This window comes from Psychrobacter sp. DM8 (assembly GCF_051307025.1).
Lineage (GTDB): Bacteria > Pseudomonadota > Gammaproteobacteria > Pseudomonadales > Moraxellaceae > Psychrobacter.
In genome coordinates this window covers 346029-403699 of record NZ_CP195538.1, presented here as the reverse complement: position 1 = coordinate 403699, position 57671 = coordinate 346029, and the positions used below count along the sequence as shown (strand labels likewise).

42 protein-coding genes (1 of these 42 only partly in view) are annotated in these 57671 nt (G+C 45.2%); 24 read left to right on the top strand and 18 right to left on the bottom strand.

Translation table 11 applies throughout. The features are described 5' to 3' along the window. The first annotated feature begins 56 nt into the window (after nt 1–56). The 3 genes from ACR64J_RS01785 to copM all read left to right on the top strand — a co-directional run bounded on the left by ACR64J_RS01785 (nt 57) and on the right by copM (nt 3982). Nucleotides 57–2276, top strand: a complete 2220-nt coding sequence (locus ACR64J_RS01785) for an NADP-dependent isocitrate dehydrogenase (protein ID WP_317200768.1) — start codon at nt 57–59, stop codon at nt 2274–2276. 143 nt (nt 2277–2419) lie between these two features. Next, the gene (locus ACR64J_RS01780; protein ID WP_435950209.1) at nt 2420–3022 is read left to right on the top strand and encodes a pseudouridine synthase; all 603 of its coding nucleotides are present in this window, start codon (nt 2420–2422) and stop codon (nt 3020–3022) included. 123 nt (nt 3023–3145) lie between these two features. Continuing rightward, nucleotides 3146–3982 carry a CopM family metallochaperone gene (copM, locus tag ACR64J_RS01775; RefSeq protein ID WP_435950208.1) on the top strand — a complete coding sequence of 279 codons (837 nt, stop codon included), beginning with the start codon at nt 3146–3148 and terminating at the stop codon, nt 3980–3982. Nucleotides 3983–4074: 92 nt separating this feature from the next. Here the strand turns inward: copM and ACR64J_RS01770 are convergent, their stop codons facing one another. After that, nucleotides 4075–6003: a M61 family metallopeptidase gene (locus ACR64J_RS01770; RefSeq protein WP_435950207.1), complete on the bottom strand. Its 1929-nt coding sequence runs from the start codon at nt 6001–6003 to the stop codon at nt 4075–4077. Nucleotides 6004–6632: 629 nt separating this feature from the next. Between ACR64J_RS01770 and ACR64J_RS01765 the strand changes: the two genes are divergently transcribed. Continuing rightward, entirely contained in the window at nt 6633–7118 is a 486-nt protein-coding gene (locus ACR64J_RS01765; RefSeq protein WP_317200764.1) for a peptidylprolyl isomerase, read from the top strand. 588 nt (nt 7119–7706) lie between these two features. Here the strand turns inward: ACR64J_RS01765 and ACR64J_RS01760 are convergent. Then, a complete protein-coding gene (locus ACR64J_RS01760) occupies nt 7707–9938 on the bottom strand; it encodes a carboxy terminal-processing peptidase (protein WP_435950206.1) in 2232 nt (743 codons plus the stop codon). A 614-nt stretch (nt 9939–10552) separates the two neighbouring features. Here ACR64J_RS01760 and nagZ point away from each other — a divergent pair. After that, nucleotides 10553–11632: a beta-N-acetylhexosaminidase gene (gene nagZ, locus ACR64J_RS01755; RefSeq protein WP_435950205.1), complete on the top strand. Its 1080-nt coding sequence runs from the start codon at nt 10553–10555 to the stop codon at nt 11630–11632. A 131-nt stretch (nt 11633–11763) separates the two neighbouring features. Here nagZ and ACR64J_RS01750 read toward each other — a convergent pair whose 3' ends face one another. Beyond that, entirely contained in the window at nt 11764–13443 is a 1680-nt protein-coding gene (locus tag ACR64J_RS01750; protein WP_435950204.1) for an OmpA family protein, read from the bottom strand. A 592-nt stretch (nt 13444–14035) separates the two neighbouring features. Then, on the bottom strand, nt 14036–15556 hold the full coding sequence (locus ACR64J_RS01745; RefSeq protein WP_435950203.1) for a hypothetical protein: 1521 nt from the start codon (nt 15554–15556) through the stop codon (nt 14036–14038). 258 nt (nt 15557–15814) lie between these two features. On the opposite strand from ACR64J_RS01745, the gene ACR64J_RS01740 reads away from it, so the two are divergent. From ACR64J_RS01740 to ACR64J_RS01715, 6 genes are all read left to right on the top strand, one after another. Beyond that, the gene (locus tag ACR64J_RS01740; protein ID WP_435950202.1) at nt 15815–16432 is read left to right on the top strand and encodes a rhomboid family intramembrane serine protease; all 618 of its coding nucleotides are present in this window, start codon (nt 15815–15817) and stop codon (nt 16430–16432) included. 29 nt (nt 16433–16461) lie between these two features. Then, nucleotides 16462–17406 carry a metallophosphoesterase gene (locus ACR64J_RS01735; protein ID WP_435950201.1) on the top strand — a complete coding sequence of 315 codons (945 nt, stop codon included), beginning with the start codon at nt 16462–16464 and terminating at the stop codon, nt 17404–17406. Between the two features lie 115 nt (nt 17407–17521). Continuing rightward, on the top strand, nt 17522–18070 hold the full coding sequence (gene purE / locus ACR64J_RS01730) for a 5-(carboxyamino)imidazole ribonucleotide mutase (RefSeq protein ID WP_435950200.1): 549 nt from the start codon (nt 17522–17524) through the stop codon (nt 18068–18070). Between the two features lie 121 nt (nt 18071–18191). Beyond that, on the top strand, nt 18192–19517 hold the full coding sequence (locus ACR64J_RS01725; RefSeq protein WP_435950199.1) for a 5-(carboxyamino)imidazole ribonucleotide synthase: 1326 nt from the start codon (nt 18192–18194) through the stop codon (nt 19515–19517). After that, on the top strand, nt 19517–19966 hold the full coding sequence (locus ACR64J_RS01720) for a YaiI/YqxD family protein (RefSeq protein WP_435950198.1): 450 nt from the start codon (nt 19517–19519) through the stop codon (nt 19964–19966). Before ACR64J_RS01725 ends, ACR64J_RS01720 begins: the two co-directional genes overlap by 1 nt. Nucleotides 19967–20145: 179 nt before the next feature. Next, a complete protein-coding gene (locus ACR64J_RS01715; protein ID WP_435950197.1) occupies nt 20146–20784 on the top strand; it encodes an NAD(P)H-binding protein in 639 nt (212 codons plus the stop codon). Between the two features lie 80 nt (nt 20785–20864). On the opposite strand, the gene epmA is transcribed toward ACR64J_RS01715, so the two are convergent. The 3 genes from epmA to ACR64J_RS01700 are packed head-to-tail and all read right to left on the bottom strand — an operon-like array spanning nt 20865 to nt 24249. Then, nucleotides 20865–21890 (bottom strand): EF-P lysine aminoacylase EpmA, encoded by a 1026-nt coding sequence (epmA, locus tag ACR64J_RS01710; RefSeq protein ID WP_435950196.1) that lies wholly within the window; start codon nt 21888–21890, stop codon nt 20865–20867. Between the two features lie 39 nt (nt 21891–21929). Further along, nucleotides 21930–23057, bottom strand: coding sequence for a 4-phosphoerythronate dehydrogenase (locus tag ACR64J_RS01705; RefSeq protein WP_435950195.1), 1128 nt, complete (start codon nt 23055–23057; stop codon nt 21930–21932). Between the two features lie 40 nt (nt 23058–23097). Then, nucleotides 23098–24249: an AI-2E family transporter gene (locus tag ACR64J_RS01700; protein ID WP_317200774.1), complete on the bottom strand. Its 1152-nt coding sequence runs from the start codon at nt 24247–24249 to the stop codon at nt 23098–23100. Between the two features lie 682 nt (nt 24250–24931). Here ACR64J_RS01700 and ACR64J_RS01695 point away from each other — a divergent pair. Next, entirely contained in the window at nt 24932–26611 is a 1680-nt protein-coding gene (locus tag ACR64J_RS01695) for an NAD+ synthase (protein WP_317200751.1), read from the top strand. 142 nt (nt 26612–26753) lie between these two features. After that, on the top strand, nt 26754–28025 hold the full coding sequence (locus ACR64J_RS01690; RefSeq protein ID WP_435950194.1) for a hemolysin family protein: 1272 nt from the start codon (nt 26754–26756) through the stop codon (nt 28023–28025). 25 nt (nt 28026–28050) lie between these two features. On the opposite strand, the gene ACR64J_RS01685 is transcribed toward ACR64J_RS01690, so the two are convergent. Beyond that, a complete protein-coding gene (locus ACR64J_RS01685) occupies nt 28051–28788 on the bottom strand; it encodes a YggS family pyridoxal phosphate-dependent enzyme (RefSeq protein ID WP_435950193.1) in 738 nt (245 codons plus the stop codon). Between the two features lie 270 nt (nt 28789–29058). On the opposite strand from ACR64J_RS01685, the gene ACR64J_RS01680 reads away from it, so the two are divergent. Together ACR64J_RS01680 and ACR64J_RS01675 are read left to right on the top strand one after the other, a co-directional pair. Then, complete coding sequence (locus ACR64J_RS01680; protein WP_317200773.1) at nt 29059–30096, top strand: type IV pilus twitching motility protein PilT; 1038 nt, start codon at nt 29059–29061, stop codon at nt 30094–30096. A gap of 56 nt (nt 30097–30152) precedes the next feature. After that, on the top strand, nt 30153–31274 hold the full coding sequence (locus ACR64J_RS01675) for a PilT/PilU family type 4a pilus ATPase (protein WP_317200748.1): 1122 nt from the start codon (nt 30153–30155) through the stop codon (nt 31272–31274). A gap of 133 nt (nt 31275–31407) precedes the next feature. Here ACR64J_RS01675 and fur read toward each other — a convergent pair whose 3' ends face one another. Next, the gene (gene fur / locus ACR64J_RS01670; protein WP_317200747.1) at nt 31408–31839 is read right to left on the bottom strand and encodes a ferric iron uptake transcriptional regulator; all 432 of its coding nucleotides are present in this window, start codon (nt 31837–31839) and stop codon (nt 31408–31410) included. 300 nt (nt 31840–32139) lie between these two features. Here fur and ACR64J_RS01665 point away from each other — a divergent pair, with 300 nt between their 5' ends. Further along, nucleotides 32140–32562, top strand: coding sequence for an outer membrane protein assembly factor BamE (locus ACR64J_RS01665; RefSeq protein ID WP_317200746.1), 423 nt, complete (start codon nt 32140–32142; stop codon nt 32560–32562). A 31-nt stretch (nt 32563–32593) separates the two neighbouring features. Here ACR64J_RS01665 and ACR64J_RS01660 read toward each other — a convergent pair whose 3' ends face one another. The 4 genes from ACR64J_RS01660 to ACR64J_RS01645 form a co-directional block, all read right to left on the bottom strand. Further along, nucleotides 32594–32995 carry an RnfH family protein gene (locus ACR64J_RS01660; RefSeq protein ID WP_435950192.1) on the bottom strand — a complete coding sequence of 134 codons (402 nt, stop codon included), beginning with the start codon at nt 32993–32995 and terminating at the stop codon, nt 32594–32596. After that, on the bottom strand, nt 32914–34056 hold the full coding sequence (locus ACR64J_RS01655) for a hypothetical protein (RefSeq protein ID WP_435950191.1): 1143 nt from the start codon (nt 34054–34056) through the stop codon (nt 32914–32916). The genes ACR64J_RS01660 and ACR64J_RS01655 overlap by 82 nt, the downstream gene beginning before the upstream one ends. Before the next feature lie 112 nt (nt 34057–34168). After that, a complete protein-coding gene (locus tag ACR64J_RS01650) occupies nt 34169–34837 on the bottom strand; it encodes a c-type cytochrome (RefSeq protein ID WP_317200743.1) in 669 nt (222 codons plus the stop codon). A gap of 339 nt (nt 34838–35176) precedes the next feature. Continuing rightward, a complete protein-coding gene (locus ACR64J_RS01645) occupies nt 35177–35524 on the bottom strand; it encodes a c-type cytochrome (RefSeq protein ID WP_435950190.1) in 348 nt (115 codons plus the stop codon). Nucleotides 35525–35753: 229 nt separating this feature from the next. On the opposite strand from ACR64J_RS01645, the gene yihA reads away from it, so the two are divergent. Next, a complete protein-coding gene (yihA, locus tag ACR64J_RS01640; protein WP_435950189.1) occupies nt 35754–36506 on the top strand; it encodes a ribosome biogenesis GTP-binding protein YihA/YsxC in 753 nt (250 codons plus the stop codon). A 136-nt stretch (nt 36507–36642) separates the two neighbouring features. Here yihA and ACR64J_RS01635 read toward each other — a convergent pair whose 3' ends face one another. Together ACR64J_RS01635 and ACR64J_RS01630 are read right to left on the bottom strand one after the other, a co-directional pair. Continuing rightward, complete coding sequence (locus tag ACR64J_RS01635) at nt 36643–37335, bottom strand: HAD family hydrolase (RefSeq protein WP_435950188.1); 693 nt, start codon at nt 37333–37335, stop codon at nt 36643–36645. An 88-nt stretch (nt 37336–37423) separates the two neighbouring features. Further along, nucleotides 37424–38449 (bottom strand): RluA family pseudouridine synthase, encoded by a 1026-nt coding sequence (locus tag ACR64J_RS01630; protein WP_435950187.1) that lies wholly within the window; start codon nt 38447–38449, stop codon nt 37424–37426. Nucleotides 38450–39412: 963 nt separating this feature from the next. Here ACR64J_RS01630 and ACR64J_RS01625 point away from each other — a divergent pair. Then, a complete protein-coding gene (locus tag ACR64J_RS01625; RefSeq protein ID WP_435950186.1) occupies nt 39413–43357 on the top strand; it encodes an Rne/Rng family ribonuclease in 3945 nt (1314 codons plus the stop codon). Nucleotides 43358–43452: 95 nt separating this feature from the next. Here ACR64J_RS01625 and ACR64J_RS01620 read toward each other — a convergent pair whose 3' ends face one another. Continuing rightward, entirely contained in the window at nt 43453–44376 is a 924-nt protein-coding gene (locus tag ACR64J_RS01620) for a DUF808 domain-containing protein (RefSeq protein WP_435950185.1), read from the bottom strand. A 459-nt stretch (nt 44377–44835) separates the two neighbouring features. Here ACR64J_RS01620 and ACR64J_RS01615 point away from each other — a divergent pair, with 459 nt between their 5' ends. From ACR64J_RS01615 to ACR64J_RS01595, 5 genes are all read left to right on the top strand, one after another. Further along, a complete protein-coding gene (locus ACR64J_RS01615; RefSeq protein WP_435951002.1) occupies nt 44836–45666 on the top strand; it encodes a DsbC family protein in 831 nt (276 codons plus the stop codon). 146 nt (nt 45667–45812) lie between these two features. Next, nucleotides 45813–47180 carry a homoserine dehydrogenase gene (locus ACR64J_RS01610; RefSeq protein WP_435950184.1) on the top strand — a complete coding sequence of 456 codons (1368 nt, stop codon included), beginning with the start codon at nt 45813–45815 and terminating at the stop codon, nt 47178–47180. A 147-nt stretch (nt 47181–47327) separates the two neighbouring features. Beyond that, nucleotides 47328–48509, top strand: coding sequence for a thiolase family protein (locus ACR64J_RS01605; protein ID WP_317200734.1), 1182 nt, complete (start codon nt 47328–47330; stop codon nt 48507–48509). Nucleotides 48510–48985: 476 nt separating this feature from the next. Next, nucleotides 48986–49834: a DUF2382 domain-containing protein gene (locus ACR64J_RS01600; RefSeq protein WP_435950183.1), complete on the top strand. Its 849-nt coding sequence runs from the start codon at nt 48986–48988 to the stop codon at nt 49832–49834. 184 nt (nt 49835–50018) lie between these two features. Continuing rightward, entirely contained in the window at nt 50019–50624 is a 606-nt protein-coding gene (locus ACR64J_RS01595) for a YsnF/AvaK domain-containing protein (RefSeq protein ID WP_317200732.1), read from the top strand. Between the two features lie 90 nt (nt 50625–50714). On the opposite strand, the gene ACR64J_RS01590 is transcribed toward ACR64J_RS01595, so the two are convergent. Together ACR64J_RS01590 and secA are read right to left on the bottom strand one after the other, a co-directional pair. Continuing rightward, a complete protein-coding gene (locus ACR64J_RS01590; protein ID WP_435950182.1) occupies nt 50715–51245 on the bottom strand; it encodes a hypothetical protein in 531 nt (176 codons plus the stop codon). A gap of 292 nt (nt 51246–51537) precedes the next feature. After that, complete coding sequence (gene secA / locus ACR64J_RS01585; protein ID WP_435950181.1) at nt 51538–54360, bottom strand: preprotein translocase subunit SecA; 2823 nt, start codon at nt 54358–54360, stop codon at nt 51538–51540. A 298-nt stretch (nt 54361–54658) separates the two neighbouring features. Between secA and mutS the strand changes: the two genes are divergently transcribed. Further along, nucleotides 54659–57671, top strand: the 5' portion of a protein-coding gene (mutS, locus tag ACR64J_RS01580; protein WP_435950180.1) for a DNA mismatch repair protein MutS. The gene runs 65 nt beyond the window's last position; 3013 of the gene's 3078 nt are visible here — the first part of the coding sequence; the start codon lies at nt 54659–54661; its stop codon lies off the right edge, out of view.

Sequence of the window (57671 nt, the reverse complement as noted above, 5' to 3'; positions counted from 1 at the left end):
TAATAGCTGATACACACTCTAAATTTAACTATAACCTAAAGGAATAGCATACTAAAATGTCAAAAATTATATATACAAAAACCGACGAAGCTCCAGCGCTAGCCACTTTATCTTTTTTGCCTATTGTTGAAGCCTTTACTAAAACTGCAGGCGTCGATGTTGAAACCAGCGACATCTCTGTAGCTGCACGTATCTTAGCAGAATTTCCTGATTACCTAACTGAGGAGCAGCGCGTTCCTAATAACTTAGCTAAGCTAGGTGAACTCACGCAAGATCCTAATGCCAATATTATTAAACTGCCTAATATCAGTGCCTCGGTACAGCAGCTCAAAGCCGCTATCAAAGAGCTACAGGCTAAAGGCTACGCGATACCTGATTTCCCTGATGATCCAGAGACCGAAGAAGAGTTAGAGCTACGCAAGCGCTATGGCAAAAGCCTAGGTAGCTCGGTCAACCCCGTCTTGCGCGAAGGTAACTCAGATCGCCGCGCACCAAAAGCGGTCAAAAACTACGCGCGCAAGCACCCGCACTCTATGGGCGAGTGGAAGCAGTGGTCACAGACTCATGTCTCACACATGCATGATGGCGATTTTTATGCTGGTGAGCAGTCGATGACTTTGGACAAAGCGCGCAGCGTCCGTATGGAGCGTGTCACTGATGATGGTACGGTCAATGTCTTCAAAACCGGTATCGCTTTACAAGACAAAGAAGTCATCGATCTGATGTTTATGAGTAAAGACTCCTTACTTGAGTTTTATGAGCGTGAGATGGAAGACTGCCGTGAAGCGGGTATCTTATTCTCATTGCATGTAAAAGCCACAATGATGAAAGTCTCTCACCCTATCGTCTTTGGTCATGCCGTCAGAACCTACTACAAAGACGCTTTTCAAAAGCACGGCGCGCTCTTTGAAGAGCTTGGCATCAACGTCAACAATGGTATGGCAAGTTTGTACGAAAAAATCAAAGAGCTACCCACCTCATTGCAAGAAGAGATTGAGCGTGATTTGCATGCCTGCCAAGTACATCGTCCGCGTCTTGCTATGGTTGACTCTAATAAAGGCATTACTAACTTTCACTCACCGAGTGATGTCATCGTTGACGCCTCTATGCCCGCAATGATTCGCTCAGGCGGCAAAATGTGGGGCGCTGATGGTAAATTGTATGATTGCAAAGCGGTGATGCCTGAGTCTACCTTTGCTCGTATTTATCAAGAGATGATCAATTTCTGTAAATGGCATGGCAACTTTGATCCAACCACGATGGGTACAGTACCAAACGTCGGTCTTATGGCACAAAAGGCAGAAGAATACGGCTCACACGACAAGACGTTTGAAGCCAGTGATTCGGGCATCGCTCGTATTGTTGACGAAGAGACGGATGAAGTATTAATGGAGCAGCGCGTTGAAAAAGGCGATATCTGGCGCATGTGTCAGACCAAAGATCTGCCTATTCAAGACTGGGTTAAGCTTGCTGTACGCCGCGCGCGTGAATCAGATACACCCGTTGTCTTTTGGTTAGACCCGTATCGCCCGCACGAGAATGAGCTGATCAAAAAAGTCAAAATGTACTTAAAGGATCACGATACTGACGGCCTGCATATTGAGATCATGTCACAGGTTCGTGCTATGCGTTATACCCTAGAGCGCGTTGCTCGCGGCCTTGATACAATATCTGCTACTGGTAATATCTTGCGTGATTACCTGACCGATCTATTCCCAATCTTGGAGCTGGGCACGAGTGCTAAGATGCTCTCGGTAGTACCGCTAATGAAAGGCGGCGGTTTGTTTGAAACGGGTGCTGGCGGTTCTGCACCTAAGCACGTACAGCAATTGGTTGAGGAAAATCATTTGCGTTGGGATTCGTTAGGTGAGTTCCTAGCATTAACTGAATCGCTTGAGCACTTGGCCAAAAACGATGACAACACTAAAGCGCAAATATTGGCAGAAACGCTTGATAAAGCGACTGAAAAACTGTTGTTAAATGATAAGTCGCCTTCACGCAAAACAGGTGAGCTTGACAACCGTGGTAGTCATTTTTACTTAGCAATGTACTGGGCTGAGGAACTCGCTGCGCAGGACAAAGATGGCGATCTCAAAGCTCAGTTCTCAAAACTTGCTAAAGAGTTGGAGAGCAACGAAGAGACTATCGTCAAAGAGCTAAATGATGCACAAGGTAAATCTGTCGATATCGATGGTTATTATCTAGCGGATGAAGCGCTCGCTGAGCAAGTCATGCGTCCAAGTCAAACCTTTAATGACGCTATAGCTTCGATATAGTATCCGATGCGTTTTTAGCATTATTTAAGTTAGATATGAGCACCTCAAAGACAATAAATCTTTGAGGTGTTTTTTTATTGTCTATAAATATTTGTACCATGCCGTGATAAAATCAGCCATAACTTTTATATATGGCACCCATTATGCCTACACTCGTTTTATTTAATAAACCCTACGGCGTCCAAAGCCAGTTTAGGGATGACGATAATAATAAATTTACGCCATTAGCAGAGTTCTTTGATGACAAATCCTTGCGCGTCGCTGGACGCTTGGACGCCACTAGCGAAGGTCTGCTGTTATTAACTGCTGATGGTAAGCTTAACAAGGCCATTACGCATCCACCAAAAGCCAATAGCGGACGCAAACAAGGCAAAACGTACCTGATACAAGTAGAGGGTATTCCGACTGCTGAGCAACTCACACAATTAGGCCGCGGCGTCATGCTCAAAGACGGCAAGACCTTACCTGCTAAAATCAAACACGTAAGCGTAGAGGATTTGCCTATCGCGCTATGGCCGCGTCATCCACCGATACGCGAGCGCAAAAGTGTCCCTGACTCGTGGCTGATACTCACTATCTTTGAGGGTAAAAATCGACAAGTACGGCGCATGACGGCCCATGTGGGCTTGCCTTGCTTGCGCCTGATTCGCTGGTCGGTCGCTGGATTTGAGCTCAAAGATTTAGCCGTTGGTGAGTCTGTGCATGTTAGCCTTAGCCGTGAGCAATGTCAGCAATTAGGCCTTTAAAGCTTTGTAGACAAAAAAGTGACCACATTTTTAACCTAGTGACTCGAAAGGGTAATGTTTGTCTGCTACTATTCTTAAGTCTTTATTCTTTCGCCATCTACTTGCCTTTGACAAGGATCCGTCATGTTTAACGCCCGTCTTCTTATGCCTATTTTTGCAGCTGTTTTTGCCGTTAGTGCGTGTCAACCCGTGGCCGAGACGACTAACGCTACAGCGCTAGAAGAGACGACAGTAGAGGATAAGATTGTCATCGAGCCGCAGCCGCCTGTCAGCGACAATGCTGATAGTACTGAGGTCTTAGCAGAAGGTGCAGGCGCACGTAGTGCTCATGGTATGACGAATGATTTAGAGGTGCCAAATGAGATAAAGACGAGCGCGAGATATCAAGACTACGCTAAAGCGATGACAGGTATGCATGATGAGATGCTAATAGGCATAGGTTATAACGATCCAGATACAGCCTTTGCCAAAAGTATGCTCGGTCATCATCGCGGTACGATCGATATGGCTAAGGTTGAGCTAAAATACGGTCAAAACCCCTTTATGCGCAAGGTGGCACAAGAGGTCATGACCGCGCAGCAAAGTGAGATCGATATTCTAAGAAAGTGGCTTGCCAGCCATCCTGATACGATCGAGTCAAAACCTGTGACCCAAGCGATGCAGCGCGCTTATGATGCGAGCGCCAAGACCATGCACGATGAGATGTCAGCGGCCATCACTGACCCTGACGCTGATATGGCCTTTGCACGTGCTATGCTCGCTCATCATATCGGTGCGGTAAAGCTAGCAAGAACACAATTAAAATACGGCGAGGATGACGAAATGCGAGCGCTGGCTAAAAACATTATCGACGCGCAGCAAAGCGAGATTGACGCCATACAAAATTGGATCGATAGTCAAACTATTATTGAAGAAGCCGATGACAGCGCTGAGTTAACCGAAAATGAGTCTGTAACGTAAAAACAGATACCGTTTAAATAAAACCCCGTACTAAAAACAGCTAGTATGGGGTTTTTTATGTTGATAGCGAAACGTTCTTTGAGCAAACAGCTTTATTCTACCTGATCCATAGCCCCAAGCCAGATTAGCGCTTTATCTGACTCTGACTGATTGCCATCAGTCGATGCCGAGCGCATAGTTATAAACTGTAGATCTACCTTGTGAGGGAATGGGCTTTGCTGGCTTATATCCTCAATACCCTGAGCGGCTTTAGGTAATACGTCAACGCGCATCAGCTCGTCACGGCGAAACAGATGACATTCAACATGATAATCAGCGTCTTTTAAGGTAGCTAGCTGCTTGCTATCGGCTTTGATACCATCGATGGCGACGATGACGTCGTGCGCTGATATTCCAGCAATAGCCGCCGCGCTACCGCGCTGTACGTGACTGACTTTAAGACCTGCTGGCGTGTCGGTGCAGCGCATGCCCCAAGGCACCTGTTTATCTGCTGTGTCTTTGTTATCAGGTTTTATAGTGATGCCATTTGCGCTCAGTAGCTCATCAAGTGGTAACTCTTCAACGCCATCGATATAGCGGCGCTCAAACGTCTCCCACTCATCTGCTGGCATGAACTCACCGATAACGCGGCCCATATCAGCGCTGGTGATTCCGATTCTCTTTTTATCGGACGCTTTTGCTTGCTCATAAAAAGACTTGATCACATCAAACAACCGATAGCGTCCATTGCTGTGCTCAAGCAAAGTCAAATCCAAGCACAAAGCGACCAGCGCGCCTTTATTGTAGTAGCTGATACCCGCGTTGCCTGTGTTCTCGTCACTACGATACAGCTTAATCCAAGCATCAAAACTAGATTCAGCAACGCTTTGATTGGCGCGGCCATGCGTTTGATAGTAGCGATTGATCTGTTCGGCGAGTAATTTAAGATAGCTGGCTTTGTCTATGACACCGGAGGCTTGTAGCATAAAATCATCAACATAGGAGGTAAAGCCTTCAAACACCCAAAGCAGCGGTGTAAAGGCCTCACGGCGCAAATCAACATCGAACATGACATCAGGCTGCACCGTCTTGACCCACCATGCATGAAAATACTCATGACTACACAAGCCTAAAAAGCGCTGATAGGCATTGCTGGGTATTTGGGGCTCATCGTGACTAGGCAAGTCACGGCGCGGCGTAATCAAACTGGTCGAATTAATATGTTCAAGACCACCATAATCTTGCCCGCTGGCATAAGTCATAAAGGTGTAATCGCTAAAGGGCGCGTCCCCTAGCCAGTCCATATAGCTCTGGCAAATTTGAGTCAGATCCTGCTGCAGCCGTCCTAAATGGGCACTATGTCTGCCTGATATATAAAAGCGGTGCGCAAGTGCTTGATGACGATGATCTTGTACGATAAACCCAAACTTATCCTGCTCAGCAATCTCAAACGGGTAATCGATCAGCTGATGATAGCTCTGTGCCTGCAACCCGTATATATGTTGGCTAACGCTCTCTGCTTCATTAACCAAAGAAGTCGCCTTAAGACCGCAGGCGATAATTACTTTGTTAGCGTCCTTGCCTGTCAAAAACGCATCAGGTACCACTAAGCTTACTTGTATCGCCGATGCCTCCTGCCCTTCAATCGCTAGCGCAAGAGAGGTTAAGTTGCCATACAGCCGCTGCTGATCGACATAAGCGGTGCGTACTGACAGATCGTAGCAATACACCTCATAGTGGACGCTCACCGTTTGTGCCGCCTCAACCTTAGGTAATTGCCAAGTATGCTTATCTGTCTTTTTTGCGCGTAGGCTGACTGAATCATCACCTTTATTTTGCGTATCCTTTAGCACTTGATAATGCACAGCGGTGATGTGACGGGCAAACTCACGCATTAAATAACTGCCTGGAATCCAAGCCGGCAGCCATAAGCTTGGCACATCGATGTCGCTTTGAAAAGTTAAGGTCACATCAACCAAATGCTCGTTAAAGCGAGCAAAGTCAAACTTGTAATGCACAGGATAAGCTTTGGGCGTTGTCATAGTCTATTCTTATAAAAAGGGATATGGTTATGGTAGAAGTCATTGCATCAAAACGCAACTGGCAAAATCGTCTTTGCACCGCTCACTGACAATATTGCATTTTTGCCCTTACTTTATGATACAAAAGGCTATGCTTAGCTTAGGGCGTGTTTGATAATTCACAAATACGCACTGACAGAGACTATTTTTTAGTCGCTGCTCTTAAATTAGAAGCAAGATAAAAATAGTAAGTTTAGTCATTCTAAGCGTCTACTTTTGTCAAAGAAGCGGCAAAAAAGAGTCCTGTCCTTTCAGGCTGATGCTAAAATTGCCCCCAGCTCTATATAAGCAGTGTGTTGCAAGTCTAGCTAAGGTCTAGACATTATCTTTAACTTGCGCCGTGTCTGGAACCATTTTAGCGATCAGCAGTGCCATGGTTGAATGTTCAATACGCCCTATTTATGCACTCTTTTTTATTTTTTACCTTGAAAGTTATTATGAGCATCTCAATTAAAGACACTAACTGCTACAGTTACTTTGATAAACTGATGATAACTGATTAATAGTTCGGCTTTTTGGCTGGCTAATTGGCTCTTTTAGGTTTATTACTACTTCAGATTTATGTTATTTGTATTAAAAAAGGATAATTTATGACTACTATCACAAAAGATACCGCCGTAAAGTTTAACTACACGCTAAAAGATGACGAAGGCAATATATTAGACCAGTCACAAGAAGGTCAGCCACTCGCTTACTTGCATGGTCATCAAAACATCATTCCAGGTTTAGAAAAACAATTAGAAGGCAAGTCTGCTGGCGAAAAAGTAAACGCTGTTGTAGAGCCTGCTGATGGCTACGGCGAATACCAAGACCAAGCGGTACAAAAAGTGCCTCGTGATAACTTTCAAGGCGTAGAAGACATTCAGCCAGGTATGCAGTTTCAATCACAAGCAGGCGAGCAAGTGATGCTCGTAACCGTAACTGATGTAACGGACGAAGAAGTTACTGTTGATGCCAACCATCCTTTGGCAGGCAAGCGTTTGACGTTTGATGTTGAGATTCAAGAAGTACGCGCGGCAACTGAAGATGAGCTAAACCATGGTCACGTCCACGGTGCAGGCGGCGTTGAGCATTAATTAGAGCGTAGAGCTATTGAGTGGTCTAACACACTACTATAGCAAGCTAAAAGCCAGTCACTCAAATTGAGCGACTGGCTTTTTTGTGTGCTAACATAATGAATCCTATATATGGTTGAATTACTATAAAACTGATATAGTGCTGCTGGGATGAATTTTGCGCAGCTTCTGTCAGCGTAGACACAGCAAGCAAGTAAAATTTATACCAGTAGCACTGGTAATATTTGCGTATCGATTTTATTTCACATTGACTATAGCTGGAATTTTTTTAAAGTTTTGTAGCAAAACCAGATGTCTAAACGTAACAAAACCGTATAACGACTAGCGTTACACGGCTCTCATTACTAACCATCCTTGTTAATACTAAAACCAACCTAATCCCGAAGTCAACTCTAGCTAGCGGGCATCTAGCCCTGTCATCCCTAATCAGCAAACCATCCCTGATACAATCACTGAATACCAATCCCTAGTACTACTCAATTGTGCTGTGGAACCATTATCGTAAAATTAGCCCTATAAGGTAAGACGCCAAAGACTCAATGTGTGTAAGCATATGCTTACACAGTGTTACACACCCCTACTAGCTGATTACATAGCTTGCTTATCTCTAGCAGATAACTTCTCTTTGGGACTGCTTAGAGTTTGTGGCTGGGCACTTAGCATTAAATAAGCGGCCTCAGTGATATATGCCTCACTCTCTGGTAGCTCAGGGCGCTCGTCCGCTTTCATTTGGCTTCGCTCTTCAAATTTGGCATCCATAGCGGCTTGATAGGTATTCCAATTAGCGTAAGGACGCTTACCTGTTGCGATAAGGCGTTTGTTTTCAGCTTCTAACGAGCGCTTTTCTATCAGCTGCATTTTAGCGCGGCGTTTGTTAATATCAATCTCGATCGGCTTTTTCTCATCTTCCATATTGCGAATATCATTGAGCGTTGATAGATAGACAAACTGCGGATTTTGCTCTTGACGGATTTTGGACTGCTGATTAAGCGTAGCTAGTGTATCAGAGGTGAACTTACCTTCAGGCTTATAAGCGGCCGTCTTTATAGTATCCCAAGGCAGCGCTTTTTTCTGCGCGCGCTCACCAAAAGTTGCATCATCATAGATATTGACCAGTTCTACATCTGGAACGACGCCTTTGTTTTGCGTACTACCACCTGTAATACGGTAAAACTTACGCTGAGTAAGAGTGGCTGAACCTAGAGCGAGGTTATCAAGTTGAATCTGTGCAGAGCCCTTACCAGTGGTTGTGCTCCCGACGACTAAACCGCGACCATAATCTTGAATAGCGGCAGCAAAAATCTCACTCGCTGAGGCTGAAGCCAGATTAGTAATCACTGCCATTTTGCCATCATAGAGTTGCTCACCGCCGTCATCATCACGGTAGACTTGGATATTGCCGCGATTATCACGAATTTGTACTAACGGACCGCCTTTGATGAACAATCCAAGCATTTTCGCCACTTCATCTAGTGAGCCGCCTGGATTATTGCGCAGATCGACCACTAGTCCGTCGATATTTTCTTCATTGAGCTCTTTGATTGCGCGCTCTGTATCTATACTGACACTACGATAGTCCTCACCATTACGGCGCGCACGATAATTTAGATAAAAACTTGGAATCTCAAGGACACCAATACGTTTAAGCGAGCCATCCTCAGGAGATTTGACTGCTACCACGCGCTGGCGTACGCCTGACTCTTCTTGCTGAATGATATCGCGTACTACTGTGACCGTACGCGCGCTAGCATCCGGAGTGTTGGGTTGGCGCAGCTTAAGCGTCACCGAAGTACCGCGTTTACCGCGAATAAGACCGACAACTTCGCGCGTTGACCAGCCGACCACATCCGTCATGTTCTTACCGTCTTTGGCGATCCCTATAATGAGATCGTTGGGTTTTATCTGACCTGTTTTTGCTGCAGGGCCTCCATCGACGAGAGTCACAATACGAGTATAATCTGGGTTTTTGCGATCAGGACGGATAGAGACGCCAATGCCCTCTAATTGCAAGCTTGACTGGATTTGTAGCTCAGTCGCTTGAATAGGCGCATAGTAATTGCTGTGCGGATCATAGGTTAGCATAGCAGTATTTAGAACGGTCTCCATTACCTCGTCATCTTTGAGGCGACCGAACTGTCCTTGCTGACGCGTTAAGCGGTTAAGTAGTATCTCGTTTGGCGTACGCTGATCGTTACGGACCAAATCCTGACCACGAGTGATATCTGGATTATCTAAAAATACTTTTTCTTTGGCTTTTTCATCTTCTTGGCCTAAAGTGATGCTAAGCAATTGAAACTTCAATTGGCGCGTCCAGTAGTCGCGCTGCTCTTTTTTGGTCTTAAAATGGCCGAGCTTTTCGCGATCTAGCACAATGGTCTCATCGCCTGTCAAATCGATATCGGTTTTGAGCATTCTTGTTGCCATCTCAAAGTACTCGTTTGAGCGTTTGCGGTAGCGCTCAAAGATATCAACGCCTGCTGATAAATCGCCGCGTTTGAGGCGAGTACCAAAGTCATCAGCATACTTTTTCTTAAACTCATCGACATCCGATTGTAAGAACAGGGTATGGTTTGGATCTAAGCTATCGATGTACATAGAGAGTATCTCATTGCCCATTTCAGCATTTAACGGCTGATTGAGATAATGGCTACGATCCAGCAAAGCGGCAACTTGACGGGTGGTGACTTTTTGTTCAGGGGTGGGCTCGAACCCTTGTGTCTCAGTATTAGCGACTGCAGTTCCATAACTTTGAGTGAGGATAATACCTGCGATGCCTACAGAAGCTGCACTTAATAACCATTGTGCGGGTTGTTTTTTCATCGTATCTACCTAGTAGTTTTAAATATAAGTTGTTTTAAATATAAGTTGTTTTAAATATAAGTTGTTTAATTCCAATGCAAGTACTATCTCTTTATGCTTGTACTCACTTTATTCTTGCACTTGCATAATATACGACTACAGCGCTACTGCTATGATGGTGACACTAACATGGCAACGATACTAACATGGCGATGATACTAGTATAGTAATAGCATCTAGTATAGCACTCGTATTTTATCTCTCATTTTGGATTAGCGGCTGATATAGCCTAATAGTGGCTTGTCCTGCTCAAACTTAGTACTTGATTAATAACTGAATAAAAATAGCATCTAACACTAGCACTGTATAGCCAAAATACAATAAATACTAGCACGCGCAACCTTTATCGACTGTCTCAAACTGTATAAATAATCTTACACTTAATTCCCTTTATGCTTTTAATTCTTATCTATTAGATATCTTATGTTCACGCTTGTTAGGTTGATGAGCGACCACCCTTATGTATAATGACTGACATAGTAGGCGAACGGTAGCATCAAGAGGTGTGTCAACTTGAATCACTAAGTACTCCTCTATCCTAGCCTTGTAAATGTAACTTAAAAAAGGATTCTGCCATGTACGGCGTGTTAATGATAGATATAGACAATACCGCGCTGACCGCAGAAGACGTCAGCTTGATCAAACAGGCACAAGTAGGCGGCATTATACTGTTTGCACGCAACGTGATCGATGCCGCCCAAGTGCGCGCGCTATGTGATGACATCCGCTATCACAATGCTGATATCCTAATCGGGGTCGATCAAGAAGGTGGCCGCGTAGCACGCCTGCGTGAAGGCTTCACTCCGCTACCTGCAATGGGCCTCCTCGGTGATTTATTCGATAAAGACCCAAATCTCGCCCTAAGCTGTGCTTACGATTGCGGCTACCTTATGGCAGCAGAAGTACTCGCCGTAGGTATCGATATGAGCTTTGCGCCTGTCCTCGATAGAGGCGGTATCAGTCAAGTGATAGGCGATCGTAGCTTTCATCATGAGCCGCAAGCGATTGTAGCTTTGTCTACGCAGTTTATGCGCGGAATGAAGGCCGCTGGCATGGCAACTACGGGCAAGCACTTTCCTGGTCATGGCGCGATCGCTCCTGACTCACACGTAGCGCAGGCCATTGATACGCGCAGTTTAGACGAGATTATGGCAAGCGATATGCAGCCTTTCGCCCAGACTTTGCCATGGTTAGATGCGGTGATGCCTGCTCATGTTATTTTCTCGCAAGTCGATGATAAGCCAGCAGGATTTTCAAAAATATGGCTTAAAGACATTTTGCGCAGTCAGCTCAAGTATGATGGGGTGATATTCTCTGATGATCTCTCTATGGCAGGTGCCAATTCTGTTGGTGATGTCAGCGCTCGCGTTAAAGCCGCCATCAATGCCGGCTGTGATATTGCCTTGGTATGTAATGATAGAATTGCTGCTCACGATGCTGCCAAAGCGGCGCAAGAGCTACCCTATCCCAATCAAAGTCGTATCAAAACCATGCGCGGACATATTCCAGTATGGCAAGATGACCTGCTCTCTACTTGTGAGCAATTTGACTACTGGCAACAGGCTCGGAATCATATCTTGAATACTTTTTTCATCAACGAAGATCTAAACACTAAGATTACAGCGGGGCAAAAGGATCCTACTGAGTATAAATAAAAGCAGACTACAATAACTACAACTACATGCAGAAGCAGAAACTCTACTCTTTTAAAGGTAGCCATACTCCAATAAAAAACCGCACTCTGATAAGTGCGGTTTTTTGGATAATCTATAATTGTATCGATAGATTAGTTCGTTGGATCAAGAACAGTACCTTGAGTGGGATCATCACCATCTGGTAGTAAGTCATCATTATTGTTATCTAATGGATTCAGATCTGGGTCTGGCATTGATGCGTTTACGCCGCGATCATCACCATCAACCGTTAGATCATCGTTGTTGCTATCTAGCGGGTTAAGATCTGGGTCAAGGTTGCCACTGTTGGTCGCCATGCCATTGTTACTTGCCATTGCAGATTGATCGTTGACTGTAAACTCAATACGGCGGTTACGGAAACGTCCCTGCTCAGTTGAGTTATCAGCGATAGGATCAGTTTCACCCATACCTTTTGTCGTAAGCTTACTTGCGTCAACGCCTTGAGAAACTAAGTACTCTTTGACTGATTCAGCGCGGTCACGTGATAGCTCCATATTGTAAGCATTAGAAGCTTGATTATCCGTATGACCTATAATAACCAATTCCATGTTTGGCACTTCGGTAACTATCTTGGCGGCGCGATCTAAGAACGGCTTGTTGACATCAGGGATAAACGCTTTGTCCAACTCAAAGTTGATGGTTTGTAGGCTCAAAGCACGAGCAACATCGCGTGGATCTGGATTGTCACCCAGTCTATCTATTGCCGCACCAGCAGCAACTAGGCTGTTGTCAATCTCGCCTTGCATATCTAGCGGACCTTCAGCTTCAACTGTCATTGACGGTGCTGCAGCTTGTAAATCAGATACTAGCTTGCTAAGTACATCAGCATCTGCTGAATTCACTACGATATTATCGCCTTTGATAATCATGCTAGCGTCTGGGACATCTTTGAAGATAGCCAAGATAGCAGCAAGATTGGCTGCAGCTGGCATATCTGTCGCAAAACTGTCATCGACATCAGCACGACACTTATCAGTTTCAGCGCCGAACGCATCATTAAGCGCGCCCATAACAGTGCTTTGTAGCGCTTCGTCACCGACATTCATACGGCAAGCGTATAAGGTGTTGCCTTCACCCATAGCAAGACGCAATGAGGCAGGCTCGACATCCATAGCAACTGCTGTTTGACCATCTGTCTGCGCTTGCTCTTCAGCAACAACAGGCGTCGCGACAGGTGCTGGGTCATCTTGGCAACCTCTGAGCAGTGCCCAAGCAAGTGCACCTAAAATAATTAAACCAATAATAGGCAATAACGCTTTCATAAAGCTGCCGTCTTTTTGCTCTTCTTCGCGTACTAGAGGCGCGGTCGTAGTCGTGTCAGAAATACGTGCGCCAGCAGGAGCGGCGGCTAACATACCAGCAGGTACCACAGCGCTTGCCCATGCTGGGATATGATGCTGATAGCTGGATAAATTATCATTCAAAAACTGGGGTACTGGCGTCGTTCCAGCAAGGCTTTTTATCTCATGATAGGCTAAAGGTGCAGCCATAGCGATTAAACCACGAGAAGCTGTTGCGTCAACGTTGTGCGCGCCTGCAAGCTCACGTGAAATACGGTCACGGTTCGCGCCATCTGTCCAAACGCGGTCGTAAAAACCTTGATCGTCACGAGCAATATTCTCGTTAGAGAAACGTCCGTAGGTTTCGTTATCAGCTAGGCGAGCGGCGAATATCGCATAAAACTGCTCAAGTAGGCCTTTTTTGGCTGGGCTATGATCATCTCCCAAAACTGCTGGGCTGACGGTTCGTGTTAAATGACTGATAATATCCATATTCTGTATCCCCTAATAGTTTGTGTAATCGTTCTAAATGTTCAAAATTTGCGAAAACTTATTCTGTCATTTTAAATTAACAAAACAAAAGATTATGTTTCGCTTTATAAGAGTGAATGTAACAAGTAGTAGCAAATAAAAATAAAGAATGTGTCTGTTACTCATTATTGAGTTCAAATACTTAGCTATAGCTACTTATTGATTTACTTCAGTATTGTCCTAGTATAATCACTAAGTGGTTACTCACAACAAAGGTGATGTTGTACAAATGCAACATTAGGTAATGTTAGGAGAGTTACGCGTAACTAAAAACCTATTAGTGTAATCGACGTTAACGTATATTAAGGATTGCCAGATAGAGTCTGCTGAACACTTTAAATAACGGCGTAAGTAAGAAGTCACTTTTAATTTTTTAATATCAAACAAATAGGGATATTAATATATTGCCAAATAAGCTTATACAAATATTTAAAGGAATCATGCAAGTTACTACTAAGTTAATGACTGCTAAGCTAGTCACTGTATAACTACTACCACTATATAACCACTACCACTACCACTATATGACTATTACACCGCTACATAGTTATTATCAGTTCGCTCTTACTGGATCTACTCTGATTTCTTTACTTGCCATCTCCTCTAATTCAGATAAAGAAATAGGTCCTGATGGAACGGGCGTGCTATTTGTATTTTGATTATTGTTCCTATATTGATTTGGCGTATCAGGTATGACTCTATCGCCTGTTTCATCATCTGTAGCCTGATAGTTGTTTGTAGTGTTGTTTGCATTGCCGACATCGTTATTATTTAGGTTACTTATAGTCTCGTTGCCGCTATCAACAGGATTATTCATAGTTATACTATTATCAGTAGTTACATCATTATCAGTAGTTAGATTGTCAGGTAGTGGTATAGGCGCAGCGCGCTCTATCGGCATGGCAGGTACTAAAATACGCATGTCATCGACCAGCTGTTGCAGCAACAGACCATCAGGCGCTTCTAGTACGATGCGCTCATTTTGTAGTTGCAAGCGTGCAAAAGGGGTAGCTCTGAGCAAAGTTAGGATATCAGGTAGCGTCTCTATGGACATATTGGGCAAGCTTGCAGCGATTTCTTTGGCTACAGTGATCTCACAAATACTAGCTTGCTCACCAAAGCTCACGTTAAGCGCTTGCATAAACGCACTTTGCAAACTGGTATCACCGACTTTTGCACTACAAGTGTAAAGATTGCCACTATTATCCACGCCCACACTCATCGAAACAGGTGTCAAAGGCACAACGACTGGCGGCGTTACAGGCGCTGCAACCGTAGGCGGTGCTGCAGTGGTTTCAACTGGTTTAGGCTTTGTCACTAACGCCCATGCCAACCCCATTCCTGCTAATACGGCTAAGGCAAACAGCAACCAGGATGTCTTACGCATGCCTTTATTGTGGTTACGAGCGCGCGTTACTCTAAAAGGCTTAACCTCGTTATTATTAGCCTCGTTATTATCTGCATAGTTATATGCATAGTTATCTGCATGGTGCTGGGAGGGATTTGCATGAATGGCATCGGTATCAGATAGCTTCTCTTGCTCAATGATTTCTTTCTCAAGGCTTTGTGTATTTAAGATGTGAGCGTCACCTGCCGTCGTTTTATCTGAATTTGTAATAATAGCTGACGTCAGTGAACCCTCGATATGCGTACGTTGTGCAATAACAGATGCTGACCACGCTGGAAGATATTGACGTAAAATGGGTTGCTGATGTTGTAAAAAGGCGGGCAAATACTCACCCTTTGCACTGTCCTTTAGGGCTTGATAAGCGAGGGGTGTGGCATTGATAAGCAGTTGCGTAGTCACTATCTCATTGATATGGTGCGCTGCGGACAACTCTTTAATGATGACTTGACGATCATCAGGGTCTTGCCATAGTTGCTCAAATAGTGAGTGATGAATGGTGTCAAAACTGTCTGAACGCGCCTTATCATCGCGCTGCACTTGTGATGATGACAACCGCGTCGCTAAAATTGCATAGAACTGCTCAAGTAAGCTTAGCTTAGCAGCATCTACAGTATCTGCTAACACTAGGCTGCTAACGGTTTGTTCTAAGTGTTCAATGATATTCATAAAATGCAGCTTTCCTCTGCTTGATTAAAGGTTTTAATGGCTCAATTCTACGTTTTTTATGCCAAGTATCACTGTCAACAGGAGTCGTTACGCTCGCAATACGAAGCCTTACTCATCATCACTTACTGATAGTTTAATTGCTTTATATTGGAGTCTACATATTCTGCTTTTCTCGATCAAAACGCTTGAGACTTAGAGCGTATCGTACTTGGAACGCGTCGTACTTTGAGCGCGTAGTATAATAGGCTTGCCCTAAGGATGACCTTTTTGTTTAATCATACTACACTTATTATTATCGTTACGGTTATTATCAGTCTGCTAGCTTGGCAAAATAAAGCTCTGTTTAATCGTCTGATATTCTATCCGCCAGCAGTAGAACAAGGTCAATGGGATCGATTTGTGACTCACGGCTTTATTCACGCCGATAGCATGCATCTGCTGTTTAACATGTTTACCTTATATTTCTTTGGTCGCGCCATCGAAGGGCTTTATGAGCCATATCTATGGGGCTTTGGGTTTATTGTGTTTTACCTTTTGGCTATCATTGTGGCGATGATTCCAAGTTATCTCAAAAACAAAAACAATGCCAGCTACCTAAGCCTTGGAGCTTCTGGGGGCGTATCAGCAGTACTCTTTGCCTTTATACTGCTCGCGCCTTGGGATACGCTGTATCTATTCGCTGTTGTACCGATTCCTGCGATATTATTCGCTATCGCATACGTCGCTTATAGCATCTATGCCGATAAAAAAGGCGACTCTAATATTAACCATATGGCGCATTTATGGGGCGGCGCGTTTGGCGTGATAGCCACAATAATACTAGAGCCACAGGTTATACCGCACTTTATTAGAGAGCTACTCTCGCCTATCCTTTAATCTACTGACTCGGAATTTGATCACAATTTATGATTATAGATATTATCGGTGACATTCATGGCTATGCAGACAAACTAATAGGACTACTGACGCAATTAGATTATCAGCATAATGGTCAGTATTTTGTGCCGCCCAAAGGCCACCGAGCGCTGTTTATCGGTGATTTAATCGATCGTGGCCCGCAGCAAATCAAGACGCTTGAGATTGTCTTTGCGATGCTCGACGCAGGCGTTGCTGATGCCGTGATGGGCAATCATGAATACAATGCTTTAGCGTTTGCCACTTTAGATCCTGAGCATCCAGAGCACTATTTACGCGTGCACAATGAGATACATACCCGCCAGCACAAGGCGTTTTTAGATGAAGTGACCTTTGGCTCGGAGCTGCATACCTATTGGCTTAAGCGCTTTTACGAGATTCCATTGTGGCTTGAGACCGACTATGCCTGTTTTGTGCATGCCTGCTGGGATGTCGATAGTATGGCAATGCTAAAGCCACTGCTAACCGATGACAATCGCTTAACCTTAAAGGCGCTTATTCACACCTCACAAAAACATACGCCGTTATTTGAGGCCTTAGAGCGCGTGCTCAAAGGGGTGGAGACGCCGCTGCCTGAGGGTATTGTGATGGTGGATAAAGAAGGTACGACGCGTACGCGAGTACGAGTAAGGTGGTGGCTTGATGATCTCAATGATCGCCCTATCCACGATATTGCACGCGCGCCTGCCTCAGCGATAGCGCAGATTCCTTATGATACTAAGCCTGAGCCTATAGACTTTACGCTCAAAACGACTAAACCTATATTTGTGGGTCACTACTGGCTAACAGGCACGCCTGCGCCGCTCAGTCCGCAGGTCGTTTGCACGGATTATTCAGCAGCGGTTGATAGTGGATATTTGACCAGTTATCAGCTGGACACTGACCACCCATTACCACTTAGCCCCAATAACTTTGTGCAGTACCTAAATACGTAGACCTTCTACGACTACCAAGCCAAGCTATGCGATGAGTTTTGCTAAGATGAGGCAATCTTGTCTTTACGGCACTAGCAAAACTTTTGTATGATGGTCGTTTTGAGGATATCGCCTTATGAGCACCGATCATGCAACTGACCAAAACAAGGCTATCGCCTCCCCAGCAGGTCAGCCCAAAGTAGGTATTATCATGGGCTCGCAGTCTGATTGGCCGACAATGAGCGCAGCAGCCCAGTTATTAGCAGATTTCGGTATTGCGTTTGAATGCGAGGTGGTCTCGGCTCATCGTACGCCTGATAGACTATTTGAGTATGCCAAAGGCGCTAAAGACAATGGCCTGCAAGTCATCATCGCTGGTGCTGGAGGGGCGGCGCACCTGCCAGGTATGTGCGCCAGTCAAACGCCGCTTCCTGTCTTTGGCGTCCCTGTAAAGTCCTCGATACTTAGCGGTTGGGATAGTTTGCTCTCTATCGTCCAGATGCCAAAAGGCGTCGCGGTTGGTACGCTAGCTATCGGTAGTGCTGGCGCTTATAATGCTGCACTGCTGGCGATTCAGGTGTTGGCATTGCATGACGAGTTGATTGCTAATAAATTGCAACATTTGCGTCAAACGCAAACCGATACCATTCTTGCCAGCCCTATTCCTGGTATTATCAATCAATAAAATGACCAACTTAGCTTGGTCATCATTTAGCTCAATAATAAAAGGTGCCTTTCGTGCACCTTTTCCTATTTTGCTATACTACCAAAACCATATCCTTTTTGATGACGCAAAAGAGCCTGCTATGACAACAGATAATGCTTACCCTGCAACCCAAACCATTGGTACGATAGGTATTTTAGGAGGCGGTCAGCTCGGCATGATGCTGGCAGAGGCTGCCATGCCGCTCGGTTATCGCTGCGTGTTTTTAGAGGACAATGCGCAGTGTCCAGCCAGTCTTTATGGACGCGTCTATAGCAGTGAGCAGTTAGAGGATTTTATAGCGGCAGCGGACGTGTTTACCCTAGAGTTTGAAAACACGCCAACATCGACCGTTGAACGTCTAGCAAGTCTTGCCAAGTCAGGACAAAAACAGGGCATGTATCCACCGCCTATTGCTCTTGATGTGGCACAAGATCGCCTAAAAGAAAAGCAGATGTTTAATGATTTGGCTATTGCGACCGTCCCCTTTGTCGCCGTGAGTACCCAAGCCGAGCTTGCACAGGCTTGTAAGGCTTTGGGTCTACCTATCGTACTCAAAACCAGTCGCGGCGGCTACGATGGCAAAGGTCAGTTTGTGATCAAAACCGATGACGATATACCAGCGGCGTGGCACGCGCTCAAAGATGCGGTCAGTGGTCAAGGTAGCCTGACGCCAACCCCCGCCTCGCTGATCGCTGAGGGCTTTATCCACTTTAGTCGTGAGCTCTCTATCATCGCCACACGTGGCACAGAGGGTAATGTGCGCTGTTATGATTTGGTCGAAAACCATCATCATCAAGGGATTTTAGCTAAAACTCAAGCACCTGCGGTCGGTACCAGCCATTTATTCAAGCAAGCAAAAGATGCTATTACCACTGTGATGAATCATCTTAATTACGTGGGTACTATGGCGCTTGAGTTGTTTGTGACTAAAGACGCGCGCGGTCATGATTATCTGCTCGCCAATGAGATCGCGCCGCGTGTACATAACTCTGGGCACTGGAGTATTGAGGGCGCAATCACCAGTCAGTTTGAGAACCATATACGCGCAGTAGTTGGCCTGCCTTTGGGTGATACAGACAATATCCACCCCGCCATTATGCTCAATGTCCTCGGTCAGTATCCAGATATCAGCGAGGTACTCAAAATAGACGGCGCTCATTATCACAGCTATCATAAAGAGGAGCGCGAAGATCGCAAGATCGCTCATATTACCTTGATGCCAAATGACGTCGCTAACCTTGAGACAAGCTTGAGCGCACTGATAAGCGTTTTACCTAATAAAGTTGGTTTGGATAAAAAACACTCAGACACCAAAACAGAGTCCGATCAGTTAGATATCGAAGCCGAGGCTAAAGTCGACGAAAAAGTAGAAGACTTAGATCAAAGCGCAAGTACCGCTGACAAAGAAGACAAGGCTAATAACTAATGCAAATCTGGATTGACGCTGACTCAGTGCCACTTATTGCCAAAGAGTTAATTATCAAAACCGCAGAGCGTACGCAAACCATGGCTATCTTCGTCGCCAACCACCCCATCAAGCTACGCAAGTCACCGCTATTGATCATGACCGTTGTACCGCATGGGTTTGATAAAGCTGATGATTACATTGTCGAAAAAATACAGGCAGGCGATTTGGCGATTACCAGCGATATTCCTTTGGCTAATGATATCTTGGATAAAGGCGGCATGGTGCTGACTACGCGCGGCGTCATTTATGATAAAAACAATATCAAGCAAAAACTCAACATGCGTGATTTTATGGATACTATGCGCGGTACCGGCGTGCTCGAATTACAAGAGATGAGTGGACAAAAGCCGTACGGCGATCGTGATAAAAAAGCCTTTGCCGACGGTCTTAACAAACTAGTGCGTTAGACATTTTAAAAGAATAAATTCAACCGCTATACCTACTCTCCTTGCAAACGGTATACACGCTATAACCAAACACTATGTAATCGGCACGCATCATAACGATGTATGCCGATTTTTTTGTTATCTTAGATGCATATTTTAAATAACTCTTAAAAAAACAACTCTCAAAGATAGGAGTCCATATGAAAATTTTAGTCATAGGTGCCAGTGGCCGCGTCGGTAGTGATTTGGTTGAACAATTATTAAATGATAGTCATCAAGTCATCGGTACGACCAGACAAGATGAAAAATTATTCGATAACGACAACTACAGTCAGTTAGATTTAGACATTACAGCTCATAAAGACGACATTCAAAAACAAATCGATAAAGATATCGATGCGGTTTATTTTGTCGCAGGATCTGGTGGCAAAAATGTATTAGAAGTAGATTTGCACGGCGCAGTGAAAACTATGCAAGCGACGCAAGATAATGGCATTAAACGCTATATCATGCTCAGTACCGTATTTTCATTAGATACTAGTAAATGGAACAATCCTGGTATCAAAGATCTAAAAGACTACTATATTTGCAAGCATTACGCAGACCAGTGGCTTGTCCATGACAGCACCCTTGACTACACTATTGTGCAAGCAGGCGCGCTTAAAGAGCGAGAAGCTACGGGAACTATTGCTGTCAATGATGATAGTGCAGGTGAGAACTCAATCAAGGATGTAGCGAGCACTTTAGCGGCGGTATTGAGTGCTGATAACACCATCAAACAAGTCTTTAGTATGCAAAACGGCGAGACGGCTATCAAAGAAGCTATTGCCAAAATATAATCTTAACTCTTTTGTTCAAAAAAAGCGGACTGTCCTTGGATAGTCCGCTTTTTTATGCTCATAAAGCACTGACTCAATGCTTAAGCTTGGTCGCTTGGAAAACTAATGACGTCTGATAGTTGAGCTGCGCCTACTAATACCATGAGTAAACGATCGACACCGAGCGCAATCCCGCTACAAGTCGGCAGCTCATCACAAGCAGCGAGTAGGCGCTCATCGATAGGCATTAGTGGCAGGTTATGATGACGGCGCAATTGATTGTCTTGCTCAAAACGTGCTCTTAATGCCTGCCCGTCAGCCAATTCATCATAAGCATTGGCAATCTCGATACCATTAATATACAGCTCAAAACGTTTGGCAATCTGATTGCCGTCTTTATCGAGAGCGGTTTTGGCGAGCGCCGCTGTCGCTGGTGGATACTCAATAATTAACGTTGGCAACTCATAACCCAAGTTTGGCTCGACGGCGTGGCTAAAGAGCAAATCTAGCCACCCTTGGCGGATATTATCCTCACTTTGCTGTGAGCTGTCGCCATCACCTTCAAGACCAGATACACTCAGACCCTTGTCCTCAGCTACGGCTTGTAGCGCCGAGATACTAGCCGTCAGTGGATGAATACCCACAAAGTCCATAAACGCATCGACATAACGATAGTGATTCATCACTACAGGATAACCATAGAGCACCTCTAACATCTGCCCAAGCTCATCAGCCAAATCAGCCAAAGTATAATTCGGCTGATACCATTCAAGCATGGTGAATTCTATGTTGTGCCGCGAGCCAATCTCATTATCGCGAAAGACCGTGCATATCTGATAAATAGGTACGCGCCAGCTGGCAAGCAGACGCTTCATCGCAAATTCAGGCGAGGTATGTAAATAATAAGTGCGCAGCTGATCTTGATAGGTTACCCCAGCACCTACCGATTGCAAAAAGGTATCCGTGTTGCCCGCTTGCGATAATAGTGGCGTCTGTACTTCTAATACCTGACGCATGGCAAAAAACTGCCTGATGTCAGCGAGCATTTGCGCGCGCTTTTGTGCCATTGCTAGCGTCATCGTTGGTGCATAGCTAGATGCATCAAGCCTATGGTTAGGTGAGCTCATAAGTATTTTCTGTAATGAACTATTATAAGTTGACTCATATCAAGCCTGCCATTCACGGCGCAAATGATAATCGCGTCTGAGCTTGTCAAAGTCAGCTCCCTCTACTCGCCCATCGGTAGCCTTTTCTCTTAACGCGCTATCGTCTTGCTTAATATCATAAAACTTGCCTAAAAGATTAGGATTGTCTTTGAGCTCAGACCACAAGAACATATTAACGGGCAGCAGCTTATTCATCGATTGCGTAGGTAGCACTCCTAGCTTGTCGCAGAGCGCATCATAAATCATTTGTGTACCGCGCAGCTTACCCTCTAGGGTATACCCTGCGATATGCGGAGTGGCGATAGCGAGCTTAGATAATAGACTCTCAGACACTTGCGGCTCATGCTCAAACACATCGAGCACCATTTGTCTACCTGTACGTTCGATATCCGCTACGAGCGCCGCTTCATCGATAACAGGCCCGCGCGCACTATTGATAAGTAGCGTATCTGCTGGGATTTTTGCCAAAGCAGCACTATCGATAAGATGAAGCGTTGGATAATCACTACTATGGTCAGCAACGTTGTCAGCGTTATGTCTATACGTCAACGGCACATGCAAACTTATCACATCGCTTTGACTTAATACCTGCTCAAAGCTTGCATTGTTGACCGTTGATACCGGTAATAGCGGATCATACCCGAGTACTTGCCAGCCCAGGTCAGTTGCGTACTGCGCTAGTGTACTACCGATATTACCCAGTCCGATGATGCCAAGCGTCATAGGCTTCATTGCCTTGATAGACTGTGACCAATACTGCGGACGTAGCGTCAAAATAGCCGTCAGCACATATTGCGCGACTGAATGCTTGCTACATCCCGCTGCATTGGAAAAGGTGATATTGCGCGATTTTAAATAGTGCTGGTCGACATGATCGGTGCCGATAGTGGCTGAGCCGACAAAATGGACGCTACTGTTATCTTTAAGTAGTGCTTTATTGACTTGAGTCACTGAGCGTATGAGCAGCACTTGAGGCTGTAGCTGCTCTAGCAATTGCGCTGTAATATCACGCCCTGCTACAGTCACGATAGTGATCTGATCGCTCTCTTGACCTAAATTGGCAGCGGTAAAAAACTCATTGAGACTGGCAATGTTGCTATCAGCAACGATAGTAATAGAATTATTCATAGAATTAGTATGTCGTTATTAAAGTATTGTGCTGTCAGCATCAAATCGGTTTATTGCTTTCACTCACCGCTGTTTTGTCGGCAGATACAAGCGGTTCATCATCGTCTAGTGGTACTTTTTTGGGCGCGAACACTTCATTTTTATGATTAGATATCCATTCACGCCAGACGGCAAGACCGATCGCAAGTACCACAGGTCCGATAAATAGACCGACAAAGCCAAAAGCCGTCAAGCCGCCGAGCACCCCAATAAAGATAATAATAAAGGGTATCTTGGTCGCGCCACTAATGACAATAGGACGAATCAAATTATCTACCCAGCTGATGACCAAAGTACCCCAAAGCGCTAAACCAATGCCTTCAGCGGTATAACCTTGACTGAGTAGCCAAATCGATACTCCGCCCCAAACAAAGGGCGTGCCAAAGGGAATGAGCGCAATAATAAAAGTCACTATCGTCAATAAAATAGGACTTGGCGCACTAGCGAAATAATAACCAACGCCAGCTAGCAAAGCTTGCGCGAGCGCCGTTAGACCAATGCCATATACCACAGCGCGCGTGGTTGTCCCTACCGAGTCGATATAGCCGTCGATACGATTGCCAATGATATTGCGCAGCGCTTGACGAATTTGACGAATTAAGTTGGTACCATCACGGTAAAAGAAAAACAGCGTCATCAGTGCCATACCCAATTTGGCAAGACTGCTGAGCATCACATCAAGAGCGATTTTGCCATAATACAGATGCGACTGCGCCCAGACTCGAAAAGCCTCAAGCGCACCCTCTGGATTTTTGTTAATGCGCCACAGCATGTCTTTAATCTGTTGACCTATAATCGGTAAATCCTTGATAGATTCAGGCACATCTAAGTAACCTGCTCTAATGCGATAAATGATGTTGCTAATTAAACTTATAGCCTCTTGCTGCAATATAAACAGACCAAAAACAAGAGGAATACCTATGATAAGTGTAATACTAACCGTCATCACCCCAGCACTAACGCCAGAGCTAAAACGTACTTTTTCGTTAAAAAACTGATAAACAGGGAAAGTCACATAAGCCAAAATCGCCGCCCACAACGCAGGCACGATAAAGAACTGTACCACCTGAAAGCATAAGATAAACAGCACAACCAGCAAAGTGATCGCAAGTAAGCGCTGAATAATAAACTCTTTTGTCCAGTGTTCAATCATGGCAATGTGACCAAAATCAGTTAGCAAAGTTTTGCTGTAAACTTGCTATAAAATAGTAACTATACAAATACAGCTTATAGGCAAAAGCTATAAGCTGTATTTGATGACGATATAAGACTGTTGGTATCAGATAAGTTTGACATCGGCTTAAGTCAAAAACCGCATCAGTCAATAGTTATCATTATGCATTAGAATATAACGAATATATAATACTGTGTTGTAACTTTTACTTACAACTGTGCGTCTAAGGCTCAAATGAAAGGCTCAAGTGAGTCGCAGCTTCATTGAGTACATTTGTCTTTATGAGCGCTTTTATCATAGCACTTGACTCAGCTGACGTCGCTGCTAAATCACTGGTGCGTTCTATGAGCGCTTCTAATTGATGTTATACTAGAGCGGTTGTCTGTCAGATCTAGATACTTTTAGTCTTGATCATTAGTAAGCGAAAAAGGATTTTTTTGCTTTGGTTTAAGCGGTGCTTTATATTTAAGCGGCAGCTGCTAAACATAAAATAATGACAGATATCTTAAGCGCCTATAACGCTAAATGTAGAAAAAGCCAATAATAGAGCTTTTATTATAGAAAACGCCAGCGTCTTATCGCTTATGAGTTCAATATTTGAACTTATATATTTAGCCCAATAATAATTTTGTATATATAAACATAAATAGGAACAATAACAATGTCAAAAGACACTGATAACCCCAACCCTTCAACCAATAATAGTCATAAGTCAGCGAATACAGTAACCTTTGCATTAGCACAAGCGCAGTTTTTGGTCGGTGATATCACCGCCAATGCTCAAAAAATGCGCACTTTAGCACTACAAGCCCGCGAGCAAGGTGCCGACGTCATTGTCTTTCCAGAGCTAGCATTATTAGGCTATCCGCCGCAGGACTTGTTACTACGTCCAAGCTTGTCTGGTCGCATCAAAAGCGCCTTATCCAGCCTAAGTGATATCGACGATATCGTCATGATCGTCGGCTACCCTCATGTCGATCATCACGGCACCTTTAACTCTGCTGCTATCTTGCATAATGGTCATCAAAAAGGCTTTTACCACAAACAAGTACTGCCCAATTATGGCGTTTTTGATGAGCGTCGTTACTTCGATAAAGGCCGCAATCAAGTTTTGTTTGATTACAAAGGTATCACTATCGGTCTGCTTATCTGCGAAGACTTGTGGGAAAAAGGCCCGATTGCCGATCTCAAAAAACAAGGCGCAGATCTTATCGTAAGCTTAAACGCCTCACCGTTTGAGATCAGCAAACAAGACCAGCGTAAAGATATGCTAGCTAAACGCAGCCGCGAGCATAATCTACCTATCGTCTATGTCAATGCCGTCGGCGGGCAAGATGACTTGGTATTTGATGGCGGCTCTGTTATTATGCAAGCCGATGGTAATATCGCTCATGAGGCCCCGCGCTTTATGAATCAGCTATTGCTCGCAACTTTAGATATCAAGAGCAACTCCTTTAATACCCAAAACAAAGCGCCGTTATCGCTAAGCCGCGAGTCTGAGATGTATCAGGCCCTAGTTGTCGGTCTGCGTGATTATGTCAATCTATCAGGATTCTCAGGTATCATCGTCGGTTTATCAGGCGGTATTGATTCGGCATTGACGCTTTGTATCGCGGTTGATGCTTTGGGCGCTGACAAGGTGTACGCGGTGATGATGCCGTACGAGTACACCTCGCAAATCAGCCTAGAGGATGCCCAAGCACAAGCGCGCCGCCTTAATGTGTCCTACACCGTCTGCCCTATCTTCGATGCGGTCGAAGGCATTCGCCATACGCTAGCGCCTTTATTCAACAAATCACCAGCTGATACGACCGAAGAGAACATTCAAGCCCGCGCGCGCGGCGTAGTACTCATGGCTTTGTCCAATAAATTTGGTCATTTGGTTATTACCACAGGCAATAAGTCTGAGCTGGCGGTAGGCTATTCCACCTTATATGGTGATATGGCAGGCGGCTTTGATGTGCTAAAAGACGTCTACAAAACGCAAGTGTACGATTTGGCAAATTATCGCAACCGCTTAGAGGATACGCCCGTTATTCCCGAGCGCGTGATTACTCGCCCGCCATCAGCTGAGCTGCGCCCTGATCAAAAAGATCAAGATAGCTTGCCTGATTATGACGTATTAGATGGTATCTTGACGATGTATATCGATGAGGATATGGGCTATCAAGACATTATCGATAAAGGCTATGATGCTGACGTCGCTGCCCGCGTGATTTCTCTGGTGGATCGTAGCGAATACAAACGCGCGCAGGCACCGCTTGGCACCAAAATCAGTCACAAAGCTTTTGGTCGTGAGCGCCGCTATCCTTTAGTCAATAAGTGGTCGATAAAAGGCTAACTTATAACGCTTTATTCTGGGGCGCGTTGAACAATCAAACACGCCCTAATACTTTATGATTAGCTGGGTGCTTACCCAGCTTTTTTAGTGGCTCATTTTGACGCCCTTCCCCTTGGTTATCATCATTTTATTTGAGTCTCTCATGAGCTTGTTAAGCGCTAGTGTCTTTATTCTTTTACTTATTATATTAGCCGCGCTTGTTTCAAGCTCTGAGATGGCGATTGCCTCAGCACGCAAAATTAAGCTGCAAGTCATGGCAAAAGAGGGCGAGGTACGCGCGCTTGATGTGCTCAATATGCAAGAGCACTCTGGTAGCTTTATCACCGTGGTCCAAGTCGTGCTCAACGCCGTCGCCATTTTGGCTGGTGCTATTGGCGAGTCAGCGATCAGCTCTTATTTGCAGGTACTATTGGGTCATGAAACCTTGGCGTCTATCGTATCATTTGTACTCGTCACTAGTATCTTTATCCTATTTGCAGACTTGATGCCGAGGCGTTTGGCGATGTCTAACTCTGAGCATATCGCTATCAGACTAGTTAGACCGATGATCTTTTTGATCTTTATTCTAAAGCCGCTGATTTGGGTATTTGATGGCGCGGCCAATTTAGTCTTTAAACTCATTGGCATCTCAACCGTACGCCGCGACGATATGACGCCAGAGGATATCTACGCGGTCATGGATGCCGGTGCTGAGGCCGGCGTTCTCAAAAAACAAGAACACCATCTAATTGAGAACATCTTTGAGATGCAAGAGCGCACGGTAACCTCAGTGATGAATCCGCGCGAGCACATCGTCTACTTCAATAGCGATACCACAACTGAGCAAGCTGTCTCGGTCATGATAGAGCAGCCACACAATAAGTTTTTGGTCTGTCGCAATGATGATTTGGAACATATCATTGGCTACGTTGAATCGCGCACCTTTTTGGCCTCAGTGCTTGAGCAGCGCAAAGTGCAGTTAACTGACAAGGCATTGTTAAAACCGGCGCTCTTTATCCCAGATACGCTGTCACTGTTTGAGGTGTTAGAGACCTTTAAGTCAAACGGCGCTGACTTTGCGGTTATTGTTAATGAGTATGCGATGGTTGTGGGCGTCATCACCTTAAAGGATGTGATGAGCATTGCGATGGGCGAGCTTGTGACGTTAGAGGAGCAGCTTATTGTACAACGTACCGAAAACTCTTGGCTGGTGGACGGTATGACGCCAATCGAGGATGTGATACGTGCTTTGGGTATCGTCAACCTGCCCTTTAGTCAAAATTATGAAACCATCAGCGGCTTTATGACCTATATGCTGCGCAAAATTCCAAAGAAGACAGATACTATCGAATACGCGCATTATCGGTTTGAGATTCTGGCAACCGATAATCTTAAGATCAATCAGCTACTGGTTACCAAACTTGACGACAGCTGATAAGTGAGTTTAAAAGCCTTTTGAGCTAATCGCGTGCGCCAAAGATCGCTGTACCCACACGTACCATAGTCGAGCCGCTTGCAATCGCCTCCGCCATATCGCCACTCATCCCCATACTCAAAGTATCCCAAGCGATAAGCTCTGGATGCGCCTCCTTAATCTCATTAAATAATGTTTTAGTACGCTTAAAAGCATCGGTATCTGTTTTGGACGGGATAATCATCAGGCCGCGCAGACATAACTGCTCATAGTTCTTTATCGCGGTTACTAACTCTGGTAGCTCGCTTGGCAAACATCCTGACTTACTGTCTTCGTTATCAATATTTATCTGAATCAAAACGTTGAGTGCGCCCATATTCTCAGGGCGCTGCTCATTTAAGCGCTTGGCAATAATGTCACGCTCAAGCGTCTGTACCCAATCAAAATTTTCAGCGATATCTCGCGTCTTATTGCGCTGAATGCTACCAATATAATGCCAAACGATGTCACTCGTTTTGGACTCATTTTTTAGCACTTCTATTTTTTCAAGCGCCTCTTGCAAGTAATTTTCACCAAAATGGCGCTGTCCTTGCTCAGCTAAAGTGGCAATCATTGGCGCAGGCTTAGTCTTTGAGACCGCAAGTAAAGTGACGTTGTTCTTGTTTGCTAACTTGCAGGCACCTTTAACTTGCTCAAGCGTTTGTCCCCAGCGCTCAACCAAAGCTTCGCTATCAAAGCCGAGCTCTACAACATGCTCACTTTTATCATTGTAATTATTGCTCATAACTCTCTCATTTATTCGTTTGCGATGGTCAGTCTATTCTCTTTACCTATAATGGCATTATTTTTAAATTTTGTCTTAATATGGCATATATTTTGCTCTTAAATTAAATATTAGTTGAGTGGTTATGATATTGTTATCTTAACCACTTAACAATCAAATGCTTGTCAGCTTTGCATGGTTGGCCTTTACTGATGACTTTTAGCGACTGGCTAAGTGCTACTGATTTGTCCTTACCGATAGGAATACCCAATTATGGCTGAAAAAAACACTTTGAATATTGAAGATTTATTGCGTTTTGCAGTCAAACACAATGCATCAGATTTACATATATCAGCTGGTATGCCCGCGATGATCCGCGTCGATGGTGAGATGACCCGTATCAATATGCCTGTGATGACGCATCAAGTGGTGCATCAGCTCATCTACGACATTATGAACGATAAGCAGCGCGCTGATTTTGAGGAGTTTTTTGAGACCGACTTTTCTTTTGAGATTCCAGATTTAGCACGGTTTCGGGTCAACGCCTTTAATCAAAATCGCGGCGCAGGTGCCGTATTTCGTACTATTCCCTCCAAAGTATTGACGATGGAGGACTTAGGTATGGGTGAGGTGTTCAAGCGCGTCTCTGACTTTAAACGCGGCGTGGTCTTGGTGACAGGCCCTACGGGTTCAGGTAAATCAACGACCCTTGCCGCTATGATCGATTATATCAACGAGAGCCGCAAAGAGCATATTTTAACGATTGAGGATCCTATTGAGTTTGTACATGAGTCCAAAAAAAGCCTGATCAATCAGCGCGAAGTGCATAGAGATACTTTAGGCTTTGAGCCTGCGCTGCGCTCAGCACTACGTGAGGATCCTGATATTATTCTCGTCGGTGAGCTGCGAGACCTTGAGACCATACGCTTAGCGCTTACCGCTGCTGAAACGGGGCATTTAGTCTTTGGCACTTTGCACACAAGCTCTGCGGCCAAAACCATTGACCGCGTCATCGACGTCTTCCCTGCCGCCGAAAAAGACATGATTCGCGCGATGCTATCAGAGTCGCTACAAGCGGTTATCTCACAAACCCTGCTACGTCGTCAAACCGGCGGACGCGTTGCCGCTCACGAGATTATGCTTGGCACGCCCGCTATTCGTAACTTGATTCGCGAAAACAAAATTGCACAGATGTACTCCTCTATTCAGACGGGAGCTGGCGACGGTATGATCACTTTAGATCAAACCCTCAAAAACCTAGTAGCGCAAGGCGTTATAAGTAAAGACGTTGCTCGTCCTTACGCCAAGCAACCAGAAGCATTTATTTAATACAACACATTTAAATCAGCATGACATGACAAGCTTAAGGACAAGGATAGATCACTATGGATTTTGATAAATTATTACAACTGATGGTCAAAAAAAACGGCTCTGACCTTTTTATCACCGCTGATGTTCCGCCTTCTATGAAAGTCAATGGTCAGATATTAGCGATTGGCAAGACGCCGCTTAGCGCTGAGCAATCTATGGCTTGGGTCAAAAGCGTGATGACACCCAGTCAAGTTAAAGAGTTTGAGACGACTAACGAGTGTCAGTTTGCTATTACCGATAAAGCGCAGCAGGCCCGTTTTCGGGTTAGTGCTTTTGTTCAGCGTGATATGGCAGGTATGATCCTGCGTAAGATTGAAAACAAGATTCCAACGGTTGAAGAGCTGTGTTTACCGCCCTCGCTAAAAGAGCTGGCGATGAAAAAACGCGGAATTATCCTATTGGTCGGTGCCACAGGAACGGGCAAATCCTCTACCTTAGCTGCCATGATCGGTCACCGTAATCAGCACTCTCATGGTCATATCATCACTATCGAAGACCCTATCGAGTTTATTCATGAGCACCGCGGCTGTATCATCACTCAGCGCGAGGTCGGTATCGACACCTTGTCCTTTGAAGCGGGCCTCAAAAACACCTTGCGTCAGGCGCCCGATGTTATCTTGATTGGTGAGATTCGTAATCCTGAGGTTATGAGCTACGCTATTCAATATGCCGAAACAGGTCATTTGGTATTTGCAACCTTACATGCCAATAACGCCAACCAAGCGATTGATCGTATCATTCACTTTTTTGAGTCCGAGCGCCACAGTCAACTGCTTATGGATCTCTCGCTAAACTTACAAGCCATCGTCGCCCAGCAACTAATACCGACCCCTGATGGTGAGGGCTGCCGCGCTGCGGTAGAGATTTTATTGAACTCAAAACTAATCAGTAGCTGTATTCGTAAAGGTGATATTCACGAGATTAAAGAAGTTATGACGCGCTCGCGTGACAGCAATATGCAAACCTTTGATCAGGCGCTACTTGATTTGTACGAAGAAGGCGAAATCACTTACGAAGATGCAATTATGCATGCGGACTCCGCCAATGATCTGCGCCTAAAAATCAAACTCAGCGGCAAAAACCGCGGTGAAAAAGTTGATGAAGATTCTGACGGGCTATCACTGGTTATCAATTAGAGCCCTTTAATTTTAGTATCCTCTTCTTTGACATACCTACTCTTCTAATGCTTATATAATTAACCCTCAAAAAAACAGCCCTCATCTTGAGCGCTGTTTTTTACGTTATAATCAAAATTTATTTTAACGCCTATTATCTAGCATTGTCTTGGCACTCTTTATTATTGCAGATACCGTACAGCACTAGCGAGTGACCTGAGAGCTTAAAGCCATGCTCTTTGGCTACCTTGAGCTGCTCTTCTTCGATAATTTCATTATGAAACTCAATGATCTTACCGCAGCCATCACAGACCAAGTGGTCATGATGCTCTTCTTGGGTAATCTCAAACACTGATAGATTATTTTCAAAGTTATGCCGCTCAACGATGCCTGCTTGCTCAAACTGAGTCAACACGCGGTAAACGGTTGCAAGGCCTACATCTTCACCTTGTCCAATGAGTGCCTTGTATACCTCTTCTGCGCTCATATGATGCATCTCAGCGCTCTCAAGCAGCTCCAATATTTTGATACGAGGCAAGGTTACTTTTAGTCCCGCTTTACGTAGATCTTGATTAGTTAAAGACATAATATTCCTTTTAACGGTCAGATTTTAGCAACTGATTGGACGCCTTTATTCTTAATTTGGGCTTATTAAGTACCAAAGCGCAAGTCCCTGAATTTACGATAAAAACAGTTTATCATCTTAGAGGAGGTTTGGTAAATAATGTGGTAAATGGTAGGCAATAGGTTCTAAATGACGTATCATTTGTCCAAGATTGTCGGTAGTACTTATTGTTGATAGCAGTACTTATCATTGATAGTACTTATTGTCGATAATATATATTTTCGGCAGTACTTAACACTACCGCGCCTAATCCATTTTTTAATGAGTCATCTTATCATGATACAGTCATTGACCACTCGTTTGTTTTATCGTCCGCAAAGCCTGTTACGTAGAGCGGCTACTATTGGCATGTTGAGCGCAGCAGTTGCAATGTCTGGCTGCTCTTTGCTTAGTGTATACAAAATAGATTTGCCGCAAGGGACGCCTGTCACTCAAGTACAAGCGCAAAAGCTTAAAGTCGGTATGAACCAAAACCAGGTGCTCTATGTGTTGGGTAGCCCTGCCATCAGAGATACCCTAGCGCCTAACCGCTGGGACTACATCTATGATTACAAGGCGGGTACTGAGGGCGAGCGTAAGGGAATCGCTGATGTCAAAAACGCCAGTCAGCATCTGATTGTATACTTTGATGAGCGCGGTATTGTTACGCGTATTGAAGGTATAGAGACCCTTCCAGCATCATAATTCATAGTGTAACGTTGTCATTACTCTACGTTTAATGACGTGATTTGTTTTTGCGCTGAGACATTGGATCAGCGCTCAAACTACGATACACCTCGATACGATCAAAGGGCTGCAAGCGGTAATTAAGCGGCTGTTTTTGTGCATAGATACCCACATGCCAGCGCTTAGCTGTTGGCACTTTTATGTCTACAGCTTGCTCGCACCAAGACGCCAAAGAGGCAAATCTCGCCAGCCATCCTGCTTGCATGAGTGCCTCATATAGTGTTGTCCCCTCTTCAACCACAAGCGTTGTGTAATGCTGACGCTGCGGCTTTTCTGCATAAGCTAAGTAAACCGTTATAGGATTAGCTATCAGCTCAGCCACTGCAATACCCACCCTATCAAAGCCAGCATCAGTGCTAAAGGGACGATGAGGCGTATCGCCACGCGCCATAGATTATAAAACCCTTCATTAGCAAAGTTAAGTGATTTGCGTAGATGACTGATCTTCATCTGCCAGCCTGCAAATATAGACAATAGTAAAACCGCTACCGTGCTAATGATAACCAGTAGCCCAACCAACCAACTTGCAGGTATTAGTACCACTAGCAATAGCCCTAAAACCAGAGTAACAATTAAACTAACCATCACACCAAACTTGTGACTTAACTGCCCAGCGGCGTAATGCAACAGGTAACTGGCCACAAAAATAACCCCAGTCCAATATAGTAATTGACCGATCGGCGGTAAGCTAAGCCCACTTATAAACAAAGCTATCACGCCAACGACGAGCTGTAGTATCCATATCGGTAGTACCAGCTTACTTGCTCTATGACTCTTGGTCGCCCGATGAATCGCAGGGCGATTTGAGGCAGCGCTATTTGAAGCTGCCACCGCGCTCCCTATTTGCCGAGCCGCCAGATTTTGACCGAACCAATATAGGCCAGTACCTGCACCTACGCTGACCAGCGCTAATGCCACCGCGCGTCCCCATTCGCTCAAGCTAATACCTGTCATCGCAAACTCAATCTGCGGCAAACCATCAGCTACGCCAAGTATCAAGCCAAGTATCATAAGCCCAAGACCGATAGGTAATGGCGCTACCCCGAGTAAGCTCAATAGCACCGCTATCACCATCAAACCTGCGGCAATAGCAAAGCTTGGAATAGCAGGGTCACTATCGAGCGCCATCAGCCCTGTGATAATACCCTCAGCTGCTCCTGAAATGACCAGTGCAGCAATCACAATAGAGACGAGTGCAGCAAGCCAACCAAAGCTGCGCCAAAATGGACTGGCATCAGCTTCACGCGTTAGTTTTTGCATGCCTGCTATTGGCGCATCGATACTGCGATAAGCTAAGGCAATCTCAGCGTAGACCACAGGCAGGGATACTAATACCATAGCCAGTAGCCACAATAGCCAAAAGTCAATTTCACCAATAGCGCTAGGCGCAAACCAACGAAAGAGCAATAAGGGCAAAAGCGCGGCGATAAAGTAAGAAGCGTAGCGAATCATGATAATCTCAACCAAAATAGCAGATAAGAGTAGGTTTATAATGATAAAAAAACCCCGATAACGGGGCTTTATAATTTAACATAAAGATTTTAAAACTTGGGCACCAAAGATATTAGTGAACGGCGCTAATATAATCTGACAAGATACGAATATCACGATCGGATAATCTTGAAGCGACCGTTTGCATCATGCCTTTTTCGCCTTCTTTGGCCGCATCATTGTAACGCATCTGAGCATCACCATCGACCTCATCTTCACGGCCTGCAGCGCGGAATAGTTTGAGCTGCGTTGAGATGTATTCGGCATGCTGTCCGCCCAGACGTGGAAACGCCGCCCATGCGTTGCCAGCGGCATCAGGACCATGACAACCCGCACAGCCAATCACGTTACGTGATTTAGCGCCGCCTAGATATAGCTTAGTCGCTTCTTGGTGCGTTGCAGGATTGCCAAAGCCTACGCTCCACGGCGCTTGATTAGCATAGTATGCGGCAACGTTTGCCATATCTTGCTGCGATAAGTTAGCGACCTGTGATTGCATAATGCCATTAACGCGATAACCTGACTTAAAGTTGACGAGTTGCTTATAGAGGTATTTGACATTTTGACCGCCAAGGTTAGGCTGTGATGGGATCGGACTGACGCCATCGACACCATGACAGGCCGCGCATACGGTCTCAGCGATTTGTTTACCAGCATTAATGTCATGCTCAGGAACGATAATGGCACTGTGAGCGCTAAAACTTGCAACACATAAGCTGGCGGCAGCAATTAACTTTTTCATTGATAACAATCCTACTGGCTCGGCATAAGACTAATATGAGATAGTAAGTAACTTTTAGACATTCGGCGGATCAAACTGTACTTAATCGTTATCAGCGACAACTTTTATGTCGCAACATGGCTATGCTAAAGTCTTAGTTCTATACTATTTCAGATGACTTACTGATATCAGGGTTTATTTATAAATATTATAGCAAGACTTTGTAGTATTTGCCTACTTAATCCTAGCACCATATGGTTTTTGTGCCGATTGATTTTATGACAAATTATTGACTCTATAACAACGACGATCTTGCGCCACCTACTTCGCAGATTACATGACTTTTAAGTCGTGATAATATTATTTAGCCATATGTTCTATTAATTGCCTGTAATCCTCGTCGCTACAGGTCTCGCACAATCCGCCAGCTGGCATCTGAATCATGCCGTTCTTTACCGAATCAATCAGAGCGGGCATACCCTTTTGCTGTATGAGTTTTTGCCATTTAGCACTATCGCCTTTTTTGATAGCTCTTAGGGCGCCACTATCATGACACGCCGCGCACGAGTCGTTGTAGATAGCCTCTACATCAGCAGCTTGAACCGTTGTTGCTGCGCTCAAACTAAGTATGACGATAGCACTACTACCTATGAACACGCGTTTGAGTCGGGTTAGTGATTTGATTAAAAGTGTGGTGAATGCATACATGGAACACCTCCTTTATTGCTCTATAATCTCTCAACTATCATTGTAACCATATATGTCGACTTTAAGTAGGTTTATCAAGTTTGGCTTTGGTAAATCTCAAATGGACTTATTACCCTACCCAAAATAATTTTGAAGGCATTATCTAGTTTAATGTTATGCTGCACTTATAATTTATCTGGTGTTTAAACTCAGATAACCCAAATTTTATTTTTAGAGTAACGAGTCACTTATGAGTACCCCGTTCAACGATGTCGCTGCCGAAAATGCAGCATTCAATACCAAATCTCGCCAGCGTATTCAGCAAACTGAGTTTATGACCTCAGCGCCTACCTTTCGTCTTTGCCCTCCTGATGAGGGCTTTGAAGTGGCTTTTGCTGGGCGCTCAAACGCCGGTAAATCATCAGCGATCAATGCCTTGACCAATCAGCGGCAGCTGGCACGCTCGTCTAAAACACCTGGACGCACGCAGATGATTAATTTTTTTAGTATTGGTGATACGCATACCCGTCTGGTTGATTTGCCAGGCTATGGCTATGCTGCGGTGCCGCTTGAGATGAAAAAAGAGTGGCAAGTAGAGCTTGAGGAGTACTTAGTATCGCGCTCTAGTTTGGCAGGCTTGGTGTTGATGAGTGATATTCGCCACCCGCTCAAGTTCTTTGATGAGCAGATGCTGCACTGGGCCAAAGACGGCGAGTTGCCAGTACACATTTTACTCACTAAGGCGGATAAATTTAAATACGGCGCTTCTAAAAACGCCTTACTCAATACTCGCAAAAGGCTAAAAGAGCTGGGGCTTGATTGTACTATTCAGCTGTTCTCCGCCCTCAGAAAAGAAGGCCTTGATGAATTAGCAGGGGTAATGGGACACTGGTATGAGTACAAGCTAGGCAAGAATAATGTCCTTGAATACCCTACCAAAGCTGATGATACAGCGCTCTTGAATAGTGGAGGCACGATTGAACAACAGCCAGATACCAAGTAAAACTATGTGCCAAGTAAAACTATATGCCAAGTAAAACTATAGTTCATCATGTAGATAATAAAAAGGGGTTATCGCTATTAACGATAACCCCTTTTTTGGTTAAGATTTTTTAGTTGAGCTTTTTTAGTTAATAAGGTTATCCGTATAAAAGCGCAACCAATGCCTGCGGTGAGTCAACTTGATAGGTTGGATTTTGCTCAGCAAGAGTGTCGCTGGATGCGGCACCGTAGTTGACCGCAATACTCATCATGCCAAGCGCATTAGCCATTTGGATATCATGGATACTATCACCGATAAACACCGCATCAGCTACCTGCTGCTGGGTATGCATCAAAATATCGTTAAGCATTTGTGGATCAGGTTTAGATCCTGACTCGTCCGCGCCGCGCGTAATCGCAAAGTAGTGCTGACTGTTTGACGCATTTAGCACCCTATCAAGCCCTTGACGTTTTTTGCCTGTTGCTACAGCAAGCGTTTTGCCGCGCTGGCACAATGTTTTTAGCATAGCCTCTATAGGCGCAAAGAGCGGCGTTTTATGGCTGTTGGCGATATAGTACTCAGCGTAACGGTGCTCAATAGATTGTTTTTGCGTATCAGTTGCTTGCGGGTATAAGATTTCAATACCCTTAGTTAAGCTTAAACCGATGATATCCTTTACAGCGTCATCTGTGGTATCAAATCCGTGCGCCTCTCCTGCAACATGCATAGAGGTAACGATAAGCCCTATTGAGTCCATCAAAGTGCCATCCCAATCAAAGATTATCAAAGATTTGTCTGAGGGGTGATTGGCTACTGATAGCGGTGCAGTCTGCGTTGTAGCGTTATTCATAACTACCCTTTATAGCCTATAAAAATGGCTTGTCCGTATAGTGAGCAAGCCATTATTGATTTTGGTGTGAGTCGTCTTGCTCGCCTGATTATTGTGGTAATGTCTGGTTATCAGGTACCAAAGCAAGCATCTCTTCAGGAAGCGGCGCAGTGATAGTTTTATAGCCTGGAATGTCCAAGCGCCAAGCATGCAAGCACAGACGGTGTACGCCTGATTTGTCATGGACGTTGTATTTATCATCGCCCAAGATCGCATGACCGATATGCGCTAGGTGCACACGGATCTGGTGCGTGCGTCCAGTCAGCGGCTTAGCTTCTATTAAGCTTACTGGCTGATTGTTCAGGGTAAAGCGCGCGTGAACGTTGATGTCCGTTTGACTTTCTTTGGCTAGCTCATCTTGCGCGTCGACCTTGACGCGGCGCTCGCCACTTGCCACCGTATAGCGCAGCAATGGCGCATCAATACGCTGCTCACTCATCGCAGGCTGACCTTTTGCTAGGCACAAATAATGCTTTTGAATGGTTTTGTCCACCAAATGCTGCTGCAAGGTTTTAAGCGTTGAGCGTTTTTTGGAAATCATCAGCAGACCTGAGGTATCTTTGTCGATACGATGGATCAGCTCTAAATATTTTTTGCCCGTAACCTCGCGCATGGCCTCAATAACGCCAAAGTTGAGTCCGCTACCGCCGTGAACTGCAATGCCTGAGGGCTTGTTCAGTACAATCAGACCCTCATCTTCATACACCACACGTGCCAGCAAGCTATTGGCAAATTCGGTACTGATAATAGGCTTCTCGCGGGTCGCGAGCTGTACAGGAGCGATACGTACCACGTCCTCACGCTGTAATCTATCATGCGCCTTGCAGCGCTTGTTATTGACACGAATCTCATCGGAGCGAATCATTTTATAGATATGCGATTTGGGTAGACCTTTGAGACGGTTTAACAAAAAATTATCCAAACGCTGATCGTGCTGATGACGCGTCACCTCAAGATAATTTACTTTTTCAAAGTTGCCAATCTCATCATCTGCGCTTTGCGGGCGAGTTTTGCTATTGAAGATAGCAGGGGCTTTATGAAGGGTGTCGTTGTCTGTCATTACTTGATTTGTCATTTTTAGTTAGGTGTTTACACAAAGATTTGTTATAGTTTAGCATGTTGAGCGCTAATTACGGTAACGTTACGCGTCTCATCCGCTTTTAAAAGACAACCGTGACACCCTTTTTTTACTTAACGCGCGCATAACGACACTTTGATATATTTTATGGCCTTACAAGCCTTTGATATTAGATCAATTAAGCGGCGCAGTTGAGCAAGTTTAAGCAGATAAGCGATTACCCTTTAGCTGCCTACGTATTGGCGGTCAAACATATTTGATAGTAGATAGTGACAACCCTCCTATCCCAAGCTTAGTTTTAAACCCAAGCTTAGTTTTAAACCCAAGCTTAGTCTCAAAGACTTTTATTTTGTTTGCCAAGTACGCCCCGCTGATAATAGCAAAGCTATAGAGAGTCGCCCAACTGCCTTTGATGGATATTTTATTCGTAAGAATAATAGATAACCCTATAGAAGTTAACGCTGAGTCTCAAAGATTTACGACCCTTAGCGCGACAGAACAACTAAAACTATTGATTTTTATTACTGGTACTTCCTGATAACTCCTTTAACAGCACTACTTAATGATCCTTAGTATTAAAAGTATCAAGTAGCGCTATTATGTTTTATTACCGACATATTGATTGACAACCAGTATGTACTGCATTTGCTAACAACACATGCAAAAAATTATCAGCTGTTATGCCCAACTGATTATAGCGCTCAAATGAGCGAGATATTTATAGCCCCTACAGGCGGTATAACAGACAGACAAATTATAGACTCACACTTTATAATCTCTGTATAAAGCGCCAATCAATAACGTTGTGCTCCGCTTAGGTCTGCATTTTAAGACCAGCGTAATTACCCAATAGGTTTTACTGCTCTACAATCTAACGTCTATCATCGCGATAATTAATCGCACTTGCCACTGAGCTTATCTGTATATTGTCGTTACTGTGCGTCCTCATAGGATATAAATATGAAACGCATTTTAATCAACGCCACTCAAAACGAAGAGATTCGTGTTGCCCTATGTAAAGGCAATCATCTGTATGATTTTGATCTAGAAAACCGTACCCGCGAACAAAAAAAATCTAACATCTATAAAGGTCATGTGACTCGCGTTGAGCCGTCACTAGAAGCTGTGTTTGTCGAATACGGCTCACAGCGTCAAGGATTTTTGCCGATTCGTGAAATCTCAAGCGAGTATTTAAGCGGTAATCCACGTGATGAAAACATCAAAAAACTCATCAAAGAAGGCGATGAGCTGATCGTACAAGTTGAAAAAGAAGAGCGCGGTAATAAAGGCGCTGCGCTATCGACTTACGTATCACTTGCTGGTCGCTACTTGGTACTGATGCCGAACAATCCACGTGGCGGCGGTATCTCTCGTCAAATCTCAGGAAAGCTTCGTGAAGATATGAAGCGTATGCTCAGCAATCTTGATTTGCCAAAAGGCATGAGCGTTATTATACGCACGGCAGGTATCGGCAAGACGCAAGAAGATCTGCAACATGATTTGAACCATCTGCTCAATATCTGGCAAGCCATTCAAGAACAAAATCAGAAGTATCCCTCCCCGCGCTTGGTACATCAAGAAGCAGGCGTCGTCACGCGTGCGGTGCGTGATTATCTGCGTGATGATATCACTGAGATTTGGATCGATAACGAAAACGCTTACATTGAAGCGGCGGGTTTTATTGATGCGGTTATGCCTAAACAGGCGGAGAAACTGCGCAAATATACCGATTATGAGCCGATGTTCTCACGCTTTAATATCGAAAAACAAATTGAAACCGCCTATCAGCGCGAAGTACGTCTGCCCTCTGGTGGCTCTATTGTTATCGATCAAACCGAAGCTTTGGTCTCTATTGATATCAACTCAGCTAAGTCGACCAAAGGTGCTGATGTCTCTGAAACCGCTTTTCATACCAACCTAGAAGCCGCTGATGAGATTGCTCGTCAATTGCGCCTGCGCGATATGGGTGGCCTTATTGTCATTGATTTTATCGATATGAATGACAACAAGAACCAAAAAGAGGTCGAAAAACGTCTGATTGATGCGACCAAATACGATCGCGCCCGTGTTCAGTTTGGGGAGATCTCCAAGTTCGGTTTGATGGAGATGAGCCGCCAGCGCTTGCGCCCCTCGCTAGAGGAATCAACAGGTTATATCTGCCCGCGCTGTCATGGCAATGGTATGATTCGTGACTTGCGTTCATTATCGCTCTCTATTATGCGCCAAATTGAGCAAATCGCCCTAAAAGAGCGTCAAGGCGAAGTACAAGCTGAAGTGCCAACAGATATCGCCGCCTTTTTGCTCAACGAGAAGCGCGATAGCTTAGTCTATCTTGAGCAAGATAGCGGTACGCGTATTACGATTTTGCCGCATGCCCACCTTGAGTCGCCAAACTTTAAATTGCACTTTAACCGCGACGGTTTTGCGCCCTCAAGCTATGAGCGCATCACTGATACGCAGCAGCAAGAGCACAGTGATTTGGGCTACGATGTTGATTGGCAAACCGCTGATTCAGCGCGTCCAGAGCAGCAGCCTACTCGCCAGCCGCGAGCATCATCAAGCGCTCCAAGTGCGCAAAAGCCAACCACGCCGACTAATGAGCAAGTACGCCAACCCTCAGGTGGATCAGCAAATCAGCGCATCAATAATCAAAGTGCGACTCAAGATAGCGCCGCCCAGCGTAGCAATGATCATCGCGGCAAAAGCAACCACGCGCCAGTAGCAAATCATCAAACTAGTGCTCAAGTAGCGCCAACTGAACAAGCAAGCAATGTCGCCGTAGCCGCCCAGCCGCAAGCCGTTGCTTGGTTATCAAACCTGTTCTCACAAGCGCCGCAAGCACAGACTACGCGTAGTGTCAGTAGCCGCGATGCAGCCGAAGCGATCGAAGCGATCGTTAACACAGGCGCGCAAAGTCGAGGCGCTTTTGGTCAAGTTGACAACGAGGCTCTAAATAGCAAAGAGGCGTCTGAATCACAGACTGATAATAATCATAAATCTCAGCAAGCGAGTCGCTCTGACAGTGACCGCGATGATGAGAGCAGTGATGATAGACGCCGCCGCAAAACGCGCAAGTCAAGATCATCAAAACCACGCCAAAGAAAAGACTCGCGTGATGACACAAGCGATAATGACAGTAACAGCAATCAAGCTGACAGCGCTCATGACGACAATACTCAAACTAAGCGTCAAGACAATCGTCGTGGCAGCAATCGCAATAGCCGTCAAAGCACTAGCACTCGTCAAAACCAAAACGAGCGCTCAAATGCAGAACAAAAAGAGGGTAACTCTGATGAGCAAACGCGCAGTAAACGCAAGTCGCACAGCCAGCGCGGCTCACGTGGTAATCTTGAACGCGGTGAAACGCTAAGCGCTGACGCGGCCCAGCAAACTCAAAGATCTGAGAGTAAAACATCTGGTCAGGCGCGCAGTAAAAGTGACCATCAAGACCCAAATGAGGTGACTTTGCAGATCAATGAGTCACCTGTTAAGTTAAAGACGCCAGAGGTCGTTCATTTATCCTTAGATGATAGTAAGTCAAAGACGACAGAGCAATCGACTACAGCCAAAGAAGCTGATGATAGCCAAGTCAAAGGCAAAGCGGCTATCGATGAGGTGAATCGCGAGGATACGACGCACGATCACAAGTCTGATAACAAGGTTACTGATGATGCTAAGAGTCAGTCAATACAGGCAAGCTTGGTGCAACAAGAGCAGACAATGAGCGAGCAGGCAGACAAGCGCGCTGATAATAAGTCGGGTGCAAACGCTCAAGAGGCTAAAGAGTTAGTATCTAAAGCGGCACCTACAGAGGCAGCACCAAAAGCGGCTCAAACGCTAGAGACATCTGCCCCATCAAAAGCGTCAAAGACGTCCGATAATGCTACTAAAGAAGACAAAACCAGTAGCACGCTTGATTTTGATCGTGAGAATCTTTTTGCCGCGCGTTATGTTACGGCCAATAAGTTCGGTCAAGCCGGCAACGATCCGCGCGTTGTACGTCGCCTGCAAGCAAAGTCTGCAAAACCAGCAGACATGCAAGTCACAGAGGTCTCTGCTGCTACGCCAACTATCAGCGGTACGGTTGGTCGATTTATTCATGCGCTCCTACCAAAAGCTGAGTCGCGTTTAGCTGAAGATGGCGTCATCCACTGCTTTATTGAAGCGATTGCGATACATAAAGCCAAAGCGCAGCCCGTAGCTGACAAGCAAAGTGCTGAACAACAAAGTGCTGATAGCAAGTCTGAAGCTATTGATGCTAACTTTGACTTTAGCAATTATGGTTATGAGCCTTTGAGCGCTGATTATTTAGCGCGTTTTGAGGCGATGACTCAGGCTGTCAGTCAATTTGCAGCAGCCCAAGGTAAGACGAAAGCGACGCCTAAAGCTATCGGTAAACGTGCCAGTAATGATCCACGTGGTCAGCATCCTGATTACCAGGCAGATATCACTACTGATGGCGAGTCATCAAACTCAGTGGAAGCTGAGCGGACTGAAGCTGAGAAAAATGTGGAGGCAGATAAGGTTGCGGCGAGTGCGCTTAGTAGTCAAGAACAGGCAGACGACGTGACTGTAGATAGCGAGCAGGCACTACTAGCAGATGCGGATCAGATTGAGACTGATGAGGCGCAAGACGCAGCCGATTCTAGTGACGCGGCTGACGTCGTCGATGACGCGCAAGCGAGTAAATCAAAGACGACCATCGCCAGCTACAAAAACATGATCGAAAACGTAGCAGAGCAATTATTGCCGCAAACGGGTATGTTTAATCTGACGACGCCAAAGGTGCCAAAGGCACGCACGCGTAAGCCAAAAACAGAGCATAAGAAGCCAACGCAGGCAGAACAAGCGGACGCTAATGGCTCAAATGAGGAGCGCTCAGATGACAGCGATAGCACAAGCTAATCGTTAACTGACAAAACCAAGCCCCAAAGCTCATATGAGTTTTGGGGCTTTTTTGTGCTCTATAGAAATAAAAAACGTCTAAAATCTGGTAATAATTAATGAGCCGCCGACTTATCACCGCCGCGCATTTTACCGATAATAGTAAAGATAGCAACAATGATAGCACCGATGATAAAGCCGATAACACCATTTAATAGGGCGGTCGTTACGCTCTCAAATATACCCGTCAAGTGTGCCAAATCCTCTACGCCATGATGCAGAAAATCAATACCATGAACTAAGATGCCACCACCAACCAAGAACATAGCTAGCGTACCTGCAATCGACAAAAACTTCATAAGTTTTGGTGCAGCGGCAAACATAATTTTGCCAAGTTTTTGTTTGAACGCGCCTTCTTGCTCCATTAAGTGCAAGCCTGCATCGTCTATTTTGACGATACCAGCTACTAGGCCATAGATACCTATTGTAATCGCAACTGCGAGAATAGACAGCACCAAGCTTTGCTGCAACAATGTGGCACCAGCAGCAGAGCCCAAAGCGATGACGATAATCTCAGCTGACAAAATAAAATCTGTACGTATAGCGCCTTTGATCTTTTGTTTTTCAAAAGCGACCAGATCAACGGTTTCATCCGCATTAGCAGCGAGCCGTGCTTCGTGCTCCTCATCATGCGGCAGGGCATGGGGCCAAAACCTATGAATAACTTTTTCAGCGCCTTCATACACCAAGAATAGACCGCCACACATCAGCAAAAAGGTCACCAAAGGCGGATAAATAGCACTGATTAAGAGGGCAGCAGGCACCAAAATCAGCTTATTGATAAAGGAGCCTTTTGCCACCGCCCAAATAACTGGCAACTCGCGGTTTGCTTTGACGCCGCTGACCTGCTCTGCGTTAAGTGCCAGATCATCACCCAATACGCCAGCAGTTTTTTTGGCAGCGACCTTTGTCATGACTGACACATCATCTAATATCACGCTAATATCATCGAGAAGAGTTAGTAAACTGGCACCTGCCATGGACGTTCCTTAAAATATGAGAGTTAGATTAGAATTAAAAGTGCTGTAGCAGCGCAACACTCACGACGTACACTTTTACTGATATGGTGCTTTTTAATCCTGTTTGTACTACAACCACATCGCTGTTTGCAACAGATTACCTAGGCACAAAGCGATATGACATAGTATAAATGTATCTAATAGCGGTAACTAAAGCGAGACACTGGGTACGATACTTGCAGGCAAAATACAATAGCCTTTAGTTTCAATAGATTAAACTATGCTAATATATTCCCTCTATTTTGTTTTTTGCAAGCGCTGTCTTTTGCAAGTACTGGGGCGGCTGTAATAATCGCTACAACCTCTTGTTCTCATAACTATTTACGACTGTTTTATACTTAATCGCCTAGGTCTATAGACCTACAGGACATCTCTATGAGCCTATTTTCTTTATCAACTCTTATCAAAGCTAAGCCATCTATGACTCAAAAATCTTTTGCTCAAAAAAATCTACCTGCCGCTATGGTGGCGGCGCTTTTGACAGTCGCTATCACGGGTTGTTCAAACAATACGGCTGATACTGCTAATAATTCTAGCATCATTAGTAGCGCACAAGCGCAAGAGAGTCAAACACCTATTGCAACCGATAGCGACGCCTCAGTCGTGCAAGCACTACAAAGCAACTTACAGACCTCTGGTATTGAAGGCACTATTATATCGGCTATCCCTACAGATATGGACGACATCTATTGGGTGACAGCTGAAGGCTTGCCAGCGTTTTTTACCGATAAGGCGGGCAAGCATATCATTCAAGGGCAGATTGTCGCTGTGGGCGGCGCTGAACCTATCGACATTAGCGGCGCTCTCATTGCCAATTCAGCAAAACAGGCATTAGCCGCAGTCGATAAAAAAGATATGGTTATATTCCCTGCTACTGGGGAGACAAAATCTGTCGTTTATGCTTTTACTGACGCTGATTGTGGCTATTGCCGCAAGCTACATGAAGAGATGGCAGATATCAATGCGCGCGGTATTGAGGTGCGCTACCTAGCATGGCCGCGTAGTCAGGAGTCAGTCCCCAAGATGGAGTCTGTATGGTGTAGTCAAGATCGCAGGGCGGCAATGAATCAGGCAAAGATGGGCGCTAATGTACAAGCGCCAAGCTGTACTAACCCTGTAGCCGATCAAATGGCACTTGGCGCAAGACTTGGCGTACGCGGAACACCCGCTATCTTTACCGAATCAGGTCAACAAGTGGGTGGCTACTTGCCCGCCGATCAGTTAGCGCAAGCGGTTGCCGCTGCCAATTAATCATCATCTATAAATGGTATACAATAGGCGTTATTAGCGCTCGTCGGTATGATACGATAGAGCCGCTAATCGCGCTAAAATAATACTTTTTTTAGTAGCATTATTTAGTTCTGTTTAATAACCTAAACCTACCTCTTGAGGATACTGTGAGTAAACCCATCAAATTAGCGATACTTGGCCTAGGGACTGTAGGCACTGGCGTAGTCCACCTAATCAACGACAACCTAAACGAGCTTAAACGCCGCAGCGGTCGCGACATTATTATTACCGAGGTCGGTACGCGCCGTCAGCGTGATGATATAGATAGCAGCATTACGCAAAATGCTGATCTGATGACGGTCGCTAGTAGCGATAATGTTGATATCGTCATAGAGCTCATCGGCGGTACTACCCTTGCCAAAGACGTCATTATGCATGCGATCAAAAACGGCAAGCATGTAGTGACCGCTAACAAGGCACTGCTCGCAGAACACGGCAACGAGATTTTTGCTTTAGCAGAAGCAAACGGCGTACATGTCGCTTATGAAGCCGCAGTCGCAGGCGGTATCCCGATTATCAAAGTTATGCGCGAGGCACTCGCCGCTAATAGAGTAGATTGGCTTGCAGGTATCATCAATGGTACAGGCAACTTTATTATGACTGAAATGCGCGATAAGGGCCGTCCCTTTGATGACGTATTAGCAGAGGCACAAGCACTAGGTTATGCAGAAGCGGATCCGACTTTTGATGTTGAAGGTATCGATGCTGCGCACAAATTGGCGCTACTTGCCTCCATCGCCTTTGGTATTCCGCTACAGTTTGACAAAGTATACTGTGAGGGCATCACAGGTATCACCTTACAAGATGTTAATTATGCCGAAGAGCTCGGTTACCGTATCAAACATTTAGGTTTTGCAGTACGCCGTACAGGCGAGCAAGACAATGCAGGTCAGGGCAATGCAGATGAAGATAATGCGGGTATTGAGCTGCGCGTACACCCAACACTCATTCCACAAGATGCCTTACTTGCCAATGTCAATGGCGTCAAAAATGCCGTGCTAGTCAACTCGCACCCGCTGGGGCAAACCTTGTACTGCGGTGATGGCGCAGGCGCAGGCGCGACAGCCTCTGCGGTGATGGCAGACGTTATGGATTTGGTACGCGTTTTGGGCAGTAATGACGACTCAAATAGCGCTAACAACAGCCAATATGTTCCGCATTTGGCCTTTATTCCAGAACAGCTCTCTGATACGACAATACTACGTGCAGAGCAGATGACAACGGGCTACTACTTGCGTGTCCATGCTTTTGATCACCCAGGCGTGTTGGCCGATATCACTCGCATACTTAGTGATGCTGGTATTAATATCGATGCTATCTTGCAAAAGCCTGCGCATAAGTTAGGTCAAGTGCCTGTTATCATCTTGACTTTGCCTGTCGTTGAGTCGCAAATGAACGTCGCGATTGAAAAAATAGAACAGCTTGAATCTATCACAGATAAAGTGGTTCGTATTCGCCTCGATGAATTATCATAAATAATTAAATTAGTTTTGTGGCTGAGGCTTTTGGTCAAGACCAGTACCATTTAGCCCACTAGATAGTCAGCTTACTTGATTTACACTCAAGCGGTACGCATTATAATGGTACCGTTTTTTTAATAAAATAAGTATAGGATAAATAAAATGTCAAATGACTCGATTGTAATTGTAAACGGTGCGCGCACCCCAATGGGCGGTTTTCAAGGCGCATTAAAAGACGTAAGCGCTCCAGATCTAGGCGCAGCTGTCATCAAAGCGGCGGTTGAGCGTGCTGGTATTAGCCCTGATAAAGTTGATGAAGTCATCATGGGTTGTATTCTAAGCGCAGGTTTGGGTCAAGGCCCTGCTCGTCAAGCGATGCGCAAAGCAGGTCTACCTGATGCTACTGGTGCCATTACTATTAACAAGCTATGTGGATCTGGTCTAAAAGCAGTCATGCAGGCGCATGATGGTATCAAGGCTGGCAGTATCGATATTGCAGTTGCAGGCGGTCTTGAATCAATGACGAATGCGCCATATGTCATGTCTGGATCTCGTAGCGGCTATCGTATGGGGCATAAAGAAGTCAAAGATCATATCTTTATCGATGGCCTAGAAGATGCTGAAACGGGCAAATTGATGGGACATTTTGCGCAAGAAATGGCAAATGAGAAAGGCTATACTCGTGAGCAGATGGATGAATTTGCTATTGAATCGCTCAATCGCGCGCTTACAGCCATTAAAGACGGTCATTTTAAAGATGAGATCACGCCAGTGACTTTTGAGACCCGTAAAGGCGAGCAAACGGTCGATACCGATGAAGAGCCAGGTCTTGCCAATGCAGAACGTATTCCTACCTTGCGCCCTGCCTTTGCTAAAGATGGTACGATTACCGCCGCTAACTCAAGCTCTATCTCAGACGGTGCGGCAGCTGTGGTGCTAATGAAAGAGTCACAAGCGCAATCTGAAGGTTTAGACTTTCAAGCTCGTATTGTAGCGACCGCTTCTCACTCACGCCATCCGAGTGAATTTACTATCGCAAATATCGGCGCAATTAAAAATCTACTACCAAAGGCTGGCTGGAGCGTTGAAGATGTCGATCTTTGGGAGATCAATGAAGCCTTTGCTATGGTGACGATGGCCACTATGGACGAGTTCAATCTTGACCATGCCAAGGTTAACATTGAAGGCGGCGCTTGTGCACTTGGTCACCCTGTAGGATCATCAGGAGCACGTATCTTAGTAACACTTATCAATTCTCTAAAACGTACTGGCGGCAAAAAAGGCGTCGCTACTTTATGTATTGGCGGTGGTGAGTCTGTTGCAGTCGCTATCGAAATGGCATAATGTAACCTACTCTAAAATTTAATGTCAAATTAAAAACCGCATGGGCTATAAGCTTATGCGGTTTTTTTATGGTCAAACTCCTCAGAATACTTGCATTTGTCTATTGTTGTAAAAAAGCGTTAATTTATACCCTAAACTTGTTATAGCTTTTACAGCCTATTACACGCTTTTACCTTGAGTGCACACTTTGCTACTTCATTTATATATCATAAGCTTAGGCCTATTGGTATTCTATTTACAGGTTGATGCAGAGGCTGACCTATTAGAGTTACGTTAATTTGTACATCTAATATATCGCATTATTTATCAGCCAATTAGCAATAAAGATAAGAAAAACCATACTGCTATTATCGTATTTAATAAAACGGTAAGCATTAACAGCAGGTATATATTGATGTTTTTAGCTTATGACTAATTTTAGTACTAAAGCTATCAGCACACTTTAATTTAATCACTCATACTAAAGGAAGATAATAATGAGCCAACTAATTCGTTTACAAGATATCCAAGCAACCCATCGTGACGTCATCGGTGATGATTACTATGACCCAACAGGCAAAACAGCTTACGGCGTCAATGAAGAGAAAATCGGTAAAATTGATGGTGCTCTAGTAGAAGATACTACGGGTCGCATTCGTTACTTAATTGCTGATGTAGGCGGCTGGTTTAGCTCAAAAGAAGTATTAATTCCAGCAGGTTTAGCTCGTATCGTTGGTGATGATGTCTTTTTCGATAGCTTAACGAAATCTCAAGTTGAAGCTATGGAAGTTTATGATCATGACTATCAGTATAGCTATAAAGAGCAAAACGAGAGAGATCGTCAAGCATTCGTCGCAGATACTATTCCTACCGAAGAGCGTATGGAGCTAAGTGAGACGTCATATAATGCCCCAGATACTCTTGAATTATTAGAAGAGCGTTTGACAGTCAATAAAGATCGCATCGTAGCAGGCTTAGTTAAAGTCGGTAAGCATGTCGTCACAGAAGAGCGTAACGTAGACGTTGAGCTTGAAGAAGAACATGCGCATATCGAACGTACGAATGTAGATCGTCCAACAGACCGCCGTATCGGTGATACTGGTGCCACAGAGACAATCGCAGTTGAGCTAGAAGCTGAGCGCGCGCGCGTTGGTAAAGAGACTTATGTTACTGAAGAAGTTAACGTTGGTAAAACGACTGAGCGTCATACAGAAACTATCGTTGAAACTATTCAGCGTGAAGAGCTAGACATTGACCGTGACGGTAATGTTGTAGACGGCAAAGGTAACTTATACGAAGGCAATGACGTTACTGCTGATGATGTACGCCGTGCTCGTGGCATGTAATACGCAGAATAATTATAGTTTTATCGTTATAAACTATAATAATAAGCAGCTAAGTATATTTACTTAGTCATTAAGGTCAGAGCTTGTCTCTGGCCTTTTTTGTGCCAAAGAATACAACCAAATCTAAGGTATAGTAGTAACTACTAACGACGATATAAATTATTACTCAACAAGGACTACGATTATGGACAATAACAATAGTAAAACTGGACAAATAAACGATGCAGCTGATCCTGCTATAAATGATCAATATACAGATCAAAACGATGTTTTAGATACGCAAGATGATGCAGTCGTTAGACAAGGCGTTGGTCATTTAGAGCTGTTAGAGGAGCGCCCAGTCGTCAACAAAGAGCGTCTGGATGTTGGCAAAGTTACCGTGACTAAGCACACTCGTACCAAAACTATCGATGTCCCTATTGAGCTGGTTGAAGAGTACATCACTATCGAGACTCAACATCATGACGCGCAAAGCCAAGACTTGCTATCAGGCAGTTATGATGACAAAGATATATTGCGCCACGTTGAGCCTTCATTAAATAGTAAGGCGGTCATTACGATCAATGGCACACAAGTGGAGCTCGGTGACGCGCCCACTGAGATTATAATCTCTCGTCAGGTGGCAACGATTACCAAAGACACTTATGCAATCCAAGAAGTAGACGTCAAAAAGACCATTCATACGCATACTGACAATATTCAGGTTGAGCTTAAGCATGAAGAGCTAGATGTCACTGAAGAAGGGTTTTTGGCGCATGAGAGTTCACGTGTTAATCATAAGTCGTCGTAAATTACTTATTTAAACCTGCGCACAAATTTAAACCTGCGCACAAAAAAAGCAACGAGACGTTGCTTTTTTATTGGTTAAAGATAGTTCGTTTTATTCAGAGTCATTACACTCGTAAGTATCGATGCTCGCTTCATCACTGCTACTGTTGGTGCGCAGCACACCGGTTTCACGGGTCTGGTGAGCAGTACGCCACTGGGTATAACCCTGATTGCCACTTAGATCTGTACTAACTTCATAGGCTTCAGGATTGGTGCCTTCATTAGTTTTGTTTAGTGTTACTGTGCCCTTGTCTGTCTCTAACACCACTTGATTGTCTTCTTCTAGATAGGTCGCTTCAACCTTTAGCGTAGGAGCACATAGATATGTTCTTTGCATGATATTGTCATCAACCGTTGCTACTGTATCCCCTTCTACTTCATTCAAAGTAGCATCTGCAACGACTGCATCGTTTGGCTCAGCAGGTTCTGCGGACATAGGAGCTGCCTGCTCTTCGCTAATAGCGTCCTCTAAACTTGGCTCAGGCTCAGGATCTTGCTGGCAAGCACTGAGACTTAGCATAGCTGCTAATAAACCTGTGACAACAAAGGAGGTACGGCTCTTTTTTAATGACTGAAACTTCATGATTTGCTCCTGATTTTGTATGCTAAATACTATAGCGTGTCCGCATATCTACGCCTATACGCAATTTGTAAGTAATAAATACAAAGATTATGTTTCAAAAGCACGAATGCTCTTTGATCCTTGTAATTTATAGCTATTGCAAAACGCAAAATGCCCATAGCTAATAAACTATAGACACTATTAAAATGATAGGCACTAATAAAATGACGGGCACTAATAAACAGCCATTCTCGTTCAAATAACAATCAGAACATGTCAACTGAACAGACCGTATCACCCAAGCAAGGGGCGATCAAATCTTGCCATGACATTGCTTATATTTGAGACCTGAGCCGCAAGGACAAGGCGCATTACGACTAACATTCATACCTGCATAAGGATTTGGCTCTGCCTCAGCACTGCTTACAGCACCAGCACTGACACCAGCCGCCGCAGTACCGCCTAGATTGACGCGCATTTGACCATTGGCGCGTGCGCCTTGATTGACCTGATTTTGCTCATTGGTCGCTCTGCGCTCACCGCCACCGATGCCGCCTGCGTCATCGTGCTCAAACTGCATCTGCATGCGTTCAGCGTCCGCCCGCTTTTGCGCCTCTAGTGCCTCAAGCTCCTCTTTGGTTGGGATATGGACACGTGATAAGTCTTGTACGGTCTCAGATTTGATCGCCCCTAGCATCATTTGAAACAGCTCAAACGATTCTCGCTTATACTCTTGCTCTGGATTTTTTTGTGCATAACCACGCAAGTGAATGCCTTTACGCAGCTGATCCATTTGCGTTAAATGCTCTTTCCAGTGCTTATCTAGGCTCTGGAGCATAAAATGACGCTCGAGCTGAGCGGCGCTTTGTTCGCCCATTTGCGCGCGTCGACCACGGTAATGATCCAGCGCAGTTTGAATGATTTTTTCACGTAATGCCTCTTCATCAAGGCGGCGATCCTCATCCAGCCAGTCATTGATTGGCATATAAAGCTTGAACTCATCTTCAAGCTCATCCTCAAGCCCGTCAATATTCCACTGATCATCAATAGATTCTGGCGGAATGAACTGACTGATCATAGCGTTGTACACGTCGTAATGCATCGCTTCAATCGCCTCTTGCAAGTCCATATCTGCAAGCAAATCATCACGCTGGCTATAGATAACCTTACGCTGCTCATTGGCGACATCATCGTATTTAAGCAAGTTTTTACGCGCATCAAAATCGCGGCTCTCAACCTTACCTTGAGCATTTTCAATAGATTTTGACACCATCTTATGCTCGATGGCTTCATCTTCTTTGAGGCCCATAGCCTTCATCATGTTGACCACGCGATCGCCTGCGAAGATACGCATCAGATCATCCTCAAGCGATAAGAAGAAACGTGACATGCCAGGATCTCCTTGACGACCGGCACGGCCTCGCAGCTGGTTATCGATACGGCGTGATTCGTGACGTTCAGAGCCAACAATGTGCAAGCCGCCTGCTGCGACCACTTGATCGTGCTTGACCTGCCACTGCTCTTTTAGACGTTTCATCTCATCAGGGCTGACATTGTCGATGTCCTCAATAAACGACTGCCAGTTACCGCCCAAGATAATATCAGTACCACGACCTGCCATGTTGGTCGCAATAGTGACCGACTTAGGACTACCTGCCTGCGCGATGATTTCAGCTTCGCGCTCATGCTGCTTGGCGTTTAGAACGTTGTGTTTGACGCCTTCTTGATCAAGCAAGTAGGACAACTCTTCACTGGCCTCAATCGTTGCCGTACCGACCAGTACTGGCGCGCCTTTTTCTTGAATGCCTTTAATCTCACGGATAATGCCTTGATACTTACCCAGTTTGGTCAAAAATATCTGATCATCCATATCCACCCGCGCAATCGGCTTATGGGTTGGGATAACGATAACATCAAGATCGTAAGTGGATTTAAATTCTGCCGCCTCAGTATCAGCGGTACCTGTCATACCAGATAATTTGTCGTACAAGCGGAAAAAATTCTGAAAAGTCGTCGTCGCCAGCGTTTGGTTCTCTGCTTGAATCTCGACGTTTTCTTTGGCCTCTACCGCTTGATGCAGACCCTCTGACCAGCGGCGACCAGGCATCGTACGCCCCGTGTTTTCATCAACGATGACTACCTCGCCTTCATCGACAATGTAATGCACGTTTTTGACAAAGATATGATGGGCGCGAATAGCGGCTTGTACGTGCGCAAGTAACGGCAGACGACTTGGACTATACAGACTCTCTTCAGGTCCCAGCTCGCCCACTTCGATTAAAAAGCGCTCAATTTTCTCATAGCCTTTTTCGCTAATCTCAATTTGACGGTTTTTTTCGTCAATCCAAAAGTCCTCTTCTTCATTGTTCTTGTTCGCTTCTTCGTCTTTTGAGCGAATGAGTACGGGAATAATCGTGTTGATCAGCGCATACATGCGTGAGGAGTCCTCGGCCTGACCTGAGATAATCAGTGGCGTACGCGCTTCATCGATCAAGATAGAATCGATCTCATCGATAATACAGAAGTTTAACGGACGTTGTTTTTTCTCGCCTAGACTAAACACCATGTTATCGCGAAGATAGTCAAAACCGTATTCATTATTGGTACCATAAGTGATATCAGCTTGATAAGCATCGACCTTTTCTTGCGGCGGCTGCTGTGAGTAGATGACGCCAACTTTTAGACCCAAAAAGTTAAACAAGGGACGGTTTAAATCGGCATCACGGGCAGCTAGGTAGTCGTTGACCGTGACGACGTGCACACCTTTACCACTAATACCGTTAAGATAAATGGCCAAAGTCGCCATTAAGGTTTTACCCTCACCGGTTTTCATCTCAGCGATTTTGCCTTCGTGCAAGGTGATACCACCGATCAGCTGCACATCATAGTGACGCATACCTGTGATACGTAAGGATGCCTCACGGCAGACCGCAAACGCTTCAGGCAATAGCGCATCTAAGCTCTCACCCTTCAAAAATCGCGCTTTAAATTCTTCTGTTTTTTGTTGTAGCTCTTCATCAGACAAGGCTTGAATGCTCGCCTCGTGCGCATTTATTTTGCTAACCACGCGGCGCATACGCTTGAGCTCACGATCATTTTTGGTGCCAACCACACTGCCTACAATCTTTGATAACATAATTTTTGACCTATGGAAATATTCGATAATCAGCGCAAACAAATGGGTGCTCTATCGCTACTTGGCTTAATTTTACCTGAGTATGCTTTGCCTGACTAAGTACGACCTAATTTAAGTACGCTTCAATATTAGTACCACCCAATTAAGTGTGCCGTCATTATATATGGTTATGCTAACGATGGATACAAGGGTGGAGCGTAGATTTGGCAACGCGAAAGGTGCGCTTGTCATGGTAAAATAGCGCCCAATATATAACAAATACTATTTAATTAAGAAATACAAAACTAAGAGATACGCTATGCCTGCTGCGCCGTTTAATCACACCAATGACTCAAATTCAAGCATGACCGAGCCCCTTATCATAGGGGATAGCGTCTTTGATTTGGCGCATCATACGCCAATGATGGTTCAATACTTAACAATGAAAGCCCAGTATCCGCATGCGCTCCTCCTCTACCGTATGGGCGACTTTTATGAGCTATTCTTTGACGATGCCAAACGCGCCGCGCAGATACTAGATATTACTTTGACTCGCCGCGGCACCGACAAAGCGGGCAACACCATTGCCATGGCAGGTGTGCCTTTTCATGCCGCAGATAGCTATATGGCACGGCTCATTGCAGCAGGGCAAACGGTCGTCGTCTGCGAGCAAATCGATGAGGCGGCTGATAGTCAGGGCTTAAAAAATAGTAACGGCTCAAAAGATGGTAGTGGATCAAACCTACCAAGCGTCGGCGACAAGAGCAAGAAAGATAAGGCCAAAGGCGGCGGCATTATGCGCCGCGAAGTAGTCAAAACTCTCACCGCAGGGACAATCACTGATGACGCCCTCATCGCACCTAATCATACGCCAACGGTCGTTGCTATCGATATCGCTAAAATAAAGAACAGCGCTCAGACCATGCAAGCTGCGATCAGTCAATTGGACTTAGCGGCTGGAACATTGACCACGCAAACCCTTGATGTTGATAAAGACAACCTCGATGAGCTACAAACACAGATGCTAACCATCTTGGCACGTTTTGCACCCAGCGAATGTATCATCAGTGAGGCTATCGATGAGACGTGGCTGGCATGGCTGCGCGCACGCCTTGATTGTCCCATTATCGAAGTTGCTGCCGCTGACTTTCATAAGCAACATGCGCCAGCAACCTTGTGCCAGCAGTTTGCGGTTCAAAGCTTGGATGGTTTGGGCATCGGTGACGCGCCACTGGCACAGTCTAGCTGCGCGGCGCTCATTCATTATGCTCGGCAAACCCAGCAGCGCCATGTACCGCAGGTCAACCAGCTCATTGTTGAATACATTGATGACTATTTGATTATTGATGCAGGCAGCCAACAAAATCTCGAGCTGTTCACTCCCGTCAGTAGTAATGGCACCTCTCTTATATCTGTACTCAACCACTGTCAAACACCGATGGGACGCAGATTGCTGGTGCAACAAATGAAGCGTCCACTACGTCAGCACGCGCGTATCAATATGCGCCTTGAGGCCATAAGTAAGCTGTTAGCTAATAATAAACGAACGACCGAGCACTCACGCTTTAAAAAACCTCTCGTCATCGCTCTACGTGAGACATTAAATAGTATCGGCGATATCGAGCGTATCAGTAGCCGTATTGGTTTGATGAGTGCCAAGCCGCGTGATTTACGTAAGCTAGTGGATGGCATCAACAGTAGCGCTGAGCTAACCGGCCTGCTAAGTGATGCCAATATTCATCATGAGGAGGCAGGTCTGCTCGCTATGCTCATACAACAATTGCCCACGCATCTACCAAGCGTACAAGAGGTTGCAGCCTTGATTGAACGCGCTATCATTACAGAGCCGCCCGCTCACATTCGTGATGGCGGTATGATAAAAGCAGGCTTTGATGAGGAGTTCGATAGGCTCACTCATCTGCATGACAATATTCAAACGACGCTCGATGACATGGTGGCGCGCGCCCGTATTGAGAATACACTACCGAGCCTAAAGGTCGGCTATAACAAAGTTAGTGGCTTTTATTTTGAGTTGCCAAAAGTACAAGCGCTACAAGCACCCGCGCATTTTATCCGCAGGCAAACGCTCAAAAACAGCGAGCGCTTTATCACAGACGAGCTAAAGACGCTCGAGACTGAATATCTCAGCGCGCAAACTTTAGCGCTGGCACGCGAAAAGCAGCTATATCAAGCCCTGCTCACGACGCTGAGCTCGCATTTGCCAGAGCTGCAACAGCTGAGCGCCGCCATCGCGCAGCTCGATGTGCTCACTAACTGGGCGCATCTAGCGATAACTTATCAGTGGCAGCGCCCGATCATGAACCCTGATAGCAAATGTGATACTAATACAAGCTTAACCAGTACCAATGAAAATACAACCCGTATCAATATCTCTCAAGGACGGCACGTCGTCGTCGAAGCCGCATTGAGTCAAAAAAACGGCGCGAGTACGGAACAAGCCAGCCATTTTGTCGCCAACGACTGTACGCTTGGCACCTTTGATCATCCTGAGCGGCTACTGATGATTACTGGGCCCAACATGGGCGGCAAATCAACCTATATGCGCCAGACTGCGCTGATTGTACTGCTTGCGCATTGCGGCAGTTTTGTACCCGCCACAAGCGCGTATATCGGTGATATTGATCGTATCTTTACTCGTATTGGCTCCGCTGATGATCTAGCAGGCGGCAAATCGACCTTTATGGCTGAGATGATCGAGACCGCGACTATTCTTAATCAAGCCACTAACAAATCACTAGTGCTGATGGATGAAGTCGGCCGCGGCACCGCGACGACAGATGGCCTAGCGATTGCTCATGCTTGCGTCAATAAGCTGCTGGGTATCGGCTGTTTGACCTTATTTGCCACCCATTATTTTGAGCTGACGCAACTGGCTATCGAGGCTGGCAAGTCTAGTGATGAGAGCCATAGAGATACTAATCGATCTGGCATTCGTAACGTTCATGTTGCTGCCAGCGAAGTCGACGGGCAGCTTTTGCTATTACATCAAATCCGCGAGGGCGCTGCCAGCTCCAGCTTTGGATTACATGTGGCCAAGATGGCAGGTATTCCTACGGCAGTATTAGAAGATGCCAAACGTTATTTAGCCAATAGCTTGACGCCTCATAAGCCCTCTTCTCAAAGTATGCCTGACAACACTCAAGGTGCTGATGACAAAAATGACTTAGCTAAGTCTGTAACCGACAAACGCGCCCGCAGCTACCTTGATAACGCTTATGACGCACCCTTACCCAATCACGATCAAACTCAGCACAATCAACAACAAAATCAGTTATTTAGCCTTTATGATGAGCTTGATGCAATCGATCCTG

Excerpts from the sequence above, each read along its gene's own strand:
- ACR64J_RS01785 (WP_317200768.1), top strand. The coding sequence starts at position 57 with ATGTCAAAAATTATATATACAAAAACCGACGAAGCTCCAGCGCTAGCC.
- ACR64J_RS01780 (WP_435950209.1), top strand. The coding sequence starts at position 2,420 with ATGCCTACACTCGTTTTATTTAATAAACCCTACGGCGTCCAAAGCCAG.
- copM (WP_435950208.1), top strand. The coding sequence starts at position 3,146 with ATGTTTAACGCCCGTCTTCTTATGCCTATTTTTGCAGCTGTTTTTGCC.
- ACR64J_RS01770 (WP_435950207.1), bottom strand. The coding sequence starts at position 6,003 with ATGACAACGCCCAAAGCTTATCCTGTGCATTACAAGTTTGACTTTGCT.
- ACR64J_RS01765 (WP_317200764.1), top strand. The coding sequence starts at position 6,633 with ATGACTACTATCACAAAAGATACCGCCGTAAAGTTTAACTACACGCTA.
- ACR64J_RS01760 (WP_435950206.1), bottom strand. The coding sequence starts at position 9,938 with ATGAAAAAACAACCCGCACAATGGTTATTAAGTGCAGCTTCTGTAGGC.
- nagZ (WP_435950205.1), top strand. The coding sequence starts at position 10,553 with ATGTACGGCGTGTTAATGATAGATATAGACAATACCGCGCTGACCGCA.
- ACR64J_RS01750 (WP_435950204.1), bottom strand. The coding sequence starts at position 13,443 with ATGGATATTATCAGTCATTTAACACGAACCGTCAGCCCAGCAGTTTTG.
- ACR64J_RS01745 (WP_435950203.1), bottom strand. The coding sequence starts at position 15,556 with ATGAATATCATTGAACACTTAGAACAAACCGTTAGCAGCCTAGTGTTA.
- ACR64J_RS01740 (WP_435950202.1), top strand. The coding sequence starts at position 15,815 with ATGACCTTTTTGTTTAATCATACTACACTTATTATTATCGTTACGGTT.
- ACR64J_RS01735 (WP_435950201.1), top strand. The coding sequence starts at position 16,462 with ATGATTATAGATATTATCGGTGACATTCATGGCTATGCAGACAAACTA.
- purE (WP_435950200.1), top strand. The coding sequence starts at position 17,522 with ATGAGCACCGATCATGCAACTGACCAAAACAAGGCTATCGCCTCCCCA.
- ACR64J_RS01725 (WP_435950199.1), top strand. The coding sequence starts at position 18,192 with ATGACAACAGATAATGCTTACCCTGCAACCCAAACCATTGGTACGATA.
- ACR64J_RS01720 (WP_435950198.1), top strand. The coding sequence starts at position 19,517 with ATGCAAATCTGGATTGACGCTGACTCAGTGCCACTTATTGCCAAAGAG.
- ACR64J_RS01715 (WP_435950197.1), top strand. The coding sequence starts at position 20,146 with ATGAAAATTTTAGTCATAGGTGCCAGTGGCCGCGTCGGTAGTGATTTG.
- epmA (WP_435950196.1), bottom strand. The coding sequence starts at position 21,890 with ATGAGCTCACCTAACCATAGGCTTGATGCATCTAGCTATGCACCAACG.
- ACR64J_RS01705 (WP_435950195.1), bottom strand. The coding sequence starts at position 23,057 with ATGAATAATTCTATTACTATCGTTGCTGATAGCAACATTGCCAGTCTC.
- ACR64J_RS01700 (WP_317200774.1), bottom strand. The coding sequence starts at position 24,249 with ATGATTGAACACTGGACAAAAGAGTTTATTATTCAGCGCTTACTTGCG.
- ACR64J_RS01695 (WP_317200751.1), top strand. The coding sequence starts at position 24,932 with ATGTCAAAAGACACTGATAACCCCAACCCTTCAACCAATAATAGTCAT.
- ACR64J_RS01690 (WP_435950194.1), top strand. The coding sequence starts at position 26,754 with ATGAGCTTGTTAAGCGCTAGTGTCTTTATTCTTTTACTTATTATATTA.
- ACR64J_RS01685 (WP_435950193.1), bottom strand. The coding sequence starts at position 28,788 with ATGAGCAATAATTACAATGATAAAAGTGAGCATGTTGTAGAGCTCGGC.
- ACR64J_RS01675 (WP_317200748.1), top strand. The coding sequence starts at position 30,153 with ATGGATTTTGATAAATTATTACAACTGATGGTCAAAAAAAACGGCTCT.
- fur (WP_317200747.1), bottom strand. The coding sequence starts at position 31,839 with ATGTCTTTAACTAATCAAGATCTACGTAAAGCGGGACTAAAAGTAACC.
- ACR64J_RS01665 (WP_317200746.1), top strand. The coding sequence starts at position 32,140 with ATGAGTCATCTTATCATGATACAGTCATTGACCACTCGTTTGTTTTAT.
- ACR64J_RS01660 (WP_435950192.1), bottom strand. The coding sequence starts at position 32,995 with ATGGCGCGTGGCGATACGCCTCATCGTCCCTTTAGCACTGATGCTGGC.
- ACR64J_RS01655 (WP_435950191.1), bottom strand. The coding sequence starts at position 34,056 with ATGATTCGCTACGCTTCTTACTTTATCGCCGCGCTTTTGCCCTTATTG.
- ACR64J_RS01650 (WP_317200743.1), bottom strand. The coding sequence starts at position 34,837 with ATGAAAAAGTTAATTGCTGCCGCCAGCTTATGTGTTGCAAGTTTTAGC.
- ACR64J_RS01645 (WP_435950190.1), bottom strand. The coding sequence starts at position 35,524 with ATGTATGCATTCACCACACTTTTAATCAAATCACTAACCCGACTCAAA.
- yihA (WP_435950189.1), top strand. The coding sequence starts at position 35,754 with ATGAGTACCCCGTTCAACGATGTCGCTGCCGAAAATGCAGCATTCAAT.
- ACR64J_RS01635 (WP_435950188.1), bottom strand. The coding sequence starts at position 37,335 with ATGAATAACGCTACAACGCAGACTGCACCGCTATCAGTAGCCAATCAC.
- ACR64J_RS01630 (WP_435950187.1), bottom strand. The coding sequence starts at position 38,449 with ATGACAAATCAAGTAATGACAGACAACGACACCCTTCATAAAGCCCCT.
- ACR64J_RS01625 (WP_435950186.1), top strand. The coding sequence starts at position 39,413 with ATGAAACGCATTTTAATCAACGCCACTCAAAACGAAGAGATTCGTGTT.
- ACR64J_RS01620 (WP_435950185.1), bottom strand. The coding sequence starts at position 44,376 with ATGGCAGGTGCCAGTTTACTAACTCTTCTCGATGATATTAGCGTGATA.
- ACR64J_RS01615 (WP_435951002.1), top strand. The coding sequence starts at position 44,836 with ATGACTCAAAAATCTTTTGCTCAAAAAAATCTACCTGCCGCTATGGTG.
- ACR64J_RS01605 (WP_317200734.1), top strand. The coding sequence starts at position 47,328 with ATGTCAAATGACTCGATTGTAATTGTAAACGGTGCGCGCACCCCAATG.
- ACR64J_RS01600 (WP_435950183.1), top strand. The coding sequence starts at position 48,986 with ATGAGCCAACTAATTCGTTTACAAGATATCCAAGCAACCCATCGTGAC.
- ACR64J_RS01595 (WP_317200732.1), top strand. The coding sequence starts at position 50,019 with ATGGACAATAACAATAGTAAAACTGGACAAATAAACGATGCAGCTGAT.
- ACR64J_RS01590 (WP_435950182.1), bottom strand. The coding sequence starts at position 51,245 with ATGAAGTTTCAGTCATTAAAAAAGAGCCGTACCTCCTTTGTTGTCACA.
- secA (WP_435950181.1), bottom strand. The coding sequence starts at position 54,360 with ATGTTATCAAAGATTGTAGGCAGTGTGGTTGGCACCAAAAATGATCGT.